This window comes from Pedobacter sp. GW821-FHT01D05 (genome assembly GCF_059422505.1).
In genome coordinates this window covers 47230-104900 of record NZ_JBWKXA010000007.1, presented here as the reverse complement: position 1 = coordinate 104900, position 57671 = coordinate 47230, and the positions used below count along the sequence as shown (strand labels likewise).

The 57671-nt window shown below is 41.5% G+C and carries 39 protein-coding genes and 1 tRNA gene (1 of these 40 running past the window's edge); 21 read left to right on the top strand and 19 right to left on the bottom strand.

Translation table 11 applies throughout. The features are described from left to right. A protein-coding gene (locus tag AC07VK_RS21855; RefSeq protein ID WP_492959810.1) for a lantibiotic dehydratase crosses the window boundary here: on the bottom strand, window positions 1–1073 show its start. Its footprint begins 1942 nt before the window's first position; only the first 1073 of its 3015 coding nucleotides appear in the window; the start codon lies at window positions 1071–1073; its stop codon lies beyond the left edge, outside the window. A gap of 89 nt (window positions 1074–1162) precedes the next feature. Between AC07VK_RS21855 and AC07VK_RS21850 the strand changes: the two genes are divergently transcribed. Next, window positions 1163–1588 carry a MauE/DoxX family redox-associated membrane protein gene (locus AC07VK_RS21850; protein WP_492959812.1) on the top strand — a complete coding sequence of 142 codons (426 nt, stop codon included), beginning with the start codon at window positions 1163–1165 and terminating at the stop codon, window positions 1586–1588. A gap of 119 nt (window positions 1589–1707) precedes the next feature. After that, a complete protein-coding gene (locus AC07VK_RS21845) occupies window positions 1708–2007 on the top strand; it encodes a hypothetical protein (protein ID WP_492959814.1) in 300 nt (99 codons plus the stop codon). A 39-nt stretch (window positions 2008–2046) separates the two neighbouring features. Here the strand turns inward: AC07VK_RS21845 and AC07VK_RS21840 are convergent, their stop codons facing one another. From AC07VK_RS21840 to AC07VK_RS21820, 5 genes are all read right to left on the bottom strand, one after another. Further along, window positions 2047–3387, bottom strand: a complete 1341-nt coding sequence (locus AC07VK_RS21840) for a RagB/SusD family nutrient uptake outer membrane protein (protein ID WP_492959816.1) — start codon at window positions 3385–3387, stop codon at window positions 2047–2049. 12 nt (window positions 3388–3399) lie between these two features. Next, complete coding sequence (locus tag AC07VK_RS21835; protein ID WP_492959818.1) at window positions 3400–6585, bottom strand: SusC/RagA family TonB-linked outer membrane protein; 3186 nt, start codon at window positions 6583–6585, stop codon at window positions 3400–3402. A 2-nt stretch (window positions 6586–6587) separates the two neighbouring features. Beyond that, entirely contained in the window at window positions 6588–7184 is a 597-nt protein-coding gene (locus AC07VK_RS21830; protein WP_492959820.1) for a TlpA family protein disulfide reductase, read from the bottom strand. Window positions 7185–7384: 200 nt separating this feature from the next. Next, a complete protein-coding gene (locus AC07VK_RS21825; protein ID WP_492959822.1) occupies window positions 7385–7618 on the bottom strand; it encodes a hypothetical protein in 234 nt (77 codons plus the stop codon). A 159-nt stretch (window positions 7619–7777) separates the two neighbouring features. Further along, a complete protein-coding gene (locus AC07VK_RS21820; protein ID WP_492959823.1) occupies window positions 7778–8077 on the bottom strand; it encodes a hypothetical protein in 300 nt (99 codons plus the stop codon). Window positions 8078–8893: 816 nt separating this feature from the next. Between AC07VK_RS21820 and AC07VK_RS21815 the strand changes: the two genes are divergently transcribed. Then, a complete protein-coding gene (locus AC07VK_RS21815; protein WP_215126009.1) occupies window positions 8894–9151 on the top strand; it encodes a helix-turn-helix domain-containing protein in 258 nt (85 codons plus the stop codon). A gap of 375 nt (window positions 9152–9526) precedes the next feature. Here AC07VK_RS21815 and AC07VK_RS21810 read toward each other — a convergent pair whose 3' ends face one another. The 3 genes from AC07VK_RS21810 to AC07VK_RS21800 all read right to left on the bottom strand — a co-directional run bounded on the left by AC07VK_RS21810 (window position 9527) and on the right by AC07VK_RS21800 (window position 11148). After that, window positions 9527–10510, bottom strand: a complete 984-nt coding sequence (locus AC07VK_RS21810) for an ISAon1 family transposase (RefSeq protein ID WP_494939826.1) — start codon at window positions 10508–10510, stop codon at window positions 9527–9529. Beyond that, entirely contained in the window at window positions 10503–10856 is a 354-nt protein-coding gene (locus tag AC07VK_RS21805) for an ISAon1 family transposase N-terminal region protein (RefSeq protein WP_492963648.1), read from the bottom strand. Before AC07VK_RS21805 ends, AC07VK_RS21810 begins: the two co-directional genes overlap by 8 nt. A 218-nt stretch (window positions 10857–11074) precedes the next feature. Beyond that, window positions 11075–11148 (bottom strand) — tRNA-His (locus AC07VK_RS21800). Between the two features lie 176 nt (window positions 11149–11324). Between AC07VK_RS21800 and rnhA the strand changes: the two genes are divergently transcribed. Beyond that, window positions 11325–11789, top strand: a complete 465-nt coding sequence (gene rnhA, locus AC07VK_RS21795) for a ribonuclease HI (protein WP_057934856.1) — start codon at window positions 11325–11327, stop codon at window positions 11787–11789. A gap of 6 nt (window positions 11790–11795) precedes the next feature. On the opposite strand, the gene fbp is transcribed toward rnhA, so the two are convergent. The 4 genes from fbp to gloA2 all read right to left on the bottom strand — a co-directional run bounded on the left by fbp (window position 11796) and on the right by gloA2 (window position 14662). After that, a complete protein-coding gene (gene fbp / locus AC07VK_RS21790; RefSeq protein ID WP_492963853.1) occupies window positions 11796–12875 on the bottom strand; it encodes a class 1 fructose-bisphosphatase in 1080 nt (359 codons plus the stop codon). A 19-nt stretch (window positions 12876–12894) separates the two neighbouring features. After that, window positions 12895–13386, bottom strand: a complete 492-nt coding sequence (locus AC07VK_RS21785; RefSeq protein WP_492954952.1) for a metallophosphoesterase family protein — start codon at window positions 13384–13386, stop codon at window positions 12895–12897. A gap of 189 nt (window positions 13387–13575) precedes the next feature. After that, the gene (locus tag AC07VK_RS21780; RefSeq protein ID WP_492963851.1) at window positions 13576–14277 is read right to left on the bottom strand and encodes a tRNA1(Val) (adenine(37)-N6)-methyltransferase; all 702 of its coding nucleotides are present in this window, start codon (window positions 14275–14277) and stop codon (window positions 13576–13578) included. Between the two features lies 1 nt (window position 14278). Beyond that, entirely contained in the window at window positions 14279–14662 is a 384-nt protein-coding gene (gloA2, locus tag AC07VK_RS21775; protein ID WP_492963849.1) for an SMU1112c/YaeR family gloxylase I-like metalloprotein, read from the bottom strand. Between the two features lie 418 nt (window positions 14663–15080). On the opposite strand from gloA2, the gene purL reads away from it, so the two are divergent. Further along, window positions 15081–18800, top strand: a complete 3720-nt coding sequence (gene purL, locus AC07VK_RS21770; protein ID WP_492963855.1) for a phosphoribosylformylglycinamidine synthase — start codon at window positions 15081–15083, stop codon at window positions 18798–18800. Window positions 18801–19632: 832 nt separating this feature from the next. On the opposite strand, the gene AC07VK_RS21765 is transcribed toward purL, so the two are convergent. Then, window positions 19633–20478: an energy transducer TonB gene (locus AC07VK_RS21765; protein WP_492963847.1), complete on the bottom strand. Its 846-nt coding sequence runs from the start codon at window positions 20476–20478 to the stop codon at window positions 19633–19635. 202 nt (window positions 20479–20680) lie between these two features. Between AC07VK_RS21765 and AC07VK_RS21760 the strand changes: the two genes are divergently transcribed. Together AC07VK_RS21760 and AC07VK_RS21755 are read left to right on the top strand one after the other, a co-directional pair. Next, window positions 20681–22855: a glutamine synthetase III family protein gene (locus AC07VK_RS21760; RefSeq protein ID WP_492954948.1), complete on the top strand. Its 2175-nt coding sequence runs from the start codon at window positions 20681–20683 to the stop codon at window positions 22853–22855. Window positions 22856–23897: 1042 nt separating this feature from the next. Next, on the top strand, window positions 23898–25079 hold the full coding sequence (locus AC07VK_RS21755; protein ID WP_492963845.1) for an AIR synthase related protein: 1182 nt from the start codon (window positions 23898–23900) through the stop codon (window positions 25077–25079). A 59-nt stretch (window positions 25080–25138) separates the two neighbouring features. Here the strand turns inward: AC07VK_RS21755 and AC07VK_RS21750 are convergent, their stop codons facing one another. Beyond that, window positions 25139–25420: a hypothetical protein gene (locus tag AC07VK_RS21750; RefSeq protein ID WP_492954946.1), complete on the bottom strand. Its 282-nt coding sequence runs from the start codon at window positions 25418–25420 to the stop codon at window positions 25139–25141. A 231-nt stretch (window positions 25421–25651) separates the two neighbouring features. On the opposite strand from AC07VK_RS21750, the gene AC07VK_RS21745 reads away from it, so the two are divergent. Beyond that, window positions 25652–26287 carry an acetyltransferase gene (locus tag AC07VK_RS21745; protein ID WP_492963843.1) on the top strand — a complete coding sequence of 212 codons (636 nt, stop codon included), beginning with the start codon at window positions 25652–25654 and terminating at the stop codon, window positions 26285–26287. A 104-nt stretch (window positions 26288–26391) separates the two neighbouring features. On the opposite strand, the gene AC07VK_RS21740 is transcribed toward AC07VK_RS21745, so the two are convergent. After that, window positions 26392–29754 (bottom strand): TonB-dependent receptor, encoded by a 3363-nt coding sequence (locus AC07VK_RS21740; protein ID WP_492963841.1) that lies wholly within the window; start codon window positions 29752–29754, stop codon window positions 26392–26394. Between the two features lie 619 nt (window positions 29755–30373). Here AC07VK_RS21740 and lpdA point away from each other — a divergent pair. The 9 genes from lpdA to asnS all read left to right on the top strand — a co-directional run bounded on the left by lpdA (window position 30374) and on the right by asnS (window position 40856). Next, complete coding sequence (lpdA, locus tag AC07VK_RS21735) at window positions 30374–31762, top strand: dihydrolipoyl dehydrogenase (RefSeq protein WP_029275810.1); 1389 nt, start codon at window positions 30374–30376, stop codon at window positions 31760–31762. A gap of 189 nt (window positions 31763–31951) precedes the next feature. Continuing rightward, complete coding sequence (locus tag AC07VK_RS21730) at window positions 31952–32791, top strand: MBL fold metallo-hydrolase (RefSeq protein WP_492963839.1); 840 nt, start codon at window positions 31952–31954, stop codon at window positions 32789–32791. Next, window positions 32792–33352, top strand: coding sequence for a GNAT family N-acetyltransferase (locus AC07VK_RS21725; protein ID WP_492963837.1), 561 nt, complete (start codon window positions 32792–32794; stop codon window positions 33350–33352). Window positions 33353–33463: 111 nt separating this feature from the next. Next, window positions 33464–33823, top strand: a complete 360-nt coding sequence (locus AC07VK_RS21720; protein ID WP_492954941.1) for a hypothetical protein — start codon at window positions 33464–33466, stop codon at window positions 33821–33823. Window positions 33824–34659: 836 nt separating this feature from the next. Beyond that, window positions 34660–35187, top strand: a complete 528-nt coding sequence (locus AC07VK_RS21715) for a ferritin (RefSeq protein WP_057934873.1) — start codon at window positions 34660–34662, stop codon at window positions 35185–35187. A gap of 594 nt (window positions 35188–35781) precedes the next feature. Further along, entirely contained in the window at window positions 35782–37230 is a 1449-nt protein-coding gene (locus AC07VK_RS21710) for a circularly permuted type 2 ATP-grasp protein (protein WP_492963835.1), read from the top strand. A gap of 10 nt (window positions 37231–37240) precedes the next feature. Continuing rightward, the gene (locus AC07VK_RS21705) at window positions 37241–38176 is read left to right on the top strand and encodes an alpha-E domain-containing protein (RefSeq protein WP_492963833.1); all 936 of its coding nucleotides are present in this window, start codon (window positions 37241–37243) and stop codon (window positions 38174–38176) included. A 113-nt stretch (window positions 38177–38289) separates the two neighbouring features. Further along, window positions 38290–39285, top strand: coding sequence for a transglutaminase family protein (locus AC07VK_RS21700; RefSeq protein WP_492963831.1), 996 nt, complete (start codon window positions 38290–38292; stop codon window positions 39283–39285). Window positions 39286–39407: 122 nt separating this feature from the next. Next, a complete protein-coding gene (asnS, locus tag AC07VK_RS21695) occupies window positions 39408–40856 on the top strand; it encodes an asparagine--tRNA ligase (protein WP_029275819.1) in 1449 nt (482 codons plus the stop codon). A 906-nt stretch (window positions 40857–41762) separates the two neighbouring features. Here asnS and AC07VK_RS21690 read toward each other — a convergent pair. Genes AC07VK_RS21690 through AC07VK_RS21680 form a run of 3 tightly spaced genes read right to left on the bottom strand, consistent with a single transcriptional unit; the run spans window position 41763 to window position 43939 of the window. Next, window positions 41763–43424: an FMN-binding glutamate synthase family protein gene (locus AC07VK_RS21690; protein WP_057934879.1), complete on the bottom strand. Its 1662-nt coding sequence runs from the start codon at window positions 43422–43424 to the stop codon at window positions 41763–41765. Window positions 43425–43434: 10 nt separating this feature from the next. Beyond that, on the bottom strand, window positions 43435–43689 hold the full coding sequence (locus AC07VK_RS21685) for a Txe/YoeB family addiction module toxin (protein WP_492954937.1): 255 nt from the start codon (window positions 43687–43689) through the stop codon (window positions 43435–43437). Beyond that, the gene (locus tag AC07VK_RS21680; protein ID WP_412468217.1) at window positions 43682–43939 is read right to left on the bottom strand and encodes a type II toxin-antitoxin system Phd/YefM family antitoxin; all 258 of its coding nucleotides are present in this window, start codon (window positions 43937–43939) and stop codon (window positions 43682–43684) included. The genes AC07VK_RS21685 and AC07VK_RS21680 overlap by 8 nt, the downstream gene beginning before the upstream one ends. 125 nt (window positions 43940–44064) lie before the next feature. Between AC07VK_RS21680 and AC07VK_RS21675 the strand changes: the two genes are divergently transcribed. The 4 genes from AC07VK_RS21675 to nhaA all read left to right on the top strand — a co-directional run bounded on the left by AC07VK_RS21675 (window position 44065) and on the right by nhaA (window position 56807). Next, window positions 44065–44685 (top strand): L-threonylcarbamoyladenylate synthase, encoded by a 621-nt coding sequence (locus tag AC07VK_RS21675; protein WP_167293758.1) that lies wholly within the window; start codon window positions 44065–44067, stop codon window positions 44683–44685. 2587 nt (window positions 44686–47272) lie between these two features. After that, window positions 47273–52489 (top strand): CehA/McbA family metallohydrolase, encoded by a 5217-nt coding sequence (locus AC07VK_RS21670; RefSeq protein ID WP_492963829.1) that lies wholly within the window; start codon window positions 47273–47275, stop codon window positions 52487–52489. 8 nt (window positions 52490–52497) lie between these two features. Further along, window positions 52498–53418: a PorP/SprF family type IX secretion system membrane protein gene (locus tag AC07VK_RS21665; RefSeq protein ID WP_057934882.1), complete on the top strand. Its 921-nt coding sequence runs from the start codon at window positions 52498–52500 to the stop codon at window positions 53416–53418. 2234 nt (window positions 53419–55652) lie between these two features. Continuing rightward, a complete protein-coding gene (nhaA, locus tag AC07VK_RS21660) occupies window positions 55653–56807 on the top strand; it encodes a Na+/H+ antiporter NhaA (RefSeq protein ID WP_492963827.1) in 1155 nt (384 codons plus the stop codon). Window positions 56808–57671 lie beyond the last annotated feature (864 nt).

Sequence of the window (57671 nt, the reverse complement as noted above, 5' to 3'; positions counted from 1 at the left end):
ATCTCGCCATAATGGAGTCCCCCGTCGGGATCTAAGGCCAGCAGCAAAGGCACCCTTTCTTGATCAAAGCGGGCACGGAAATCACGGATAAAACGCGACAGGTCAGCAGGCTGCTCAGCATTTGCCAATAACTGCAGTACATGGACCTCTTTGGAGAGTTCTTCCTGTTCAGCGCTATCTGGCCCCCCACTTTTGTTTGGCCTTTCCAGAGCCGCATACAATGGCTGTCCAACAGGCTTGGTTTCCTTTACAATTTTCCAGATCTCCCCGGCCAAAGCCGACAGGGATGCTTCATCCGATAAAGGATTCATCGTGTAATTTTTCCAGAAACCGTTCCAGCCAGGTAAGCTAAGGAAGTTCTCAATCACCTCATTACCGATCACTTTGCCCTGAGTGCCATTAAAAACCGCACCGGCGTCAAGCAGAAACCGGATGTATTCTTCCGCTTCTGCATCCGAGCAGTCACCGTGCTCCATAATCCACCTCAAGAGGCTATTTTTTGAAGTCTTCTTTGAAGATAAAAATGAAAACAGCTGTACATTAAATTTTACGGCTGCAATCCCTTCCAGAGAAAAGCTAAACCGGCCATTATCATCTAAAGATGATTTGGTGTACCGGAAAACGTCATTAAACCGGTACAGCGCAGGGTTGACCATTAATCCTTCTGACAGATCAGCCTCCGCCTTGTTATGCAATTTTCTCAAAAATTTCTGATCAGGCAATAAATGAAGGATCGACTCATCGCTTCCCGCAAGCCTGATCTGCCCACCGCTTCCCCAGTGGAGTAAAGTGAAGGAGGAGAAGCTTCCAAAAGGGGTTGGTCTGAAGCACATCCGGTTATAATATTTATAAAGGGTATGTTTTTCCTTATCTGCTAATTTATCGAAATCAAATTCCTTTTTTTCAAGTAAGGCATAAAACGCTGCGCTCGCCAAAAAAACTGCATTGCGAAAAGCCTGTTCCTGCAACACTTCCGGCAACCGTGAGAGATCATAGCCGGTAAAGCTATAGTACGGTGCTCGTAAAAATAACTGCGGTAAAAACCGGTACATCACTGACTTACTTTCTTTCATCTCTTCTTCACTTTAAAGGGTATAATACCCATCTCATACTGTTTTGGCTTTTCTATTTGCCCTTAATTTGTTTCTATAATTCTTTTACCATGAAAGCAATTTTTAAATCAACCGTTCCACCGCTGCTTGTACTGCTATTTGCTTATGCCGCCTTCAGTAAACTCTTCACTTTTTCAGACTTTGACCAGCAGCTCCACAACCAGTCTTTTCCCAGCTGGCTCGCAGATTTTCTACTGTATTTTTTGATCCCTGCAGAAATTATTACTGCACTCCTGTTGTGTTTCAAAAAGACCGTAATAGTTGGCCTGCTGTTTTCATCTGTACTTCTGCTCGCCTTCACCGCCTACATCGCAATGGTGCTGGCGGACTATTTCAGCAAGGCACCTTGTAGCTGCGGCGGTGTATTAAAATGGCTCGGCTGGAAATCGCACCTCATTTTTAACCTCGTATTCACCGCATTAACGATAACTAGCTTAACTATTCACCTAAAGCAGGAGGTCCGTGACAAAGAGTAAAAAAGCACAACCGGATACTGGTCCTATCCAATACAGAAAAAATCAACCGATCGTGAGACCACCGAACCAGATCGACTTCATTTATCCTCCCCCAACGGAGATCATTTAAAACTAATACCATGTTAAAAAAATTAAACCTTGGCCTTGTAGCCCTCGTATTGGGGTTCGGTCTTATCGCCTCACAAAGTGCATTCACCAACAAAAAAACTACTTACTACCACTACAAAACCACCAACGGCCCTGTTGACCAGACCAGTTCATGGGAACCTGCAGGAAGCCCTGCTGCGTTCGAATGTAGCGGGGACCCGGAAGTACCTTGCACGATTGGCATCGAAACTTCGCTGTCTACCTACCTTACAGGTAAAGACAACCAAGCCGTACTTGACTCTCAAGAATTGATTTCTGCCAGAGAGCAGTAACAGTAGTCAATGGTGCAGATTAATGCTGCACCATTGCATTTAAGGATTCTGCGGAAGACCTGCTACCTCGATCACCCGTTCCGGGATCGGAAGGGCAAAGCCCGTACTGTTAGCCTTAAGCCGGTACATCACACCTTTATAGCTCCTGCTAAAAGAAATACCGGCATTTTCCATATTCAGCCTTTTCACATCTACCCACCGCAGTCCCCTAAGTAGCAGTTCCTTTCTCCGCTCCAAAAGAATATCAGCCAGCACCGCCTGCTGATCGCTTCCTGACCTGTCCGTGAAAGTATTTTTCTTATACCGGTTGCGCAACAAACGGTTTAGATCAGCCAGCGCTTCTGCAAGCCTGCCGGACCTGGCCAGGCATTCGCTTCTGATCAGCAGTACCTCATTCACAGCCAACCCGCTAAAGAAATTGGAGTTTCCTTCATAGCTTCCCTTAAAGCCATAAGTCCCGTTTTTATTGTCACTAAAAAATACAGTCTTTCGCAAATCGTTCGCCTCATACAGCGCATAAAGCGCAGGATTGATCTTCCCCCTAGCACTATTTAGCATCGGAGAAGTAAAGTAACTGTCCTGCAATACCTCAACATTAAACTGCCCAATGGGATAACTTGCTGCAGCATTCAAACTATTATAATCCAGCAAATCAGCCTTTAACGATAAACAGGAATCAGCATACAGCTTTGCCAGCTCGTATTTGCGCATCGATAAGTATGTCCGCGCTAGCAGGCCAAATGCTGCAGGCTTCGAGGGCCGCATCACATGTACTGCTTTAAGGGGAAGCGCCTGAACTGCCCTTTGCAGATCGGAGACCACTTGCGCATAACCTTGCGCAACGGTTGCCCGTACCGAAGGCACATTAAAGTCAGACCCCAGCCTTATTGGTACCCCCAAATCTGAGGGCGACTGTTCACCATAGGAATTACCCCATATATATAGTCCCCGGAGATGGTTTTTCGCCCGGATGAAATAAGCTTGCCCGCTGACATTGTCCCATTCGGCAGCATTACTGGCACTTTTGCCAATTTTAGCGATAGCCTCCAACACCACATTGGTACGGTTAATCGCCCGGTAATTATAAAACCATTCATTACCATCCTGCAAAAAGATATTGCTGCGCTGCCAGGTATACATATTGCGCTCATTTTCAGGTCTGGCACCTAAGTCTGCATCGGTCAGGTATACATCGTCCGTGCTGATCTCCGCCGCGTTCCCGTCTACATAATTCAGTACCTGGTACTGATCAAGCAAAGCCTGCAGGTCTGTCAGCGTTTCAGGTATGGCCTGGTTCTGGTTAGACTTTTCGTCCAAAAATTTCTTGCATGAGGTGCAAAATAAAAGGGCCACCATGCTTAAATAAATTACTTTTTTCATATTCGCCTGAGATTATAAAGTTGATTTAAAACCAAATGCAATACTTTTTGCATCTGGGATCCCGTTAAAGTCCGGATCAATGTGCTCCCTGTTTGCCCGCCAGATGATCCCCAGGTTACTCGCCACCACAAACACCTGCAGTTTTGAAAAGCCTGCTTGCTTTCCACCGTGCAGCTTAACGTCATAGCCTAAGTTCACATACTGGATGCGGATATGGTCCCCTTTGAGCACGTTGACCTCTGATCCCCAGTAAAACTCATCCCTGAGGTCCGAGTTGGGATAAACCAGGCTTGGCACATTGGTCTTAAGTTCATCGCCCGGTTTTTGCCACCGATTTGCATAATCAGCCGTCCCTTGCCTACCTATCATTAGCGAACCGTAATCGAGCGCATTTTTCCTGAAATGATACCCCAGCTTGAAGCTCATCCTCAAACTGAGCGTAAAACTACCATAAGCAAAACTATTGCCCAGCCCGCCTGTAAATATGGGGAGCGCGGTACCATGGTATACCATGTCCTCGAACTTAAGCGAACTGCCCATCAGCACATCATAGTTTTTGCTTATCGCCCCGTTCAATATCCCCTGAGGGTCGCCTGTCGAAGGGTCCAGCCCCGCCCATTTAAACGAAATCATCCCATAAAGCGGATATCCCACAATACCTGTATAGGAAACATTCCCGCTTAGTTTTCCCCTGCCGTTAAAAGTGCTGTTGTAATTCTTAATCACCCTATCCTTATAATAGTTCAGAAAAAAGTCCGACGACCAGCTGAACCTGCCAGTAATATTGCGGCTGCTGAGTTCCAGATCCACCCCATCCCCCGATATCACGCCTGAATTCTTCACCAGTGTAGCCCCCACCCCTGCGGTTAAGTCTATTGGGGTCAGCGCCAAAAGGTCAACAGATTTTTTACGGTAATATTCCATGCTCCCCTTTATCCTGTTCCCACGTAAGGCAAAGTCCAGCCCCGCATTGAACATAAAAACCCGTTCCCACTTTAACTCCGGATTGGCATAATTACTAAACAGCGCGTAAGGACTTTGGGTAAATGCAGAATTGAATCCCGAATAGGTAATCGTGGTCACCGCAGTAGTCCTTGGGTCAGTGTTTCCGCTTGCCCCAAAAGTTGTCCTGAGTTTCAGGAAAGAAACTAGGCCCCCTCCCCAGAATTTCTCTTTGGAAACTTCCCAGGCAAACCCTGAAGAAAATAAGGGGTTCCATTTGTCATTGGTATTGAGGCCATACAGATTGGATGCATCCCGCCTCCCGCTCAATGAAAGCGTATAACGATCATCAAAGGTATAGGCCAGGTTGGCAAACATCGAAACATAACGGTTCAGCGTTCTTCCCATAGCGTCCCTGTTGGGTACATTTTCGGTATTTCCGGTAACAAAGGTTTTAATGGGGTTCAGATAATCTACAACTGAAGTGGTTAAAATGGATTCATTCAGCCCATATATCCGCCCTGTGCTGGTCTGAACCCCAGTACTCCTGATCTCCCCACCGATAATACCCGAGAGCGAATGCCTGCCCATCACTTTATTGATATCTGCCTGCACCCTTGCATTATGCGCTGCCAGCAAAGCATAATCCTGGTCCCGTATACTGCCCAGTGGGATATTCCGCTTTAACGCCCCGGAGGCATCAATGGAAGAAAACACATTCACCAGGTTACGTACATAATAACTTTGCGGGTTATTAATAGTTGTTATCTGCCCATCCTGCTGCTCAAATTGGTAGGTACCTGCCAGCTTTAACCATCCGGTCAGCTGATAGGCTGCTCTTAAAGATGCTAGAACATCATTCACCTTATTTACCGAGCTGAAATACTTATAATCTTCCAGCGGATAATAGGACCAGTCTAAAAACTTCCCGTTGCCAGCGGTATTAATATAGCCCGTCCTATAATCCCTGATTACTGCAAGTGCCTTACCCTGCCCGTCAGCCAACTGGGTATAGGGCGGAAGGATGCCTGTGGCGGAGCTGATCTGCGAGGGGTCAGTTTTACCATTTTTACTGTTGGAAAGGGTCAGCATCAGGTTTCCGGTCAAGGTTAACTTGGTACCAAGCTTAAAGTTCTGCTCTGCCTTTACATTGTAACGGCTAAAGGGCGCAGCAAGCGAGCTGACATTATGGTCATACCCTACAGAAAGCAGCCAGTTCCTTTTCTCCATGCCCGCCCCCAGCTGCAAATTGTATTGCTGCGCAGTAGCATTTTCAAAAACATAACGATTAAGCTGCTCACGCAAATCATACCCCCTCAGCGCGTCAATCCGTGAACGCGCATCCGCGTCACTGATCAACTTGTCGCGCGCGGCAATCCGCAGTTCAACCACCTCAGACAGCGGCGGGTGCGAATTGTCCGTTTCAAAGCTGCTGTAATAGCCTTTGTCAAAAAGATAATTTTCCAGATCTATAAAATCACCGACACTAATCCTTCTCTGGTAATACTGGTCAGGCTTTCCGGTCACTTTTAGATTGCCCGAAAAAGATACCCTAAGTTTATCATTAAACCTGGCCTTTTTGGTATTGATCACAATCACCCCATTCCCTGCCCTTGCTCCCCATATCGATGCCGCAGCCGCATCACGTAAAACGGTTATGCTTTCAACATCATTGGGATTGATGTTACCCAGATCCCCCTCATAAGGAAAGTTATCCAGCACAATGAGCGGACTGCGCGGTCCCTGCAGCGTACCGATCCCGCGAATAATAATCCCGTAGCCTTCACCGCCGTTACTCTTACGGTCTATGCTCAGGCTACTGGTTACCCCTTCCAGCCTTGAAACAATATCGGTACCCACCTGCTCATTCAGCAGCTTACCCGATAACTTCAGAAACGATCCTGTGGCCCGCTCTTTGGGCAAGGTCTGGTAACCTGTACTCACTTCCACTGTTCCCAGCTCCTGGTCCTTTCCGGTAAGCACTACCGAAAACAAACCTGCAAAAGGTACAACCACCAAGGTATCCAGCCTTCTTAAGTTCATCGCCGAAAACGACAATTTAACCCTACCTGCCTTTAGTCCCAAGGCAAACGAACCATCATCTCCGGTCAACACCTGGCTACCAGCCCCGGCTTTTACCACTACCCCTGCAATCCCTTTCCCTGTTCCATCCACCACCACTCCTTTCAAAGCATCCTGCGCCCTCACCCCTGAAATAGACAGGAGCAAAACAAAAACTAAAATAATCCTGCCCATAACTAATCCTTTGGCTCCCTAAACCGCTTTAGTTTACTCACCTTCTGCACATGCTTACGGTTACGCTCCACCATCATCACCACGTTTTCTTCTGTCAAAAAATCACTTGAAGTAATCCCTTCTATCTCCCCACCGATTATCCAGACATAATGCGGGATAGACCGGTGCGGAAAAGCCTTCAAAAACAGTTCATCCTCCACCACAAAAGGCAGACCCACCCCAGCCAAAGCCCCATCCGGCCCAACCTTTGCAATAAGCGACGCGGCCGTATCACCCGTCCCCAATGAATTCACCAGTAAAATTTTAAGATCATCAGGATACTTTTCCTGCATTTTCTCCAGCAAGGCAAATTTTTTCAGGCAGGAGCCACACCAGCTTGCCCAGAAATCAATAATAATCAGCTTATTAAAATCCCCGGAAAGCGAGGTAGCCGACAGTTGCCTGCCTGTAAGCACCTTACTCTCTAAAGTAAAAAGCGCACGCGGCAGCTTAGCCCCGACATAAAGGGGTGCGATAGAATCCACTTGCTTGCCTTGAGCCCATAGCCCAGTACACATACTGCAAAGCAGCAATAAAACACAATAAATATTTTTTTTCATGGTTAGTTTAGTTAACAGGTACATCAGTGATCACATCAGCTATCCAGGTTTCCCAAAGCCGAAAACCACCACAAAACATTATTATCCTCGGCATCCCCTCACAAAAAAATGGGCATAGCAGTAGCAGAAAGCATAATTTAAGCTTCATTTTGATTGATTTAAAACGTAAAAAAATTAGAAATTGAACTGCAAAGGAGCGCCTATGCCCTTACTCCTTCAATCTTCCCCTGCTCCATCAGCGTCCGCACAGCCGTGACCAAATCGATCAGGCCATCGAAAACATCACCAACTTCCTGCTCACTGATATTAAGATCCAGAAACCCCTTGTTATCGTTCAAGGCATAACCCTGGAACGACTCCAACAGCGTCAGCTTTATTTTATCGACACTATAGTGTTCATAAAATGATTCCAGCACCTGTTGAGCTGTTTTCAAAGAAAGATTTCTAGAATTATAATCAGACAAGGTCATGAATTGATGGCTAGAGAAATTGTTAATTGATTAAAAGCAAGAGCAAAGTTTGACTACTTTACAGTAACATTTGGCAACCGGATTTCAGCAGTGACCGAAAAAACATCAGCTTCCAAGATAGCCCTATTCTGGACCTTTAATAATATTTTTGATTGGATTTTGGAGCGAAGGGGAAATAAAATCAATGTCAGAATTTATAACCAAGATCACATTGCCATCAATACAACAGAAACAGGTAAAATCATGCGGTCCCGACCTATCCACGATTGAATTCCGAGACACCTGCCCGGCCATAGCCATCTTTTCAATAGCAAGCTCCTGCCGGCCAACACCCGCAGACCAAATGTTCCATACCTCCAATTGACAATACAAAAAAGCCCAACAAAGAAAAGAAAGCGGCAGATAAATATTATTGTTCTTCATATGCAGGGTTAAAAATTCTAAACTAAAGATTGATCAAAGGCAGTCGCCCAAAGTACCTAATTGTGGAAGAGCCTAAATGGCAGAAAAACTCCCACCCTGGCCTAAAAATCCAGACGTACAAATCCCATTACGGTAAAACCATTTATTTTTTCAAACACAAAAAAAATCGAGGAAGGATGGGCAAAAAACGCCCCAACAAACCAGGGCCCAAGCTCCAAGCAAACGAAAAATGAGGCAGGCCATCATTATTAAGAACCTATTTTATTTTCGACCATAAAGGCCAACCTGCCTCATCCAAAAAAAACTACTCAGGATTCTTTGGCTTCAAGGCATAAAGCCGATCAAACGGACAAGTTAATAGAGACTGGTATAAAAATACTTGAAAATGACGAACAATTAAAATAACATATTGGAACATACTCACCTCAGTAAGTACCACCCATTTAATCCAACTTATTTTTTGTCTGCTCATAATCGTATGTTATGAGTCTTGGCGGAGAGAGGAAAAAGTGGGCTTCCCAAACCATAACCTCATAATGTTTCTCACGCCTTACGTTGAAATGGAATTACAGCAGAAGCCCACTCTTATTTTGGAAAGCTAAAGATAGCAATTCCACTATAAGAAATGGGATAAAATCTGCTGTCCTGCTCCAACGGCGTGAGATTTGAGGTTGCAAGACTCTTAATTTTACCTTACTGGTTTTATTTTTTTATTACGTAAATGTAAATAAAAAAAAGCTTAATGTCAAGTAATTGCATGACGATTTTAAATAAAATATAAAAGACATTGCCAATTATATTTTTATTAGCAATAAAATGATTAGTGAGAAAGAAAAAATCATTCTGAAAAGATTCGGTCAGCATTTAAAATCTTTAAAAGAGAAACAGGAACTTTCTTATCGCGAATTTTACAAGAGAAGCGGGGTTAATACCGGAGATATTATTAAATATGAAAATGGAGAAACCAGTCCAAGTTTTATTACATTATTGAGATTGGCAATAGGTTTAAAAATCCATCCAACAGAACTTCTGGATTTTAATTTCGGAATCGACTTTAGCGCTGGGCTGGAATAACATAAGCTGTTATGTTTAAGTGGCAAATCTGAAGATCATAAGTAACTAAAGAAAGAAGCGACAAATAATGAAATGCTGATCATTATATCACCTAAAGCACATTTAAAAAACCTTTACCACAAAATAGGATAGTTTGTGTCCCCATCCCCATTCTTTTTTCATCACTATCCATCACATAGACCAAAAATTTTTGTGGTTAATTATGTATTTCAGTCGTAATTTTTAAGGTCATTTTTCTCAAAAAGATCAAGAAGTATTATTTGATTTCATTAATGTCCGATAAAGGTATACGATGGAGACTGATATCGAACAATTTAGTCAACGAAATCGCCGACCATATCTAGGATCAAGCGGAAAAGTTGGGGGAGTTAAACTCTAGGCATATATTTTCGATAATCTAAATAAGAAAAACTTAATATCCCTTACACCTCTCGATGTTGCCCTAAAGGCTTTGATCTTTGCATTGAAAGATTCTGCAGAAGCATTTGTAGCCCTGTTAATAAAGAAGTTAAGGATATATAGGTAATGCGATTGAATTGATCTGGCAACAGTCCTGAAGGAATCAATTCCGCATACTTCGACTTCATTATACCAGATTGCCAATCTTTTAAAGGCCTGTTCCTTACTTTTGCAGGCTCTGAATATATCTCCCAATTTTTGGGCAATATTATATGCATTCTTTAATTTGGGATACCTTTCGAAAAGTAGCTCTGCTCTAAGTTCTTGAGTCCGTGTCCATTTCGAGGGATGTTTAAATAAAAGATACCTGCTCCGCGCCAGCAACTGCTTTAACGTATCTCCATTAGCCAACACTTCTGGATGGTAAGTAGTTTTGTTCTTTTTTGCAATTGCAATACCCTCATTTTCTGCATCGATAGCCTCCCAACGATACTTTATCCTAACTTCCTGAACTGCATCATAAGCCAATTTCTGAACATGGAAACGATCAATTACCCGATGCGCGTTTACAAAACATCGTTTTATGGCCAATTGCATATTAGCAGCCATATCCATGGTTACTTCCTGTACCCGTTTTCTCAGTCTTTCCGGAATCTTTTTCAGTACAGATATAATGTTTTCGGCAACTGTACCCTTGATCATGGCTACAATAGCACCCTTTCTACCTTTGGCTTCTTTATTGGTTACAATAGTATAAAGCTCTCCATTGGATAAAACTGTTTCATCAATACTTAGCCTGGGGCTCACATTCTTTACGAAAAGCATCCAATCATCCGCATGCGCTTTCAGGTTCCAACTACTATAATCACTGATATGCTCTTTATATTGCTCCTGGAGCTGTTTGCCATCTATTTGGAAATAATGCCCTAAATGATAGCAGCTAATGAGATGGTTATCCAAATATTCCTTTTAAAAAAAGACCGAATTCCGTAGTCATTCGAGTCCCTTTTCTTACCAAATCCCAATCCCTGCTGATGATATCCCCAGTCTTCTTTACAGTCCACCTGCGTCTCTTGATGCGTAAGGAAACTTTTTGTCCACGGATAGGAAAATCCTGAATACTGGCTTCCGGAAGAAAGCCCTTTGATTCAAGCTCAGCTATCTGATAACCCGAGGGAGCTATATTCTTTTCTTCAAGATAGATATGAAGCTCTTTTGACTCTTTTTCGACTTTCAGTATTTCGAAATAATCCTGAATACCTTCTGGTAATAAAAAACTGATAAGGGTTTGTTCGGCTTGATTCAAGGGGACACGTAGTTCTTATAAAATACAAAAGAAAGAAATTATTCCATTCCCCCCAACTTTTCCGCTTGATCCGACACGTAGTTCTTATAAAATACAAAAGAAAGAAATTATTCCATTCCCCCCAACTTTTCCGCTTGATCCCATATCTATCTGAAAAACAAAGAATGAAGAGCAAAAAAAGGGACAAAAATCTTTTGAAAAGATTTTGTCCCTTTACGGGTGGCTGATGGGGCTCGAACCCACGACCCTCGGCACCACAAACCAATACTCTAACCAACTGAGCTACAGCCACCGTATTTTTTGATGTCACAAAAGTACGACTTTTAATATTCCGTGCAAATATTTTTTTCAAAGTTTTTACAACTAATTTTTAATTCCTTAACATTCAATTATTTGAAATTGAAAAAAAAATTCAAAAGCAGATAAAACAAGCTATTTTGAACCTAAAAACATAACTTTACGGCGTTTATGATCGAAATTTATACAGACGGAGCAGCTAGCGGAAACCCAGGGCCAGGTGGTTGGGGAACAATTTTAAGGGCAGGACAACACTATAAAGAATTAAGTGGCGGCTTTAGAATGACCACGAATAACCGCATGGAACTATTGGCTGTAATAAAAGGACTAGAAGCGTTAAAAAGCCTAAATCAACAGGTAACCGTTTACTCCGATTCGAAATATGTGGTAGATGCTGTGGAGAAGAAGTGGGTTTTCGGCTGGGTAACCAAAAATTTCAAGGATAAGAAAAACAAAGACCTGTGGTTGAGGTTTTTGGAATTATATAAACTCCACAAAGTGAAATTTATCTGGATTAAAGGCCACAACGATCATCCGGAGAATGAACGTTGCGACCGTTTAGCTGTTTTTGCCTCGCAAGACAAGCAAAACCTCGCTATAGATACTTTTTTTGAAGCAGAGCGAAGTAAGATTTAGCCAATCTTAATCAATTCCGCCAATTACATTTAAATTTTCTAGTTTCGTTTCTACATTGGTGTCAATCGAGATTGATTTTGCGGTATACAACAACATCATTTCTTCAGCCTTTTCTACCATATGTTTTGATCCGATAAAAATCGGAACTCTTTGATGTAATTCTGTAGGTTCAATTTCGAGTATACGTTCAAAACCTGTACTGGCTTTGCCCCCAGCCTGCTCAATAATAAAAGACATCGGGTTACATTCGTACAATAATCTTAATTTCCCATTAGGTGAGCGCGAAGTGGTTGGGTAAATGTAAATCCCACCTTTAATTAAATTCCGGTGGATGTCGCCAACCATCGAACCAATATAACGCGAAGTGTATGGACGTTTGGTCGCCTCATCCTCTACCTGGCAGTATTTGATATATTTCTTAACACCATCAGGAAAGTGAACATAATTACCTTCGTTTACCGAATACATATAACCTGTTTCGGGTATTTTCATCTGAGGGTGTGAAAGACAGAACTCACCAATTGATGGGTCTAATGTAAAACCATTAACGCCCTTCCCTGTGGTATAAACCAACATGGTAGATGAACCATAAATAATGTAACCGGCAGCTACCTGTTCTGTACCTTTTTGCAATACATCCGTTATACTCGCTTTGCCATCAACCGATTTTCTGCGATAAATAGAAAAAATTGTCCCGACAGCAACATTTACATCCGTATTGGATGAACCATCTAAAGGATCGATACAAACAATATATTTGGCATTTTGAGAAACCGGCGATTCGATATGGATAATTTCATCTTCTTCTTCGGTAGCTACAATACAGCATTCGCCACCACTGGTTAGCGCAGCAATAAACTGCTCATCAGCATAAACATCAAGTTTTTTTTGTTCCTCGCCTTGAATATTCATGGTTCCCATATCACCCAAAATATCAACTAAACCCGCTTTATTAATTTCGCGGTTTACAATTTTTGCAGCAATGCCAATATCCCTCAATAACCTCGAAAGTTCGCCTTTAGCATATGGAAAATCTGCTTGTTTTTCTATAATAAATTGTCCTAGTGTTTTAACGCCACAAACCATACTTAGTGTACATTTTACATTATCTACCCGATAACTCTATAACCTCTAAGGTATGAATATTTTCATCAGTTATGCAAAAACGGATGAGGGTTCTCACTTTATGCCAACCGTGTTTTCCCGCTGCACCTGGGTTTATATGCAAACATTTTATTTTTTCATCGAACATTACTTTTAAAATATGCGAGTGCCCTGTAATAAATAATTTCGGAGGCTTAGTGTATATTTCAGGCTTAACATAAGATGAGTATCTTCCTGGATATCCACCAATATGCGTCATCCAAACATCAACTCTTTCGCAGCTAAATCGATTTTGCTCCGGAAACTCTGCTCTAATCGCACTATCGTCTATATTTCCGAACACCCCGCGCAAAGGTTTAAACGCTGCCAGAGGTTCGGCAACATTAGGCCCAAAATCGCCGGCATGCCAAATCTCATCCACTCCATCGAAGTGTTTAAAAACCGCATCATCTAAAAAACCATGGGTATCAGAAATTAATCCTATTTTTTTCATTATGTAAACTTAATTGCGCCTCCTAATTTACAGGATTAGCAAAATCTTTCAACCATTTTTTGCTAAAACAAATCCTCAAAAGATTGACAAATCTTTAAAAAATGGTGGTTAAATATGATAAAAAAGCACCATAATGATTATACAATGTTACCATTGCACCTATCCCTCCGTCCATCCTAAAACCCTAAGCTAGAATGCCAGGAAAAAATCCTTCAGCAATTCCTTATAAGCTGCTGTATGCTGTTTAAAAGATTCATAAATATTAAAGTCTCTTTCTCTTAAAACTGTTTCACCCTTTTTCAAACAGATCATCTGCCTAAAGGTTGGTTTGCTTTCATCAGAATGAATATGGATCCGCTCTGCAAGAGATAAATTATAATATGCAGCAATACCAATAACTTCATCGGCTTGTTTTACCGGAAGGATTAACCAAATCAAACCTTCATCTGTCAATAACCCACTCGATTTTTTAATGAGCATGCTAAAAAAGTCTTCATCTGCATGCCGGGCTATTCCTTTCCTAAATTCTTCACTTTTTAAATCATTTACAAAAAAGGGCGGATTAGAAACAATCAGATCGAATTGCCGAGCATACTCATATTGTTCAATTGAGGTGTGGCTGATGGTTAACCGCTCACTGAAAACTGAAAATTGAAAATTTTTCTCAGCGGTTTCAGCAGCTTGCTGGTCGATTTCTACAGCATGTATGGTCGCTTCAGGAAATCGCTGCGCTAACATCAATGCAATTACACCGGTTCCTGTCCCGATATCCAATATAGCTGTAGGCGAAGGATGCTTAACTGTTGCACCAAGCAATACGCCATCAGTGTTAATCCTCATGGCGCAACCTGTCTGGTCGACTTCAAACTGTTTAAACTTGAAAATGCTCATCCTAAATTTCGTACAACTCTAAAGGCAAACCATCGGGATCGGCAAAAAAAGTAAAGCGCTTATCGGTAAACTCATCAATACGGATAGGCTCGGTAATAATACCATGGTCATTTAAACGCGAAATCTCTTTTTCAATGTCATCAACTTCAAAAGCCAGGTGGCGCAAGCCCTGCGCTTCTGGTCGCGATGGTCTTGCAGGAGGGTTCTCGAAAGAAAACAACTCGATCTGATATACACCGTTTACTGCAAGATCCAATTTATACGACTTTCTTTCCGCCCGGTAAACCTCTGCCAAAACGGTAAAACCTAATTTATCTACATAAAAATCTTTCGATTTTTCGTAATCTGAACAGATAATGGCAATGTGGTGTATTTTATTGAACATAAATTTGAATTTTTAAAGTTTTTGCTTTGCATTTCGCTACAATTAATGCCGTTTGTAAATCACCGATCAGTAAGCACTTTATTTTCGCAAGTATTTCCGCCCAACTAGGCCACTCCACTGTATCTTCGTTCCGGGTAAATCCGGCCTAACAAATTTTTCGGATTCCATTGCCCTAGCCAACCCACCGACTTTGAAAGAAAAATTTTCAGCCGGTGTTTTTTGTTTCTTTTTGACACCAAAAAGAAAGAGCCCATCGGCGGCGGCGAGCCGAGGCAGGTATAAGCGTTGGGCAAAAAGGATCAACTACATATTAACTTATACAGTTAATTAAAACGCATAATGATGGCAAATCGCGCTACATTAACGTCAAAAGTAATAAAAGCGCAATTATATTGTACACTACAATGAGCTTTTTAAAATTTTAACGCTATTTTTGCAACTTCAAAAAAAAAGCATGATTCATTTCTTCCTTAGTCAATCGCAGGCGATTTTTGTTTTACAAACAGACAAAACGCTTTCTACCACTGATATTACTAAACTCGAATGGTTATTTGGCGGCGCCAAAATCTCGCAAGAAACAGCTTTAACAGGCTTTTTCGTTGGACCAAGAGCAGCAATGATTACTCCATGGAGTACCAACGCAGTAGAGATTACCCAGAACATGGACATGCAGGGAATCATCAGGATTGAAGAATTTAAGCAGGTTGATGAAAATTTTGCTGATTACGACCCGATGCTTTCTCAAAAATACGACAAGCTCGATCAGGAGGTATATACCATCAACATTAAACCTGAGCCGATTTTAGAAATCACCGATATTGCTGCTTACAACAAACAAGAAGGACTTTCATTAAGTGATGAAGAAGTTGAGTATTTAAATACATTAGCGCAAAAATTAGAAAGACCGTTAACCGATTCTGAAGTTTTTGGTTTCTCTCAGGTGAATTCGGAACACTGCCGCCATAAAATTTTCAATGGCAAATTTGTAATCGATGGCGTAGAACAACCTACTTCTTTGTTTAAATTGATCCGGAAAACGTCAGAAGAAAACCCTAACGATATTGTTTCAGCCTATAAAGATAACGTAGCTTTTATCAAAGGCCCAAAAGTGCAGCAATTTGCCCCTAAACGTGCCGATGAACCTGATTATTATACCACAAGCGATTTCGAATCGGTAATCTCCTTAAAAGCAGAAACCCATAATTTCCCTACTACTGTTGAACCTTTTAACGGTGCAGCAACAGGTTCGGGAGGTGAAATCAGAGACCGTTTAGCAGGCGGACAAGGTTCGTTGCCTTTAGCAGGAACTGCCGTTTACATGACCGCGCTTTCGCGTTTAGAAGATAACCGCCCATGGGAAAAAGGTGTTAAAGAAAGAGCATGGTTATACCAAACCCCGATGGATATCCTGATCAAAGCATCAAATGGTGCTACAGATTTTGGAAATAAATTCGGTCAACCGCTTATTACGGGTTCAGTTTTAACTTTCGAACACGACGAACACATCGACAAGCTCAGTGTGACACCCAGAAAACTAGGTTTCGACAAAGTAATTATGCTTGCGGGTGGTATCGGTTACGGTAAAGCCAGCCAGGCGCAAAAACTTAAACCACAGGAGGGCGATAACATCGTTATTCTGGGTGGAGAAAATTATAGGATCGGAATGGGCGGTGCAGCTGTTTCATCTGCAGATACCGGTCAGCACGGAAGCGGAATTGAATTAAACGCCATCCAGCGGTCAAATCCCGAAATGCAAAAACGTGCTGCAAATGCGGTGCGTGGCATGGTAGAAAGCGATCACAATTCGATTATCTCTATCCATGATCACGGTGCAGGTGGTCACTTAAACTGTTTATCAGAACTGGTTGAAGAAACAGGTGGTTTAATAGACCTCGATAAATTGCCAGTGGGCGACCCTACCCTTTCCGCCAAAGAAATTATCGGTAACGAATCGCAGGAAAGAATGGGTTTGGTAATCGGCAACGAGCATATCGAAACCTTACAAAAAATAGCCGACCGCGAACGCTCACCTATGTATACCGTAGGTAAAGTAACAGGCGATCACCGTTTTACCTTTAAATCTGCAACAACAGGTTTAAAACCGATGGATTTTGAATTGGCCGCCATGTTTGGCAGTTCACCAAAAATCGTAATGGACGATCAAACCATCGATCGTAAATACGAAGCTGTAACCTATAACAACAACGAATTAAACACCTATTTAGAACAGGTGCTTCAATTAGAAGCGGTGGCTGCTAAAGATTGGTTAACCAATAAAGTAGACCGTTGCGTGGGTGGCCGCGTAGCCAAACAACAATGCGCAGGTCCGTTACAGTTACCATTGAACAACTGTGGTGTAATGGCTTTAGATTTTCAGGGGAAAGAAGGTATTGCCACTTCAGTTGGCCATGCACCACTTTCAGCCTTGATCGATCCTGCAGCAGGTAGCCGCAATGCCATTGCAGAATCACTTTCGAATATTGTTTGGGCACCGCTAAAAGATGGCTTAAAAAGTGTTTCACTTTCTGCCAACTGGATGTGGGCCTGTAAAAACGAGGGAGAAGATGCCCGTTTATATGCAGCAGTAAAAGCTTGTTCTGATTTTGCCATCGATTTAGGAATCAATATCCCAACCGGAAAAGATTCGCTATCGATGAAACAGAAATACAAAGATGGTGATGTAATTGCACCGGGCACGGTAATTATTTCTGCCGGGGCAAATTGCGACGATATTACTAAAGTGGTTGAGCCGGTACTTCAAAAAAACGGCGGATCAATTTATTACATCAACCTTTCTAACGATACCTATAAATTAGGCGGTTCGTCTTTTGCACAGATTTTAAACAAAATCGGTACAGAAACACCTGATGTTAAAGGTGCTGATCAATTTAAAACGGCTTTCAACACATTACAACAATTAATCAAAGCTGACCAAATCCAGGCAGGTCACGATATTGGTAGTGGTGGTTTAATCACAACCCTATTGGAAATGTGCTTTGCCGACCGCAATTTAGGTGCTTCGATCGATTTGTCTTCACTAGCAGAAGCGGATAGCATTAAAGTATTATTTGCAGAAAACATTGGTATCGTGTTCCAGGCTGATGCTGCTGTTGAAGATATCTTTGCAAAAGCTGGCGTTGCTTTCCACAAAATTGGTGAGGTTACCCAATCGGCTAAATTGGAAGTTAAAAATGCTGCTGATCGCTTCAGCTTTGATATCGACCATTTACGTGATGTTTGGTTTAAAACCTCATACTTATTAGATAGTAAACAAACCGGAAACGGATTGGCAAAAGAACGTTACGACAATTATAAAAATCATGTATTAAATTACACTTTCCCATTACAGTTTGACGGAAAGAAACCTGTAATCGATCCAACTAAACCACGACCAAAAGCAGCCATTATCCGCGAAAAAGGCAGTAACTCTGAGCGCGAACTGGCCAATGCCATGTATTTGGCAGGTTTTGATGTAAAAGATGTACACATGACCGATTTAATTACCGGAAGAGAAACTTTAGAAGACATCCAGTTTATCGGTGCAGTTGGTGGTTTCTCTAATTCTGATGTTTTAGGATCGGCCAAAGGTTGGGCAGGTGCATTTTTATACAACGAAAAAGCAAGGGTAGCATTAGAGAAATTCTTTGCCCGCCCTGATACTTTATCCGTTGGGGTTTGTAATGGTTGCCAGTTATTTGTAGAGCTGGGCTTAATTAACAAAGACCACGAAGAAAAACCTAAAATGCTCCACAACAAAAGTGGCAAGCACGAAAGTATTTTCACTTCGTTAACCTTACAAGAAAACAATTCGGTCATGTTATCTACCCTGGCCGGAAGCACTTTAGGCGTTTGGGTATCGCATGGCGAAGGAAGATTCTCATTGCCATACGCAGAAGATCAATATAAAATCGTAGCCAAATATGCTTACGAAACCTATCCGGCGAGCCCGAATGGATCAGATTACAACACCGCAATGTTATGTGATGAAACTGGCCGTCACCTGGTTATGATGCCGCACATTGAGCGTTCATTGTTCCAATGGCACTGGGCAAATTATCCGCAAGGCCGTAAAGACGAGGTTTCGCCTTGGATGGAAGCCTTCGTAAATGCACGCAAGTGGATTGAAAATAAAGGATAAGAAACTAGTACAAGATGTAAAATGGATGATGGAATTAAAACCGTCATCCATTTTTTATTTACAAGCATTCGTCATTTCGAGCGGCCCCGATAGCTATCGGGTGCAACGCAGTCGAGAGATCTGTGGAGATAGATTTCTCCATTTCGCTACCGATGAAACCTGTGAAACAAGCAAGCATACCATGATAAATAATAACAGATGCTTAAACCGGCAAGCTTCAGGCGAAATGACGGTTTAATTTTATTCTTCTAAATAATTTTTATCATGAAACGAGCGTTCCGCCTTTCATAGCTGCTGTACACCCGCCATCGCTTATAGTCCTCGTTCCGCTGCGCTTCACTGTGGGCTAACCGCTCTGTCGGGTTTATTGAACAAAAGCCTGCCCTTCAGCATAAGACTTGTTTCTGTCCCAGGTTAAACCTTTAATAACACCACCTGCCTTGCCCACCTAAACCCGACCGAAGTGGAAAACCCGCAGTCTGAGGACGAGGGCGAGGATTTGAAACAAAGGGCGGGACTATAATGAGAAAAAGGTGCTGTTCTTGCTTTCCAAAAAGTCAACAATAAATATTACCCGTAGAAGCGGTTTTATGGACATATTTCCGCTCCGCTATTAAAAACGGGGACAGGCTAACAGTCCACTAACACAAAAAAACGGCCCGGGCACCGCCCAAACCGTTTCAATTTACCCAACCTCACATTTTTCTATAAGAGCATTAATAAAAAAATTATTCAGGCATTTTCACCGAGGTGTCATCCTGAGCGTTGTCGTCATGCTGAACTTGTTTCAGCATCTATCATGCAGCTTAGAAAGCATCCCTCATTATCAGTTTTACATCATCTGAAAATTAATCGCCATATTATACCTTACACGAACCGGAACCCCTTTATTTTTTCCCGGTTTCCATAACGGCGATTTTTTAATTACTTTAATGGCTTCTTCATCACATCCAAAACCAATCCCTTTAACTACAGTTACATCGGTAATCGAACCATCTTTCTCTACTACAAAGCTTACAAATACTTTTCCTCCGGCACCTTCCTCCTGTGCTCTTGATGGATACCTTAAGTTACGTTCCATATATTTAGACCAGGCTTTGGCACCTCCGGTAAATTCAGGGTATTCATCTACTCCACCAATAGTTAAAACAGCATTCGGATCACCGTTTTCTGCGCCATCTTTAGCGATACCTGTGCCATTACCATTGCCTTTATTATCTGGGATTACCAAATTAGGGGCTTCAACTCCATCCTGTGTCTTATCACTGATCACTGCATTCTGTATTTCTTTAATCGTTGGCGGATCAACAATATCTACCTTATTAACCACTACAATATTATTAGACAAAGCAACCGTTTTAACCTTTATCGGATCAGCTTTTGCAGGCTCAACCTTTTTCTCTGGTTCAGGAGTCTTTGGCTTCATCTGGTGGATAATTTTGTCCAATTTTACTTCCGTTGGTGGTGTTTCTACAACAATTTCTTTCGGGAATAGCTTTGAATAAATTAAGGGAGAGAAACACAAGAGTACAAAAAGGCTTCCGGATACGAAAAGTGCTCTTGTCATAATCGATGAAGATTTAGACCTTAATTCATAAGCACCATAGTTTTTGTTGCGGTTTGCAAATACAAGATCGAGCCACTCGGTTTTGTATACGTTAATTGAAGAGTTGAGCATAGCTTTTATTTTTATAGCATGATGCAGCAAAATCTTCAATTCCATAAAACAATCGAAAAATCTATTTTCTTTACAAAAAATGAAATTTTTCATCTGAAAAACATTTTTTTATTTCATTTTCAATAAAATTGATATAAATAATACGATTCTTTTACGAAAATTAATAAAATATACTATTTTTGACAAAAAACATAACAAATTAATGAAAAGCTTAAGAACCATCGCATTAAAAGAGGCTCAAAACAGAATTTCACCAGAAGTTAAATCTCCTGCGGCGAAAATTTCTGATTTTTACGGCTCGAATGTATTTGATAAGAAAAAAATGAGAGATTTCTTATCTAAGGACGTGTATGAAAAATTAATTTCATCTATCAACCAAGGTGAATTGATCAATTCTGACGATGCTAACCAAATTGCTACAGCTATGAAAGCTTGGGCAATGAGCGCTGGCGCAACGCACTACACGCACTGGTTCCAGCCATTAACTGGTACAACTGCCGAAAAACATGATTCATTTTTTGAGCCAAGTGGCGATGGTGCTATCGAGAAATTTGCAGGTAGTGCTTTAGTTCAACAAGAGCCAGATGCTTCTAGTTTCCCTAACGGTGGTATCCGTAATACTTTCGAAGCTCGTGGTTATACTGCTTGGGATCCTTCTTCTCCAGCTTTCATCATGGAAAGCAAAGCAGGTAAAACACTATGTATCCCTACAGTATTCGTATCATATACCGGTGAAGCCTTGGATTATAAAGCACCTTTATTAAAAGCATTAGCTGCGCTTGATAAAGCTGCTGTTGATGTTTGCCAATATTTCGATAAAAGCATTACTAAAGTAAATGCTTCTTTAGGTATCGAACAAGAATATTTCCTGGTTGATGAGTCATTGTTCAATGCTCGTCCAGATTTATTATTAACAGGCCGTGCTTTATTCGGGCACATGTCTGCTAAAGGCCAGCAATTAGAAGATCATTATTTCGGTTCTATCCCTGAGCGTGTATTCAGCTACATGGTAGATTTCGAAAATGAGGCCTTAAAATTAGGTATTCCTTTAAAAACCCGTCACAATGAGGTTGCACCATCTCAGTTTGAGTGCGCACCGATTTATGAAGAAATCAACCTGGCTATCGATCACAATCAATTATTGATGGATTTGATGGAAAAAGTTGCCCGTCGTCACCATTTCCGTGTATTATTACACGAAAAACCATACGCCGGTATCAACGGATCAGGTAAACACAACAACTGGTCGTTAATTACTGATACCGGTAAAAACTTATTGGCACCAGGTAAAACACCTAAAAACAACTTAATGTTCCTTGCTTTCTTTGTAAACACAATTAAAGCCGTTAGCGAGCATGCCGATTTATTACGTGCAAGTATTGCATCAGTAAGCAACGATCACCGTTTAGGTGCTAACGAAGCGCCACCTGCAATTATCTCTATCTTCTTAGGTTCTCAGTTGAACGATGTATTAGATGAGATTGAGCACTCACGTATCAGCAAAAAAATCAAAGAAGACAATGCACTTTGGTTAGGTATCCCTAAAATCCCTCAGATTTTATTAGATAATACCGACCGTAACCGTACTTCTCCTTTCGCATTTACAGGTAACAAATTTGAGCTTAGAGCTGTTGGATCTTCAGCAAACTCTTCTGCACCAATGACGATCTTAAACGCGATTATGGCTGAGCAATTGGTTAAATTTAAAGTTGAAGTTGATAAATTGATCAAAAAAGGTGATAAAAAAGACATCGCTTTATTAACCGTGATCAAAAAATACATCAAAGAATCTAAAAACATCCGTTTCGAAGGCAATGGTTATAGCCAGGAGTGGGAAGATGAAGCTGCAGCACGCGGTTTATCTAACATCAAAACTACACCAAAAGCTTTAGATGCTTATTTAACTGAAAAATCTGCTGAGTTATTTGCAACAACAGGTATTTATAGCACACGTGAGATCCATGCCCGTCATGAAATCATGTTAGAAAACTTCTATAAAAAACTGCAGATCGAGGCACGTGTAATGGGCGAAGTGGCTAACACGGCCATTATCCCAGCTGCAATTGCTTACCAAAACGCTTTAATCGAAAACGTACAAGGATTAAAAGCAATTGGTGTAGACAGCAAAGTTTCTATCGATATCGTTAAAAAATTATCAGAGCATTTAGAAATTGTTAAAACCAATATCGATGCGATGTTAGAAGAACGTAAATTAACCAACAAAATCGAAGATACCCGCGAAAAAGCGATTGCTTACGATGAGAAAGTTAAATCTTACTTCGATATTATCCGTTACCATGCCGATAAATTAGAGCAGATTGTTGACGATAGCGTTTGGCCTTTACCAAAATTCAGAGAATTATTATTCATGAAATAGATTTTAAGCTGTAAGGTTTAAAGTGTAGGGCGTAAGGTTTAACTTTACGCCCTTTTTTGTTGGTTCATTGGCCATTAGTCATTGGTTCATTAGTCATTGCTTTCCTTTAAAAGTAAACTGTCAATGAAAACTGGTTAATCGATTAATTATCAAAATTGGTTGCTGTTATCCTCACCGCAACGTCTTCCTGAACTTGGTTCAGGATCTAATCGAAAAGTGGATTACGTTGACAAAGACATTTTTTTTTGGAAAGCAATACCAGTGCCTGCCGGTTAATCCGGTCCTGCTTTCCTTCCTGCTGTAAAATTTTCTTCAACTTTTAAATCCCTCGTTTACAGCATCCATGCAATCAGGTTTATTTCTGATAGGCCTGTGCAAAGAAAAAAAAACTACAAAGAACCTTCCTAATCCCAATTCTATGGTCCTGAAATAAAGTCCTACTATGTGTACACCTCTTTTTTAGGAATAGTTTTGGGCATCATGCTAACTGGCTTTGAAAATCCACAAGCTTTACCGAAGGACGCCGTCAATCCCAAGGGCCGGAGAAATCAAAAAAACAGGTGCAAAATAGTATAAATGGCATTACCAAACCTTAAACGCAGTGGTTTTGTGTTTATAGACATAATTCAAAGTTTTTTCATGAATTGAACACAAAACGAAGTGCCGCTGTTTTTTTGATGTGTGCAGGATTGTGTAAAAGGCCCATTGCTGGATTGACAAAGCATTTTTACATACTTTTGATGCCTCAAAAGTTTGATGCCCTGCGGCATAGGAGCAAAAAAAATTAAATATCTGCGTCCACAGGGCAGGAAATAAAGTCGGGAGAGGAAAAGCGGGGCTGCAAGCCGCCATGAAAAACCAACCTTCACTTTCAAAAAACAAAACGCTACCTTTTACAACCTTAAACCTTTGTGCGCTTTGTGCCTTCGTGATAAACAAACTTAGGTGCCCTACCAGGTAAAAAAGCCTTGCCATTTAGCTACAAAAAACCTTAAGTATTTAGCTTTAGTCTTTCCCCTTAAAACCTTATCTTTGCGCCAACATGAGTGATAACAGGTACAATCAACGTGGCGTTTCTGCCTCAAAAGAAGATGTGCACAATGCCATCAAAAACATCGATAAAGGAATTTTCCCTAAAGCATTCTGCAAAATCATCCCCGATATTTTAGGTGGTAATGAGGAATATTGCAATATCATGCATGCAGACGGTGCAGGCACCAAATCTTCTCTAGCTTACGTATACTGGAAAGAAACCGGAGATATCTCCGTTTGGAAAGGTATTGCGCAAGATGCCATCATCATGAATATCGACGATTTAATCTGTGTTGGTGCTACCGATAACATTTTATTATCCTCAACCATTGGAAGGAATAAAAACCTGATCCCGGGAGAAGTGATTGCTGCTGTAATTAACGGTACAGAAGAAATTTTGGCCGATCTGCGCGAACAAGGCATCTCGATTTATTCTACCGGCGGCGAAACTGCCGATGTTGGCGATTTAGTGAGGACCATTATCGTCGATTCTACCGTAACCTGCCGCTTAAAGCGCGAAGATATCATCAGCAACGATAACATTCAACCTGGCGACGTAATTGTGGCACTGGCATCGTCCGGACAAGCCACCTACGAAACAGAATATAATGGTGGTATGGGATCGAACGGGTTAACCTCTGCCCGTCACGATGTTTTCGATAAAACAGTAGCCCATAATTACCCTGAAAGTTTCGATCCGGCTGTTCCATTCGATCTGGTTTTCTCCGGAAAAAAACAATTAACAGAAGAAATAGATATTGAAGGATTCGGCAAAACTACTGTGGGTAAATTGGTATTATCCCCTACGCGTACTTATGCACCTGTAATCAAAAAGATTTTAGAAAGCCATCGTAGCCAGATCAATGGAATTGTACACTGCAGCGGTGGTGCGCAAACCAAAGTATTACATTTCATCAATGATGATATCCACGTCATCAAGAATAACTTATTTCCTATCCCTACCCTATTTAAATTGATCCAGGAACAATCGGGTACCGATTGGAAAGAAATGTATAAAGTATTTAACATGGGCCACAGGATGGAATTATATGTTCCTCAGGAGATTGCCGAAAGCATTATCGAAATAGCAACAAGCTTTAATATCGATGCGCAGATTATCGGTCGCGTAGAAAAAGGCGAGCAGAAACAGGTGACCATCGAAAGCGAAAAAGGAACTTTCGTTTATAATTAAGCATTAAGATACAATTTAAAAAGGCTGCTGAAAATTAAATTTCAGCAGCCTTTTATTTATTACCCGCGTTCTACAAATTTATGGAAGGTACTCTCCTCTCCATCTGCTTTTTTATCCTGATACAAAAAATCGAGTTTGTTTTCATCAAAGGTTTTAAAAAAGGTATCCCAATCTATCTCCTTTAAATCTGATGAACTATCGCTATGCTTTGGAAAATGTATCCTTAAAATACCACCTCCGCTGGTTTTTGCTGTATCAGCAACCATCGCCGGTACGCCATTGTGTTGCGCTGCCCAGGCTTTTATTTTAGCATGATCGTGGGTCTGTTTTGAAGTGCTCATTGTTTTTAATATTAGTTTTAAATAAATAGACTAATATTAAAATCATTTTTTGGTTAAAATGGTTTTAGTTATAATAAAAAACATCGCAAAGACAGTCATTAATCTATACTACAGTTGGCTACCATTATATCCTTGTTGACGTATTATTAAGTTTTATCGATACATCATTTAATTTTGCTGATATAAATGTATATTGGATTTAAATAAACTACTCCAAATAGGAATAACGTTATGATCAATGTATATCTTCTGGGTGCAGGCAAACATGCTACAGAGCTTAGCGAATATTTAAACGGCAATAACGACTATCAGTTAGCAGGGTATGTAATAAACTTAGAAAATGCAATTAATCATCCAAATATAGCCAAGCCTGTTATTTCTTTACCATCCTTTTTAGAAAAACATACTGTTGCTTTAAATATTGCATTAATTGGTGCAATAGGCACTTATGAAAGAAAATCTATCATTGAGCTATTAGAAAACAAGGGCTATCAATTCATCAATATCATCCATCAACACAACTACATCAGCCCTTCAATTAAAATCGGTTACGGCAACTGTATTGCGCCAGGCTGTGTAATCAATGCAAATGTGCATATCGGTAATCACTGTATTGTGAATTCCAACTGCAACATCAGTCACGATTGCGTACTAGAAGACTATGTGACCATTTCTCCCGGTGTAACCATTGCCGGAAATGTGCATGTTAATGAAGGTGTGTTTATCGGGGCTGGGGCAACAATAATCCCTGGTATAACGATTGGAAAGAGAGCCTATATTGCGGCAGGAGCTTGCGTGACAAAAGATGTTCCACCGCATGTGATGGTTGCGGGTGTGCCTGCAAAGGTTAAAAAAGAGGTAGGATAGTATCTGAATAGTTCGAAATCATAAATCGTATTCCCATTCTTTGTAACAAAAAAAGCGCCGATCAGAGACGATCGGCGCTTTAATATTATATAATTTGTTATGTATTAGTTAAAGTTATAACGAACACCAAACTGCATATAATAAGTTGAAGAAATGGTTTGAGAAGTACCAAATGTTTCTCTCGTAATATCACCTTGACTATTGTTAAGTCTGAAAGTAGGTTTAGTTGTATTGCTGATAGAACCAACATTTTGAGGAACCAAAATAGCAGAACTATTAACAAAATTAACATTACCCCATTTACGGTTAAGCAAATTACCAACATTGAAAATATCAACTGTAAACTGGAATGAATTTTTAGTTTTTCCAAAGTTTTTGAAAACTTCTTGCGTTAACCTAAAATCGAACTGATTTCTCCAAGGTGAAGTACCAGCATTGCGTTGGGCGAATTCACCTCTATGTTTGCTCAAATAAGCATCTTGTTGAATATAAGCTTCGAATATATCGGCTTGTTCTTGAGCACTGTAGGCAACTTTATAGTTAGTTGTTCCAGCTGGAATAGCGACAAAAGATGAAGCCGTCATTTCTCCTGCTTTAGGTATATAAATTAAATCATTTCCTGATTGACCATCACGATTAAAATCGGTGCTGTAAGTATATGAGAATCTACCTTGTTGAGTTCCTTCATAGAACAATGAGAACGAAGTCGCTAAATTTCCAAAATATTCTTTTCTATATGAAATATTTGCAATAATACGATCAGGATTTAAATTCTGAGAATAGCTTAAGGTTGGGTTATTTGGATTACCAGCAGTGGCAGGAATTGACCATAAATTTAATAACTGATCACCACCACCATCGCCATAATTGCGTTGATCAGATCGGGTATAAGCGATCATTGCAGCTAAACCACCTTGAAATTGTTTTGTTAATTGTGCAGTAGCCTGCCAGTTATATCCACCTTTAGCATTAGTCATTTGAATAACGTTAAAACCAGAAGAACTGGTCGTAGCAGCAGAAGTTGTAACTGCACCAGCACTTGTTAAAGAAACGTTTTGTCTAGCAAATGCACCTGTTGATGTTGTTGGCAACTGACCACCAGAAGGAAACATTAGCCTAGTATCGCCATAACCACTGATGTTTAATGCTGTTGGATTAACTAAGTTTATGTTTTGAGCTACTGCAACGTTTAGATCACGTCCATAAATACCTTCCAAGGTTCCAACAATACCCCAAGGCAATTTAATATCAAATGCTAAGCTTGATTTCCAGGTCTGTGGAAGTTTCAAGTTAGGAGACATTACGCTAATGCTACTTGGAATTGAAGAACCTGCTGCAGGAGCAGCACTCAATAAATTTGGGGCTATGCTTGGATTAAAAAATGGAGTATTTGCTTGACCTGAATAAGTTTGGGTATATTGTAATAATCCAGCGTCACCCGATTGAGAAACAATCCATACAAATGGAATACGACCGGTAAAGATACCTGTACCACCACGTACCTGGAACGAACGGTCTCCGAAAACATTCCAGTTAAAACCAAAACGAGGCGAATAAGAAATTCTATTTTCAGGTAATAAACCGGTATCAACTTTTTGACCTGCGAAAGAAAGACCAGCAACCAATGGATGCGTTCTTACTTCCGATACATCAGGATAAGTAGCTTGTTCAACACGTAAACCGGCAGTTAATTTTAAACGGTCAGATACCGTAAATTCATCTTGTAAGTATGCTGAATACTGGTTAAACTCAAAGCTAGGATAAGCTTGAGAACCATCAGCTGTTAAAGGATAAGTAACAGCATAGTTCGAAGGCTTGGCATTATTTACAAAATCAGCCCAAGAATTAAAGATATAATAACCTGTTCCGAAACGTTGAAAACCATTTTTAGTGGTACTAAATTCTGCTTGTAATCCTAAACTTAAGTTATGTTTTCCTAAAGCAATACTTAAATCATCAGAATAAGTGTATCCCTTAACATCCCGCAAGTTACCATAAGTAAATGGCTCGTAGCCGAAAGAAGTTGCAACTGCAGGACCATCAAGTATATCCACTAAAGGAAATGGGCTGCTATCTGATTTTCTTGGGTCATTTTGATGAGAATAAGTTGCCCTAGCAACATTTGTTACTTTACTTCCGAAAGATGAGGTTAATTCAGCTACAGCAGAATATAAGTTTGCAGCTTGGTAGTAGTTTGAATTTGCAAAAGATAATGCGGTGTTTGCAGTTCTGTTATTTGCTGTAGAGAAAGTTGCTCCAGATCCGGTTGTAGAGTTACTTAAAGGCGAAGGCGATTGACTCTCTACTTGATTATAACGTACACTGAAACGTTGAGATTTTGAGATATTCCAATCTAAACGTGCAAACATTTTCTCGTTATCACTGATATTCGAGTATCCTTGATAAGGACCTGTCTCGTAACCATATTTAGATTGCAAATAAGATGAAACTGTATTTAAGAAAGTTTCAGTAGGTTTTGCAACATAAGATGGTGTTCCTACTCCGCCAAAAGCAAGTTGTGGAGTTGAAGCAATTTTGTTTGTTCCTGGCTGAATAGTGTGTTTCTTCTCATAATTCACAAAGAAGAACAATTTGTCCTTAACAATTGGGCCACCAAAACTAAAGCCATAATTTTTCTCATCAAGCTTTTGAAGCGTACCTAATCTAAATGTTTCACCAATTCTTTTTCCTTGTTGTTCTTCACCACGCATCGTGTAAAATGCATTTCCGGTAAAAGTGTTTGTACCAGACCGGGTAACCGCAGTTACCGAACCTCCAGTAAAACCAGTTTGACGAACATCAAATGGTGTTACATTGATTGAGATTTGCTCCAAGGCATCAATTGAAATTGGAGAACCACCAGCAGGGATGTTCTGACCAATACCAAATTGGTTATTGAAGTTAGCACCATCTACGGTAAAATTGTTCGAACGATAGTTACCACCACCAATTGAAGTTCCGTTTGCCTGTGGCGTTAAACGGGTTAAATCGTTAACACTTCTGCTAATAGTTGGTTGATTTTGGATCTGTTGTTTGCTAATAACAGTAGAAGTTCCATTCCTACTTGAATTCATTATAGAATTGGTGCTTTGACCAATAACTTTAACTTCAGCCAACGTAGAGCTATTATCAGTTAAAACTAGATTTAATAAGTAAGGTTCTCCTAACTTCAAATAAACTTCAGTTTGTTTCTCCGGTCTGTAACCAACAAAACTAACTTCAATGGTATAAGGACCACCAACCCGCATACCACCGATGGTAAAACGGCCATCGTTGTTTGTAGATACCGAATAAACAGTCCCAGTTGGTGTATGTGTTGCTTTCACACTCGCACCAGGTAAGGCGCCTTTGGCATCCTTAATTGTTCCTGTCATTGATGATGTAGTTACCTGTGCATTGGCACCAATGGCAATACCTACAAATGCAACAATAACCAGTACTAATCTTAAAAGTAAAGATTTCTTCATACTTTGTTTTTTAAATGTTTTTTGTTGTTGAATAATAAATCTAATAGGGATATTATATTATGCCGCAAATGTACCCAATAAAATTTAACACATTTTAACATCTAATGTTAAATAATTATTAAGTCAGGCAAAACTTTTCAACATTTAACACATATTGCAGTGATTATAACTTTCAGTTTATCAATACATTGTTTATAAAACTAAATTTTTAATAATAAAATCAACAGTTGATTATAATTTAAGCAGAAAACCTATGCTAACATTGGTATTTTTCAAATAATACATGTTAACAACATTTTTTAAACCCTAAACATCGCGGTTATTTAACTTTTTACCAGCTTATCAATATATTATTCTGCAAATCCACCTGATTGTAGTTGTGATTTTTAAACAGCATGCTTAAAACAATATTCAATCATTGTAAATTTTCACTGTTATCTCAATATTGAGCTAAGCAATTGACATTTTTTTTTTAGTTTTGAGCGATTGTTGCTGGATGAAGATCTTTTAAATTTTGTAATCCGGATGTGGGGCAGCCCTGATTAAGGAATGAAACCAGACGATTACAGATAATACAAAACAATTAAAACAAATCTCTTTAAAATAGATTAAAAAACAGATGAATTACGACGTTATTGTTTTAGGCAGCGGCCCAGGTGGTTACGTAGCTGCAATCAGAGCTTCTCAGTTGGGACTAAAAGTTGCAATTGTTGAGCGTGAATCATTAGGTGGTATTTGTTTAAACTGGGGCTGTATCCCTACTAAAGCGCTTTTAAAAAGTGCTCAGGTTTTCGAATATATTAATCATGCTGCTGATTACGGAATTACTACTGCTGGTGCAACCGCAGATTTTGCTGCCGTGGTAAAACGCAGCCGCGGTGTAGCCGATGGCATGAGTAAAGGCGTTCAATTTTTAATGAAAAAAAATAAAATTGACGTCATCATGGGTACTGGTAAAGTAAAACCAGGAAACAAATTAGAAGTTAAAGGTGCAGATGGCTCTCAACAAGAGCTAAGTGCTAAAAATATCATCATTGCTACAGGTGCCCGTTCAAGAGAATTGCCTAACCTGAAACAAGACGGTAAAAAAATTATCGGCTACCGCCAGGCCATGGTACTTCCTGAATTACCAAAAAGTATGGTAGTAGTAGGTTCTGGTGCTATTGGTGTAGAGTTTGCTTATTTCTATGCTACTATGGGCACAAAAGTAACCATCGTAGAATTTATGGATAATGTTGTTCCGGTTGAAGATGAAGACGTTTCTAAACAATTGTTACGCAGCCTGAAAAAAGTAGGTATCGATGTCATGACATCAGCAAGTGTTGAATCTGTAGATACCAGCGGTGCGGGCTGTAAAGTTTCGGTTAAAACAGCTTCGGGTATGCAAACTATCGAGGCCGACATCGTGCTTTCAGCTGCTGGCATTGTAGCAAACATCGAAAACATCGGCTTAGAAGAAACCGGTATCAAAACGGAGAAAGGCAAAATTGTTACCGACGAATTCTACAATACTTCAGTTAAAGGTTATTATGCAATTGGCGATGTAGTAGGCGGTCAGGCACTTGCCCATGTGGCTTCTGCAGAAGGTATTATCTGTGTAGAAAAAATTGCTGGTCAGCATGCCGAGCCATTAGATTACAACAACATCCCGGGATGTACGTATTGCACCCCAGAAATTGCTTCAGTAGGTTATACCGAAAAAGCAGCTAAAGCAGCTGGTTACGAGTTAAAGATTGGTAAATTTCCATTCTCTGCATCAGGTAAAGCAAGTGCTGCCGGTGCTAAAGATGGTTTCGTAAAATTAATTTTCGATGCTAAATACGGAGAATTATTAGGCGCACACATGATCGGTGCCAACGTTACCGAAATGATCGCCGAAATCGTAGTTGCCCGTAAATTAGAAACTACTGGTCACGAAATGATTAAATCTGTTCACCCTCACCCTACCATGAGCGAAGCCATTATGGAAGCTGCTGCTGATGCATACGGAGAAGTGATACACTTATAAGGTAGAAGGTTTAAAGGTGGAAGGCCTAAGGTGCCACATCGATAAGTAAAACCAATATCATTTACAAAAACCCTTTAGTTAAAGCTGAAGGGTTTTTGTATTTTTAACCAATTCCGGTCTTGCTACTAGATACTAACTACTTGATACTTGATACTAATTACTTGATACTAATTACTTGATACTACAAAAATGAAACTCCACACCATAAACACAGGCTTATTTAAATTAGATGGTGGCGCTATGTTCGGCGTTGTACCCAAGGCCATCTGGCAAAAAACAAACCCTGCTGATGCGAATAACCTTTGTACCTGGGCCATGCGCTGCCTGTTAATTGAAGAAGGTAATCAATTGATTTTAGTGGATACCGGAATTGGGAACAAACAGGACGAAAAGTTTTTCAGTCATTATTACCTGCATGGGGATGACTCGATGGAAAAATCGTTAGCGCAGTTGGGTTTTAGCACAGCTGATGTTACGGATGTTTTCCTCACACACCTTCATTTTGATCATGTTGGCGGGGCAATAGTAAGAGAAAATGAGAAACTGATACCAGCCTTTAAAAATGCACATTATTGGAGTAATGAAAAACATTGGCAGTGGGCAGTAGCGCCAAATGCGAGGGAAAAAGCTTCTTTCTTAAAAGAAAACATTCTGCCGATCCAGGAAAGCGGACAGCTTAAATTTGTAGCCGAAAAAGAAAATATCGAATGGCAGAAAAATATCAGCATCAGTTTCGCCTATGGCCACACCGATGCCATGATGCTGCCAAAAATCAGTTACAAAAGCAGAACCATTGTATATATGGCCGACCTCTTACCTTCGGTGGGTCACCTTCCCCTGCCCTATGTAATGGCTTATGATATGTTTCCTTTAAAAACCTTGACCGAGAAACAGGCTTTTTTAGAAGAAGCTGTTAACAACAACTATATATTATACCTGGAGCACGATCCCGTTAACGAATGTTGCACCTTACAGCGAACAGAAAAAGGAATCCGTGTGGACGAAACTTTTAACCTAAGCGATATTTAGATGATCAGACCAGCTATGCCCGCAGATACAGAAGAAGTTGTACCACTGATTATTCAGGCGATGGGCAAGCTGGCCAAGAAATTAACCAATGTAAAAGACGATGAAATAATTAATCGGATCTTTAAACATTTTTTCCAACAAAAGAACAACCAATACAGTTACGAAAACACCTTGGTTTTTGAAGATGAGGGCAAAATCCTGGGATCTTTAAATGCTTATGATGGCGGAGAACTCCTAAAGCTTCGCCTGCCATTTTTGGCATACCTGGCTGAGCATCATCAGGCCAATAATGCCGGTCAGGGCACCGAGACTCAAAGCGGTGAATTCTACCTCGATACCATTAGCGTTAATCCGATTGCCCAGGGAAAGGGAATAGGAAAACAGCTCATTAAAGCAGGTATAGATTGGGCCAAACAACTTGGCCACCATACTGTAGGTTTGTTGGTAGAACAAAACAATGATCGTGCGTTAAAACTTTACCAAAACATGGGCTTTGTTATTCAAAATGAAAAACAGTTTATAGGCGGACTCTACCATCATATGGTCTTTAAGCTCAAATAACCCCCTCCCTATATAGCTTTTGAGCCGTTAAATGCCCCACGCCCAGCACGCTTCAAATTTATTTTCGTTTTTATTTGTATTTAATCTAAATAATGCCAATTTTTGTAACCGATGGAAAAAGCGTGTATCGATATTAATGAACTGGTTAACGTATTCTCAAATACCCATGGTTCTATTTATCAATCAGATAAATTAAACTGCTTTTATGTAGATTTTGGCGGCAAATTTGCACGCTTTAATTGCCTGTCGCTTCAAAAATTAAAAAAGGTTGTAGAAGATATTGATATTGAAGCACTCCTTTTAAATACCAACAAAGCCGATTTCGAACTGGTTACCTTTAATGGCTGCGAACACATCTATTTATTAAGTGCGTTAGAAATTATCGCTTTAAAAGATTTGTTGCAGGGTACTTTTACCATGTTCAAACTAAATCACCTCATCAGCGACTGCCTTTATAGACTGGTTTATTAGTCGTTAGTTCAGTAGCTCATTAGTTTATTGGTAGTTCAGATTGGTTAATAGTTTAATTGCTTAAACAGCTTAACAGATAGTGATTCGATAGCCCATGGCTAATAGCCATATTACACACAAACCTCACTTAAACCTTAATTTTCTTAACTTCTTAATGGTAAGCATAATTAGTTAATTGTAGCAATTGCTTAAACTGGTTATTCATTTATATCAAACCATCAACTGAAAACTGCCAACTGAAAACTGTATCGTTTAACTACATCCATTTTTCGTTCAATCCATTCGGTGCGTCATACTGAACTCAATAGCTGTCGGGTTACTTCAGTATCTATTATATCGGAAAAATCCTGAGATAAACTACCATTGACAGATTCTTATAGAAGAATCGTCATTGCGAGGAGGAACGACGAAGCAATCTTTCATGCCGGTGATCCTGTTACAAAGATTGCTTCGTCGGCAAAAAAGCCTTCTCGCAATGACGATAATCTGAGGAGATTTATTTCCTTGAAATTCACTGATAGCTGAAAACTGTCAACTCCTATCGCTATTGATACATTAGTTATCCAATATCGCACATTTGCAATTTTTCTATTTCGCTATTGGTCATTGTTTCATTAGTTATTAATTATTGGCAATGAACCTCCCTTTATCCTTCTGATCCTCAAGCACTATCCGTTTCGCGTTATTCTGCTATCCATTCCCATCCCCGCCCCTTATTTAAACTGATTACAAATAACTAATTATCAGCAATTTAGACTAATTTCATATAGCAAATAAATCACACAATATGCTTAATTTGATGTTACCTTTGTATCATTAGTTAAGCAAAGAAAATTATGAAAGACTTAATGCGCATTAAATGTTTAATATCACAGGATATCGAAACATTATTAAATCAGCAGATCAAAAAAGAAGCCCACTCTTCATCACTATATTTATCAATGTCATCTTGGTGCGACCAAAATGGATTCGACTTTTCAGCAGATTATTTCTTAAAGCAATCTGAAGAAGAAAGAGTACACCAGCTTAAATTGTTCAAATATGTTTTAGATATGGGCGGAAACGCAATATCTCCGGAAGTTTCTGGTATTAAAACCGAATTTGCCGGATTTAGGGAAGTTTTCGAAGATGCTTTAGAAGCAGAGATTGCCATTACCCAAAGTTTTAAAAACCTGGCTTCTAAATGCCACAAAGAACAGGATTTTGTAACCATGGAATTCTTAAACTGGTTCCTGAAAGAGCAACGCGAAGAAGAATACAAAGCACGCAGGGCATTAGAATTGTTCGAAGTGATTGGCGAAGAAGGTACAGGAAGATGGGAAATTGATAAACACGTGAACAAAATCACCTATTCAGAAGAATAACAACAACAAAACATATATTGAAAGCTATCCTAAAAAGGGTAGCTTTTTTTATGCACTTAGAATTCCTATGAGGGGTCGTCATTGAGAGGAGGAACGACGAAGCAATCTTACAACGATCGCTACAATCCATAGTCGTAAGATTGCTTCGTCGGCTGAAAAGGCCTCCTCGCAATGACGACTTTACTTTGAGAACGCTCCTTTCCGACATACTTTATCCTATCGTTACTGAACTGTAATGACATCAAAAAAGAAAAGCTCCAGTTTTTACTGGAGCTTTCTGGTTTAGGATGTTTGGTTTATGTTGATTATGAATAAGTCTTGATGCTTTTGTAAAAAAAGCGCCGTTACCAGCGCTTTTTTTAAACCAAATATATAATAATAATTAACGAGCATTACAAAAGTACAAACTTTATTCATATTAGCAAGTATTTTTATTAAAAAATTTAAATATTTTAATAAAAAACACATAAAACACTAAAATACAGACATGAAAAATAAATTAAATAGATATAAATCATATAAAAATTAATTTTTAACACAAAAACACTAGTTTTTTCCTTTCAAAATCATAATTTAAGGAAATATTTAAGCAAAATGATAGAAGATTTTATAAAAAATTACTTAAATCATCCCAAAACATATGATGAAATGTTCCTAAATGGCGATCATTACCGAGATCATTATTCGAACTTCATCAATAATTTCTCTAAAGAATCGCTCGAGAACCTGAACAAAAAAGAAGAACTGGCTAAAAAGCTGTTCATGAGCCAGGGCATTACCTTTACGGTATATGATAGTGGCGAAGGCATCGAAAAAATCTTTCCTTTTGATATTATTCCAAGAATTATTACCTCAACAGAGTGGAGTTTTATAGAAAAAGGAATAAAACAACGCTTAAAAGCGCTGAATCTTTTCTTAAAAGACATTTATAGCAATCAATTTATCTTAAAAGACCAGATTGTACCGATAAACGTAATTTATTCTTGTCCGCATTTTTTAAGAGAGATGCACAATGTAAACGTATTACACGATATTTATATCCATATTGCCGGAATAGACTTAATAAGAGATCATGACGGAACATTTTATGTACTTGAAGACAACCTGCGCACACCTTCGGGCGTAAGCTATATGCTCGAGAACAGGGAAATCACCAAAAGATTATTCCCCGACCTTATTCCGCAATGCGGCGTAAGAAGTGTAACCGAATACCCTGCCATATTGTATAAAAATTTAATGAGCCTCTCTCCCAGAGCTGTTTCGAACCCAACAATTGTACTGTTAAGCCCGGGTATGTATAATTCTGCCTATTACGAACATACTACCCTGGCCCGCTTAATGGGGGTAGAACTGGTAGAAGGACGCGATCTGGTGGTTAAAAACCAAAAGGTATTTATGAAAACCACCACTGGCCTGCAGCAGGTTGATGTGATTTATCGCCGTGTAGACGACGACTATCTTGATCCGCTGGTTTTTAATCCGAACAGCGTACTGGGCGTTGCAGGCCTAATGGGCGCCTATCGCAAAGGCAATGTAGCCATTATTAACGCAATAGGCAATGGCGTAGCCGACGACAAAGCCGTTTATACTTATGTACCAGATATGATCAGGTACTACCTGAATGAAGAACCCATACTCAAGAATGTACCCACCTACCAGCTCAGCAATAAAGACGAGCTCGATTATGTTTTTGCAAACATTAATACGATGGTCATAAAAAAAACCAATGGAAGTGGTGGATATGGCATGTTAATGGGGCATGCTGCCAGCGAGCAGGAAACTAATGAATACAAAATCGAAGTACTGAAAGATCCTCGCAATTTTATTGCTCAACCTACCATAAGCCTGTCTTCAGCCCCGTGTTTTATCAACGGAAAACTGGCGCCACGCAGAATCGATCTTCGCCCTTTCGCTTTAAACGGACCAGATGGCATTTCAATTGTGCCGGGCGGCTTAACCAGGGTAGCTTTAAAAGAAGGTTCGCTAGTCGTAAACAGCTCGCAGGGCGGTGGCAGTAAAGATACATGGGTTTTAACTTCTTAGAATACAGAATATGTTAAGTAGAGTTGCATCAAGCTTATATTGGCTAAGCAGATATGTTGAGCGCAGCGATGGTATGCTGCGCATGTTAAAAACAAATTATGCTTCCTCACAAGATACCATACAGGAATTTACCTGGAAGCCGGTCATCAGGATTTTTTCGTCAGATGACGAAAATGAATTATTGAATATCCAGCACGATAGCCGGGCGGTAATAGAATACCTCTTGTTAAACCGCGAGAATCAAAATTCTATTTTAAACATCGTTACCCTGGCAAGGGAAAATGCACGGAGTGTTCAGGAACATATCCCTAAAGATTTATGGCAGTGTTTAAACGAATATTACCATGCGGTAAAAGACGAGAAATTATTGTGGCACGTACAGAAGGATGATCCGGTTACCGCCCTGGATGTTTTGATCAAACAGGTAATGTTATATAACGGAACTGCCGACAGTGTGATGGAGCGCGGCGAAAGCAGAAGTTTTATGAATATTGGCAAACACCTGGAGAGAAGCATACAGTCAGTCGATATTCTCGACATTAAATTCAGCTCGATAAGCAGCAATCCGGATCTGCTGACGGATATATCCTACTGGAAACATTTATTGCTATCATTAGGTGGTTATGAGTTATATCTAAAAACTTACAGGCAAGGTTTCGACGCAAAAAACATCATCGAATTAGTGATGCTCAACAATGATTTTCCAAGGTCGGCACTGTATGCGATGCATAATATCGAAAGGTATTTTAACCGGTTAAAGAGCGAAAGCAATATCGAACATTATAACAACTTATCTTTTAAAATAGGGCGTTTAAAAAGCATGATCACCTATAGCTCGGTAAATACCATGAACGAAGAGCAGCTGCATCATTACCTTACAGAGATCAGAGCTGAACTTTTCGGCATCGGAAACCTGCTGAATGAATATTATTTCGCAAATTCATAAATAGTTTTTTAACCACAGATGAGCACAGATCAACACAGATACTATTCTTTTATTGATTTATGATCTGTGTTTATCTTTTTTATCTGTGGTAACCTATAATAATAAAAACCAATATGCCAATTTTCAAAATCAAACATATCACCAATTACAAATACGAATTGCCTGTTCGGGACAGTGCAAATCAGATTATATTATTTCCGATCAAGGATGATTTTCAAAAGGTGGTTAAACACGACCTGAATATCTCCGGAAGCCCGGAAATTGAAATCTTTATCGATTATTATGGCAATGAAGTAGGCACATTTACTCAAAATGAGCCACATACCCAGCTGAAAATTTTTTCTAAAGTGAGTGTAGAAACCTTCCCGAAGCCATTGCCGCAAGACGATATGTTTAGCAGCGAGCAATGGAACAGTTTGAGCGCACTAAAATTCGAAGTGCCATATATCGATTACTTACGACAAGAAAGTTTCGAGGGCATTAGCCAACTGAAAGAAACAGCACTGAAGATTAAAGATACTGAAGATACACCCTATCAAACCGCGATAAAATACTGTGCCGATGTTTTCAATAATTTCGAATACATTAAAGGGGTAACCGCGGTTGACACCACCATAGATGAAATTTTAAAACTTAGGGCAGGTGTTTGTCAGGATTTTGCCCATGTATTAACGGCCATGTTGCGTTTAACCGGGATTCCTGCCAGATATGTGAGCGGTTATATCTGCCCAAATAGAGATGGTATGCGGGGTGAAGGCGCCACGCACGCCTGGGCCGAGGCCTATTTACCAGAATATGGCTGGCTGGGTTTAGACCCCACCAATAACTGCATTGCCAACGAAAACCATGTGCGCCTGGCAGTAGGCCGAAATTTTGCCGATTGCTCACCAGTAAAAGGGGTTTACAAAGGTGGTTTCGAACATATTATGGAAGTTAACGTATCAGTAGGTTATAATGATGAAGACTTTAATGATCACGAAACTTATTTTCAGCCGAAAGAAGTGAATTACACTAAACCATCCGGAACAATAACCACCGCAAGAACACAAAACAGCTATCAGCAATATATGGAAGCGATGCAGCAGCAACAACAGCAGCAACAACAGTAGGTAGTTTTCAGTTTGCAGTTAACGGTTCATTCGCCTCATGCTAAAAAACTAAAAACTGTATACCGAAAACTGCCAACTGATACGTTTTTTTTTCTAAATTTGCGCCTTTTACAAATAACAATATGATTAAGAGACAGCAAATTAAAGATTTATTAAAGTCGACAGCATTTGACACAGAGGTAACGGTTATGGGATGGGTTAGAACTTTCCGTAATAATCAGTTTATTGCATTAAATGACGGGTCTTGCATGAGCAATATCCAGGTGGTGATCGATTTTAATAATTTACCCGATGAGCTGTTAAAAAGAATAACTACCGGTGCGGCCATTTCTGCAACAGGTAAATTGATAGAATCTTTAGGTAAAGGTCAAACTGTTGAGATTAAGGCAACAACTGTAGAAATTTTGGGTGATAGCGATCCTGAAAAATTCCCATTGCAACCCAAAAAACACAGTTTAGAGTTTTTACGCGAAATTGCACACCTGCGTTTCCGTACCAATACTTTTAATGCCGTTTTTAAAGTGCGTCATGCTTTGGCTTTTGCCATTCACCAATTCTACAACGAACGTGGTTTTGTGTACATGCACACGCCTGTAATTACCGCAAGTGATGCAGAAGGTGCCGGTGAGATGTTTAAAGTAACCACTTTAGATTTCGATAATACACCACGTACAGATGATGGCAAGGTAGATTTCTCGCAGGATTTCTTTGCCCGCGCAACCAACTTAACCGTATCTGGTCAGTTGGAAGGTGAGTTAGCGGCAATGGCTTTCGGACAGATTTATACTTTCGGACCTACGTTTAGGGCAGAAAACTCAAATACCACACGCCACCTGGCCGAGTTTTGGATGATTGAGCCAGAAGTTGCCTTTGCCGATTTAGAAGATAACATGCAGCTTGCAGAAGATATGATGAAGTATGTGATTAAATATGCTTTAGACAACTGCAAAGATGAATTAGAATTCTTAAACACCCGTTTGGCCGAAGAGGATAAACAAAAACCACAGAACGAGCGCAGCGAATTTAGCTTGTTAGAAAAACTCGATTTCTGTTTAGCCAACGAGTTTGAACGTTTAACTTATACGGAGGCGATCAGGATTTTAAAATCTTCTAAACCAAACCAGAAGAAACAATTTAAATACCTGATTGATGAATGGGGTGCCGATCTACAAAGTGAGCACGAGCGTTACCTGGTAGAAAAACACTTTAAAAAACCGGTAATCTTAACGGATTATCCTGCCGATATTAAATCGTTCTACATGCGCCAGAATGAGCCGGATGCCGAAGGCAGACAAACTGTTGCAGCGATGGACATTTTATTCCCGGGCATTGGCGAAATGATTGGCGGATCGCAGCGTGAGGAACGTTTAGACCGTTTAACTAAACGCATGGAAGATTTAAACATTCCACAGGAAGAACTTTGGTGGTATTTAGATACCCGCCGCTTTGGATCAGCTCCGCACTCGGGTTTTGGTTTAGGTTTCGAACGTTTAGTATTGTTTGTAACCGGAATGACCAATATCCGCGATGTAATTGCTTTCCCAAGGTTCCCTAAAAACGCAGAATTTTAACGGGATTTAGGGTTTAGGGTTTAGGGTTTAGGGTTTAGGGTTTAGGGAAAACAAATAACCCATTATCAAAGGAGTCAGGTTTTAAAACTTGACTCCTTTTTTTATCTATAAAATTATTTCGATTTGCAATGCGAGGGAACAGGTCCATCATACTGAACTTGTTTCAGGGCATTTCGTCATACAGAACTTGTTTCAGTATCTATCCCGCTATTTTTGTTATTAAGACCCTGAGCTAAACTCAGGGTGACGATCGAGAGAGCGGGTCCGTCATACTGAACTTGTTTCAGTATCTATCCCGCTATTTTTGTTATTAAGACCCTGAGCTGAACTCAGGGTGACAATCGAGAGAGCAGGTCCGTCATACTGAACTTGTTTCAGTATCTATCATGCTACTTTCGTTATTAAGACCCTGAGCTAAACTCAGGGTAACGATCGAGGGAACAAGGTCCGTCATACTGAACTTGTTTCAGTATCTATCCCGCTATTTTTGTTATCAAGACCCTGAGCTAAACTCAGGGTGACGATCGAGGGAACAGGTCCGTCATACTGAACTTGTTTCAGTATCTATCATGCTATGTTGCACATTAATAACCTCCCTATTTCTGGCCTCCTAAACCCCTGAGCTAAACTCAGGGTGACGATCGAGAGAGCGGGTCCGTCATACTGAACTTGTTTCAGTATCTATCATGCTATTTTGCACATTAATAATCTCCCTATTTCTGGCCACCTAAACCTGATTGACGCGGATGCCGATTTTTCATCGGCAGAAGCAAAAAGCAGGACTGAACAAACCCAAGCACCACTGCCCCTGCTTTCCAAAAAACTAATGAGTTTTGCCATATGCTAGACTTATGAAGTTCTGCCCACGCTCGGTCCCTTTTTAAACTTCGGAAGTCATCCGCAAATTTATCGTCCATCATCATGCATACTATCTCCATACGGATTGGCATGTGCATAATCTACCGCCGAAACCTTATAATCAGTTGGGGCAAAGCTCGCCGAAGTACTCAGCGCCATACCCAGCTCGTAACGTGTTGGGTAAGGTGTTTTTAATAAGCTGCCTGCAGGGATATACGGAAAACTCTCTAAATAACTCTGCATTACACTCGGACTCACCCGCCTATTGATATATGCCCTGCTTAACTGATGCGTTTCTCTTAAACCCGCAGCCCCCAATAACTCTACCGCACTGGCCACAGTTAGGTTATGGAAGTTTTTAACACGAACGGTTTTATCTTCTACCACAAGGCCTTTCATTAAACTCTGATCTTGTGTAGCTACACCTGTTGGACAGGTATTGCTGTTACATTCTAAAGCCTGGATACAGCCTAAAGCGAACATCATTCCGCGGGCAGCATTACACATATCGGCACCAAGGGCAATATTTTTAACCAGATCGAAACCTGTTGCCACTTTACCCGAGGCGATAATTTTAATGTGTTTTTTCAGATCAAAACCATTCAAAACATCGTATACAAAAGCTACACCTTCGCGTAAAGGCATGCCTACCGAATTCGAAAACTCCTGTGGGGCAGCACCTGTTCCGCCTTCGCCACCATCAACGGTAATAAAATCAGGATAAATACCGGTTTCTACCATGGCTTTACAAATGGCGTAAAATTCGCTTTTACGACCGATACAAAGTTTAAATCCTACGGGTTTACCTTCCGATAAATCGCGAAGTTTCTTCACAAATTCCAATAAACCGATCGGCGTATTAAATGCCGAGTGTGCAGGTGGCGACAATACATCTTTACCTTCGGGCACTAAACGGATCCTGGCTACCTCTGGCGTTACCTTTTTGGCGGGCAGCATGCCACCGTGACCAGGTTTAGCGCCCTGAGAAAGTTTAATCTCGATCATTTTTACCTGGTCTGTTTTTGCCCTTTCAGCGTAAGCATCGTAATTAAAGGTACCATCGGCATTACGGCAACCGAAATAACCGGTACCAATCTGCCAGATCAAATCGCCACCTGGCTGACGGTGATAATCGCTGATTCCACCTTCGCCGGTATTGTGTGCAAAATTGCCCATTTTAGCGCCACCGTTTAAAGCCAGAATGGCATTCTGACTTAAGGAGCCAAAACTCATGGCCGATATATTATAAATACTCGCAGAGTAAGGTTTTTTGCAATCCGGGCCACCAACGGTAACGCGCGGATCTAAATTTAATTCGTGGTGAGAAATGGCTGCAATACTATGGCTTAACCATTCGTAACCGTTATCGTAAACATTTAACTGCGTTCCGAATGGAATGGTATCGTTATCTTTTTTAGCGCGTTGATAGATTAATGAGCGGTTTAACCTGCTATAAGGCGTACCGTTCGTATCGCTCTCTACAAAATACTGGTAAACTTTCGGCCTCAGTTCTTCCATAAAATACCTTAAACGGCCAAAAACCGGGTAGTTCCTTACAATACTATGCTTGGGCTGATATAAATCGTAAATACCAAGGATTACAAAAGGACCAGTGAAGATGAATGTCCACCATAAAAAAGGATGGTAAAGGCCCAGCATAATGGTTAAGGCAATTAAAAATGCTGCAATTGCGACAAAAGCTTTTCTCATGTTGTTATTGTTAAGTATGATACCTGCACTGTAGGAGGATAATTTTGTTATCTTCTACTTTGTAAACAAGTCTATGTTCTAAATTAATCCTCCTCGACCACCATCCAGAATATTGATGTTTTAGTGGTTCAGGTTTTCCGGTACCTTCAAAAGGTGTGCGTTCGATTTCTTTTATCAAAGCATTTATTTTCTTCAGAACCGATTTATCAACCGATTGCCAATAGAGATAATCCTCCCATGCACCACCGAGAAACAATTTAATCATTATCGATTAAGTCTTGCTCCTTGGCCAAACCATTCTCATAATCTTTTAGTCCCTGCTCAAGTCTGATTGCATTTTTTGGGCTTTTTAACAAATAAAAAGTTTCCTGCATACTGTCATAATCTGCTTTAGATAGCACAACAACATCTTCTCCTTTTGCCCGGGTAACAAATAAGGGGGTATGGTTCGTAAAAACCTTATCTAAATAAGACTTTAAACTTTGCCTGAATGAGGTATAATTTGTGATTTCCATGTTAATGTTAATAATCTTCAAAATTAAAGATAATAAAAAAACTGTACAATTATTTGTACATATTTAGAATGTTTATGATTAATGTTATTTAAACAACAAACGTATTAATTTGTTATTTTTACGCTATGCTTATTAAGATCTATCCAGAAAACCCAAACGAAAGAGCCATTGAACAAGTTGTTGAAGTGTTGAAAAAAGGTGGTTTGATCATCTATCCAACCGATACCATTTATGGTTTGGGCTGCGACATTACCAATCCGAAAGCCATCGAAAAAATTTGCAGAATACGCGGCATCAAACCCGAAAAGGCCAATTTCTCTTTCATCTGTCACGATTTAAAGCATATTTCCGATTACATTAAACCGATTGACAATACCACGTTCAGGGTGTTAAAAAAAGCACTACCGGGTCCTTTTACCTTTATTTTTAATGCCAATAACAATGTACCTAAATTACTCAGTTCCAACAAAAAAACGGTGGGTATCCGTGTGCCTGATAACAACATTGCCCGTTGTATTGTAAAAGAACTGGGTAACCCTATCCTGTCTACTTCGATAAAGGATGACGATGATGTGATCGAATATTCTACCGACCCCGAATTGATTCATGAAAAATATGAAGACCTGGTTGATCTGGTCATTGATGGCGGTTTTGGCGACAATGAAGCATCTACCGTAATCGATTGTACAACAGGCGAGTTCGAAGTGATCCGTGAAGGCAAAGGAAATATTGAGGAGTATTTGTAAGCTTTTTATCGTGTAAGCCAGATCGCCTATTTTATCAGGCCTGTTAGATTGCTTTTTTTTGGAAGTGACGGTTTCAGTTCCCTGTGGCGGCCTCCAGCCCTGCTTTACACTTCAAGTCCTCCCCGATTAAAATCGGTATGCGGGCTTTCCGTTTCAATCAGGCTTAGTAACAAAGTGGGCTCTCCGAAGATGAATAATATTTAGTGCTTAAAGGAGGTTGTATCCTATTTGTAATTTCATTCGAATTGTCAGATAGCATTGCATCGTGCGGGTTTTAGGCACCCTGCTGGCTTGCTTATCCGACATCAGATCCAAGCCTTAATCTTTTCTTTCTTTTATATCAAGAGAAAAGAAAGAGCCCCTTCGGCGGCGGTAGACCTGTACCGATTTTTATCGGTAACCGAGGCAAGTCTGCGCGAAGGGCAAGAATAGCGACCGCTTTAAGGTTCCCGCCTGTGCGGGAATGACGACCGTATTATAGCAGGTGCCTTACCCCCCTATCCGCCTATCGGCACCTTTCCCCTGAAAGGGAAAGGGCTAAAAGACAAATTACTGCCCCTTGCAATATGCTCCATGTGATCTGTACCATGCTATCCGGCCTGGCAGATTTTCGCAGGAAAAAGCACGGAAATCTGTGCACTTCCCCTCATTAACCCACAACCCAAGGCAGAATCAAGCGGGAGCACTGGAATAAGCCAGGGTGAGAGCCTCGATACTGCCGCAATTAAGATTTCCGTAGGTTTTTACAAGAATTGCGCAGCAATCTTTTATACCTATAAAAACAATATAATCACATAAAAAACGGATGCGAGCCTTGATTTTTTGTTACTTTTTCATCAAGGAAAAAGTAAAAGCCCTTCGGTGGCTAACCGAGGCAAGCATAAGCCTGGGGCAAGACCTACAATTGTCATTCTGAACGCAGTGAAGAATCTATCGGCAAAAGATCCTTCGTGCCTCAGGATGACAGAAAATTATTAGAAGCAAAAACGATGGAGTAACCGCCGTATCAATCGCAGATAACCCATGGTAGTAAGATTGCTTCCTCGGCTGAAAAATCCTCATCGCAATGACGGATTTATTGTTGTAGTAGAATGATCACCGTATTATAGCCAGCGCCTTAAACCCCTATACGCCTATCGGCACCTTTCCTCTGAAAGGGAAAGGGCTAAAAAACAAATTACCGCACCCTGCAATACGCTCCATGCGATCTGCATCCTGCTATCCGGCCTAGGAAATGATGGAGGGAGATCCTTCGACTACGCTCAGGACGTTAAAGCTTTTGCACCTCCTTTCAACCTACCACTATCCAGAGGCAGCACGCCCTCCCCGATTCTTCATCGGGGGCTTGTGCTGGCGACCAAAAAAGCTTTGACGAATTTATCCGGCATCAGATCCAAGCCTTGATTTATGCCTTCTTAGCTGTTGTTTTTATAGGTAGTCATGCTTTCGCTGCGATCAGGTTTGGTTACCTTTTTATCAAGAAAAAGGTAAGAGCCCCTTCGGCGGCGGTAGACCTGTACCGATTTGTCATCGGTAGCCGAGGCAAGCCCGAGCCTAAGGCAAAGAATAGCGACCGCTTTAAGATTTCCGCCTGCGCGGGAATGACGACCGTATTATAGCAGGTGCCTTACCCCCCTATCCGCCTATCGGCACCTTTCCCCTGAAAGGGAAAGGGCTAAAAGACAAATTACTGCCCCTTGCAATATGCTCCATGTGATCTGTACCATGCTATCCGGCCTGGCAGATTTTCGCAGGAAAAAGCACGGAAATCTGTGCACTTCCCCTCATTAACCCACAACCCAAGGCAGAATCAAGCGGGAGCACTGGAATAAGCCAGGGTGAGAGCCTCGATACTGCCGCGATAAAGATTTCCGTAGGTTTTTACAAGAAAGGATGCTAGCCTTGGGTTTTTGTTACTTTTGGGCCAAGCCAAAAGTAAGAGCCCTCGGCGGCGGTAGACCTGTACCGATTTTTCATCGGTAGCCGAGGCAAGCCCGAGCCTAAGACAAAGAATAGCGACCGCTTTAAGGTTCCCGCCTGTGCGGGATCCGATAGCTATCGGATGACGAAATGTGTTTATGGAAAGCACAAAGATCTCTAAACTACGGTCAAGATGACGCCCCAGCTCGCCTCCTCGCCTAAAATTTATCAACATCCAACCTAAATACCAAAGAAATATATAAATTTATATTTTAATACCGTACTCCACAAGCTTTTAACAAAACAAACAACTAAAATTAACCTCATTCTAATACTGAATTAATATTCTACGCTTATTTTCGTAACCTAATCATTCTATATGGCGCTACAATTACTCCAATAAAGCTTTCTTGCTAAAAAAATCGTTGTCAGCAAATGATTTTCGCACAATTGCTATGGGTATTTCCCTTTAGTAATGATGGTTTGCGCTGAATGATCAAAAAATCTTCTAATTACAATCCTTATTATTCTGTATGGCAAAACGCTACTCCTAATCATTCCAATCCTCGCGGGACCGTTCCCGAAAAATAAAGCAATTACGCTTAATCCGCTCTGTTAACTTATTCAAAAAGATTAATTCATCATTTCATATCCCTAAAAAACTTATATGAAAAAACTTTTACTACTATGTTCTACAATGCTTTTGGCAACTTCGTTGTTTGCCCAAAGTTTTAACGGAACCTACAATTTCGGTAGCGTTTCTACCACTACCGGTAAAACGGACCCTACCCCGGTTCCAACTGCAACCGGAGTTACTTTTGGTTCTTTTACGGCTAACGGGGCTGTTTCTGCAAACCCTAACGCAGGTGGAAGGTTTTCTTTCACCAGTCAGCCTACAGGGGCAACCAATGCCAGTGATGTTTTTACCAGCACAATAGATTTAACCAAGTATTACGAAGTAACCATTACACCTGTTGCAGGTTACACCTTAAACATTACGGGGATTAAATTCACCCTGCAACGTTCAGGAACAGGAATCAGGCAATACAGTGTACGATCGAGTAAAGACAGCTATGCGGCTAACTTGCCAGCCACTGTATCGCCCGCCAATACAGATCTTCAGGTTGTATCAGGAAACATATTTCAGGTCCTGGATGCGGCAACAACTGCCGAGGTTGGCAGTACCATTACCTTAACAGGCTTTACCAGCATTTCTACAGCAACTACTTTCCGTTTTTATGGTTACAATGCCGAAGCTGCAGGAGGTACGTTTAGTATAGATGATGTCGTTATTTCCGGATCTGCAGTTTCTGGTACCGACAATACCCCTCCTGTAAATACAGCCTCATACCCAAAAACATCAAATATTACCTCAACCTCTTTTAGCCTTACCCATAATATCGATGAGCCGGGTAAAACTTATTACGTTGTTACCGCATCAGGCAGCCCAACACCAACACCGGCACAGGTAAAAGCTGGATTAAACGGAAGTGGTACCGCAGCAATTAAATCTGGCGCTTTGACCAATGCAGCTAATACAGATGTTAGTACATCCATTACCGGATTAACTGCAACTACAAATTATGCTGTGTACGTGGTGGCAGAAGATGGTGCCAGCACGCCTAATTTACAAACTTCAGTTACACTCCTAAATGTAACAACACTGGGTTTGGCAGATGTTACCCCACCGGTAACGGCAGCCACTTTCCCCAAAACCACAACGGTTACCACTACCTCAGTCGATTTTATAAACAACATTAACGAAGCCGGTACCACTTATTATGTTTTGGCCCTTTCGGGAGGTACTTCGCCAACACCTGCACAGGTGAAAGCTGCTCAGGATGGAACCGGAGCTGCAGCTTTAAAATCGGGATCATTTGCCAATACCGCCAACACCGATGCCAGTGCATCCATCACCGGTTTAACAATCGGCACTGGTTATACCTTATATGTAGTGGCACAAGATGCCGCCGGCAATTTACAAACTACAGTTGCCGCGGTAGATGCCACCACTGCTAATCCTCCTCTGGTAAGCGCACCCGTAATCATCAGCCAATATTACGAGGGCACTTCTGTAAACAAATGGATCGAATTAACCAATTTGAGCAATGCTCCGATCAATACTGCATCACCACAGTTAAAATTGGCTTTATACAATATCTCAGGCGATGCAGGCAACATTAATATCACCGGTACACCTTCGCAAACGGTAAACTTAAACTTTACCATCCCGGCCCATGGCTCCGTACTTTTGGGCAATACGGGCAACAGCAATACCGAAGTACCCTACCTAAGTACTTCCAGTGCCATATTAAACAGCAATACCGTAATCAACTTTAACGGTAACGATGGTGTGGCCCTTTTAGATGCCAATAACAACATTATAGATGCTTTCGGTCAGGGAGTTAACGCCAAAGATGTTTCTTATGTAAGAAGTTTGAATGTAACCGCACCTAGTCCTACTTATGTAGACGACGATTGGACCAGAACACCACTGGCTACCGTTCAAAATGCCATTGATGATGACGATGCCAATAGATTGGGTGTACATTTCCCACCTAACTTACCTGCCTGCGCCGCGCCAACCAGTCCGGCAACAGCATTAACCTTCAGTGCCGTAACTACAGGCAGCATCACCGCTGCTTTCACTAAATCGGCCGATGCCAACGAATACCTGATCATCAGAAGTTTAAATGCCACTTTGAGTGCGCTTCCGGTTGATGGTACCGCTTATGCCATTGGTTCTGCTTTTGGTGGGGGTACGGTAATCAACAAAATTGTAAACAATACCTTTACCGATAACAATTTAAACAGTTCTACTACTTACAACTATTTTATTGTTCCGTTAAACAACCTTTCTTGTACCGGCGGACCGAAATATTTAACCACCAATATTTTAACCGCAGCACAAAGCACTAAAACCTTATTGCCCTGTGCCACCCCAACGGCACAGCCTACAGGTTTTACCATTACTTCTGCAAACTATAACTTTATCCAGGCTTCTTTCACAGCCGCCAGCGTAGCTGATGAATACCTGGTGGTGATGAGTACCAGCAGCACCTTAACCGCAGCACCGGTAAACCAAACGGTTTATAATGTAGGCGATCCTTTAGGTGGTGGTATCGTGGTGAAAAGAGGAACGGGCACTTCATTTATCAGAAATGGTTTAACCCAGAACACCAATTATTACTTTTTCACTTATGCGGTAAATAGTGCCTGCAGCGGTGGCCCTTTATATTTAACCGCACAGCCACTTTTAGGAAACTTTAAAACCGGTATCCTTGATGTAAACAAACTCAACTTCTATTATGGTAACTTACACAGTCACAGCAGTTATTCTGATGGAAATAAAGACGATTTAACCAAAAAACCAGAAGATGATTATGCTTTTGCCAAAACGGCGATGAACCTCGATTTCCTTGGAATATCAGAGCATAACCATACACAGGCCGGCATGTCATTGGCCAACTGGCAACCGGGTATCATTGCAGCCAAAAATGCAACCACTTCAACTTTCGTTGCTTTGCACGGTATGGAATGGGGTGTAATCAGTGGCGGCGGACACGTAATTGTGTATGGTATCGATTCACTGATCGGCTGGGAGCCCGGCGAAAACCAGATTTATGTACCTAAAAGTACTTATACCGGGCCAGCGGGTTTATTCAGGATCATTAACCGCCATGGTTTAAATGCCGTAGCTACTTTGGCTCACCCTAATACTACCGATTTTAACAACATCTCGGCTACTTATGATTTAAGCGCCGATAGCGCCATTGTAGGTGCGGCATTAGAAAGTGGTCCTGCGTTTTCAACCAATGTTACCTATTCCGATCCCGCCAGCTCAATGAGTTATTTAAGCTATTATAACCGCATGCTGGCTAAGGGTTATCACCTTGGTGCAAGTATCGATCATGATAACCACAATTTAACCTTTGGTAAGCATACCCGTGCGCGATTGGTGGTATTGGCTCCTGCCCTTACCGAAAACGATTTATTGGATGCCATTAAAAAGATGCGTTTTTATGCTTCACAAGATTCGGCAGCCAAAGTGGTTTTCACCATTAACAAGCAACCTGTAGGCAGTGTATTTAAAACCGCCGGTGCGCCACAGATCTCGGTGAGTTCGATTACCACAAGTCCGGTAACCAGCATCCGGATTTTATACGGAACACCTGGAAGCGGTACCAACCCGGTAGAATTAACCACCAGTCCAACCGCAAGTTTAACCTATACCGATAATGCACTGGCCAACCTGGCCACAGGCTATTATTATGCTGATATTGTAGAAGCAGACGGAAGCCGGATCATTACCTCGCCCATCTGGTACACCAGGGATGATGCTACCGTTAAAAAAGACCAGAATATTACCTTTGCACCTACAAGAACTGCTACTTACGGCGATCCTGATTTAGTTGCAGGAGCCACGAGCGATAATACCACCATCAACATTACTTATACCAGTAGCGATACCAATATTGCCACCATTAGCAATAATGATATCCACATTGTAAAAGCAGGAACGGTAACCATTACGGCCAATCAACCGGGCGATACTTTCTTTAACCCGGCAATTGCCAAACAACAGGTATTAACCATTGCACCTAAAGCCATTACGGTAACCGCAGATGCCAAAACCAAGCTAGAAGGAACAGCTGATCCTGCATTTACCTACGTTTCCAGTCCTGCATTAATTGGTACCGATGCTTTTACAGGCGCATTAAGCCGTGTGGCGGGCGAAACTGCAGGCGATTATGCCATTCAGCAGGGAACGCTGGCTTTAAGTAGCAATTACAGCATCAACTACAATTCTGCCAATCTTCATATTAATGCCAAACCGGTTGCCGCACTAAGTGCCAGTGTTGCTGTTCCACAAAACGCCACTGCTCCGGTAATTACCTTTAGGGCTACTGCAGGTACAGCACCGTTTACATTTACTTATAACATCAATGGAGGCAGCAGCCAAACGTTGAAGGCAACAAGCAATACCGCAACAGTAACGGCACCAACCAATGTGGTGGGCACATTCGTTTACACCATCACCAACATTGCCGATGCTTTTAGTGCACAAGCACAAAATGTTTCAACCACGGTAACGGTTCGTCCTTTACCGGTAGCCACCATCGCAGGTAATACATCCGTATGTAACTTCGGTTCATCACCAAACATTACTTTCACTGGCTCAATTGGCACAGCACCTTATACCTTCACCTACAGCATTAATGGAGGTAGTAACCGCACGGTAAGCACAAGCTCAACTACTGCAACGGTTAGTGTACCAACCAATTTAACAGGTACATTTACCTACAATTTAGTAAGCGTGACCGATGTTTATGCTACCCAAACGCAAAGCGGAACAGCTACGGTAACGGTAAACGCCCTGCCAGTGGTTTCCATCAGCAGCAACAAAGGTTTATCGATTTCCAAAGGCGATGCCATCATTTTAACGGCTACCGGCGGTACACAATATAGCTGGACAGGCTCGGATATCGTTAGCGGACAAAGTACTGCTGCCTTAACCATCCGACCGAAACAGAGCGGTACTTACCGTGTTACTGTAAGCAATGCAAGTGGTTGTGTGAGCGATCAAAGCATTGCCATTACCGTAATAGACGATTATAAACTCGAAGCCAGTACTGTAGTTACGCCTAATGGCGATGGTTATAACGATAAATTTATCGTAAAAAACATCGATTATTATCCAAACAATACCTTAAAAATATTCGATAAGGCCGGGCGGATTTTATACACCAAACATACCTATGCCAACGACTGGGACGGAACCATAAACGGTAGTCCGCTGAATGAAGGAACCTATTATTACATCATCGATTTAGGTAGCGGCATCGGTACATTCAAAGGTTTTATCAACATCATTAGAGACTAATTACAGACATGAGAGCAATTACAAAAAACATAAAGCAAATGCGTCGCGTAACGTTTCTATTTGCTGCAGGCACATTATTTTTAGGTTCGGTTAAAGCACAGATCCTTCCCTTAAATGCACAATATTTCCAGAACCGTTATCTCGTTAACCCCTCAATGGCCGGCATAAACGAAGGTTTTAACATCAACGGAAGTTTCCGCAAGCAATGGTCGAACATTCCTGGTGCCCCCATTACACAAAGCGTAACCTTAGATCAGCAGGTGAACAAAGTAGGCTGGGGTGTGAATGTGTACAACGAGAAATCGGGCGGTATCCAACGCACCAAAGCCGTTGGAACCTTTGCCTACCACCTTCCGCTAAACAGCGACGATCAGAAATTAAACTTCGGGATCTCTTTTGGCGCAAGTCAGGATAAACTGGATTTAAGCAGTGTAAGGAACAGCGACATTAACGACCCATCCATCGCCCGTTTTAACGACAGGGGTTATTATGTAGATGGCGATTTCGGGATCTCTTATACCTCGAAAGGATTAACTGTCGAAGGTGCCGTACCGAACATGCGTTCCGTTTTTAGAAAAGATGATTTAAACTTTGCCGACAAACCCACGTTTTATTCGGCGGTGAGTTATAAGTTCATGCTGGGATCGGGCATTAACGGAATCAGCCTCGAACCCAAAGGCGTTTTCAGGGGCATTAAAAATTACGATAACCTATGGGATGCCGGTTTAAATGCAAATTTCGCCAACGATAAATTATATGTAATGGCCATGTACCACAATACACAGAACGCTACATTTGGTTTCGGCATGAATTACAAATCGACCTTGTATTTTATGGCTTATTACAACACGGCAACTTCCGCAATCAGTGGTTATACCGATGGCGATTTTGAAGTGAATATCAGGGTAAATATTGGTAAGAAGCCTTAATTTTATTTTAAAAGAAGGCTCGTCATCCTCGCGCATGCGGGGATCTTAATGCTAATAAACATCAGCCTTCCTGGTTCATCCGGGAGCCACATCATAAAGCCTCAGATTTAAAAAATCTGTGGCTTTTTTTATTGATCACATTCCCACCGATCTGCCTAAACCCCTATCTGCCTATTGGCACCTTTGCCCTGAAAGGGAAAGGGCTAAAAAACAAATTACCGCACCCTGCATATGCTTCATGCGATCTGCACCATGCTATCGGCCTGGCAGATTTTCGCAGGAAAAAGCACGGAAATCTGTGCACTTCCCCTCGTTACCCCACAGCCCAAGGCAGGATCAAGCGGGTGCGCTGGGGTAAGCCAGGGTAAGAGCCTCGATACTGCCGCGATTAAGATTTCCGTAGGTTTTTACAAGTAAGGATGCAAGCCTTGGGTTTTTGTTACTTTTGGGCCAAGCCAAAAGTAAGAGCCCCCTCGGCGGCGGCGAGCCGAGGCAAGCCCGAGCCTAGGGCAAAACCTCCCCCAACCCCTCCTGAAGGAGGGGAGTTCCCACCCATAGCTTTAAAACCCAGCGATACAAAGTCCTCAAAGACAAGAATACCGCTTCCCGCCTGCGCGGGATCCGATAGCTATCGGATGACGACCGTATTATAGCGAGTGCCTTAAACCCCTATCCCCCTATCGGCACCTTTCCCCTGAAAGGGACAGGACTAAAAAACAAATTACCGCACCCTGCAATATGCTCCATGCGATCTGCACCCTGCTATCCGGCCTGGCAGATTTTCGCAGGAATAAGCATTGAAATTCTTGCACTAACCCCACAGCACCTCACAGCCCAAGGCAATATACAGTCCCGGTTTTTCATCGGGGCCTCCATATTGCCGCAATAAGAATTTCGATAGCTTAGTTCAAGAAAAGGTGCAAGCCTTGATTTATGCCTTGGTGTTTGTTGTTTTTAAAGGTAGTCATGCTTTCGCTACGCTCAGGTTTGGTTACCTTTTTATCAAGAAAAAGGTAAGAGCCCCTCGGCGGCGGCGAGCCGAGGCAAGACTGAGCTAGGGCAAGAAATAGCGAGCGCATTATGATTCCCGCATGCGCGAGAATGACGACCGTATTATAGCGAGCGCCTTAAACCCCTATCCGCCTATCGGCACCTTTCCCCTGAAAGGGAAAGGCTAAAAAACAAAGTACCGCACCCTGCAATATGCTCCATGCGATCTGCACCCTGCTATCGGCCTGGCAGATTTTCGCAGGAAAAAGCACGAAAATCTGTGCACTTCCCCTCATTACCCCACAGCCCAAGGCAGGATCAAGCGGGTGCGCTGGGGTAAGCCAGGGTAAGAGCCTCGATACTGCCGCGATTAAGATTTCCGTAGGTTTTTACAAGAAAAGGTGCAAGCCTTGGGTTTTTGTTACTTTTGGGCCAAGCCAAAAGTAAGAGCCCCTCGGCGGCGGCGAGCCGAGGCAAGCCTGAGCCAAGGCAAAACCTCTCCCAACCCTTCCTTAAGGAGGGGAGTTCCCACCCATAGCTTTAAAACCCAGCGATGCAAAGTCCTCAAAGACAACAATACCGCTTCCCGCCTGCGCGGGATCCAATAGCTATCGGATGACGATCGTATTATAGCGAGCGCCTTAAACCCCTATCCGCCTATCGGCACCTTTCCCCTGAAAGGGAAAGGACTAAAAAACAAAGTACCGCACCTTGCAATACGCTCCATGCGATCTGCACCCTGCTATCGGCCTAGGAAATGATGGAAGGAGATCCTTCGACTACGCTCAGGACGTTAAAGCTTTAGCACTTCCTTTCAACCTACCACTACCCCCGAGGCAGCACGCCCTCCCCGATCCTTCATCGGGGCTTGTGCTGACGACCCAAAAAGCTTTGACGAATTTATCCGACATCAGTTCCAAGCCTTTCAGTTATGCCTTGGTCTTTGTTGTTTTTAACGGCAGGCATGCTTTCGCTGCGCTCAGGTTTGTTACTTTTTCATCAAGGAAAAAGTAAAAGCCCTTCGGCGGCTAACCGAGGCAAGACTGCGTGAAGGGCAAGAATAGCGATCGCTTTAAGGTTCCCGCCTGCGCGGGAATGACGATCGTACTATAACTTATAACCACCCCCAGCCCCTCCTTGAAAATAAGGAGGGGAGCTCCCACCCTTAGTTTTAAAAAATCATCTATTTAGATTTCCTCACAAAAACTTCCCCTTTCCCCCTTCATTTCACTATTTTTACCCTTATGGCTAAACTCATCAACCTAGAAGTATTTCAGCGTTTCTTCCGCTCCGGACAAGTAGGCGGTTTTTTATTGCTGATCTGCGTGGCAATCTCCTTACTCATCGCCAATACCGCTTCAAAAGAAAGTTTCGAAACCTTTTTAGCAATCAAATTAGGCTTTGGTGAAGTGAACTATAGCATCCTAGCCTGGATAAACGATGCCTTAATGGCTATATTTTTCCTGCTCGTCGGACTAGAAATCAAACGCGAACTCGTAGAAGGGGAATTATCTTCTTTGAAAAGTGCAGCCTTACCCGTAATTGCAGCTTTGGGCGGAATGCTGGTTCCTGCTTTGATTTATGCCCTGTTTAATAAAGGCACAGAAACTGCCGGCGGCTGGGGCATCCCCATGGCAACTGATATTGCCTTTGCCCTCGCCATTATTGCTATGCTCGGTAAAAGCGTACCCACCAGTTTAAAAATATTCCTGGCTGCTTTAGCCATAGTAGATGATCTCGGTGCCATTCTCGTGATCGCGATTTTTTATACCCACCAGATTCATTTCGAATACCTGGCCATGGCTGGGGGCATCCTTGTTCTTTTAAGCCTGATGAATTATTTCGGCGTAAAGAAACTCGTGTTTTACCTCATCCCAGGTATATTCCTGTGGTATTTCATCCACCACTCGGGCATCCATGCCACCATTGCAGGGGTACTGCTGGCTTTTACCATCCCGACCAACGAAACGGATGAAGAATCGCCACTAGAAAAACTGGAACATTTTTTAACCACCCCAGTCAACTATATCATTATGCCCATTTTCGCTTTGGCCAATACCAATATCACTTTCCAGAAAGAAATGCTCGCCGGACTGGTTTCACCCCTCGGACTGGGCATTATCGTAGGCTTATTCGTGGGTAAAACCATTGGTGTAACCTTTTTCAGCTGGTTAGCCGTGAAATTAAAATGGGCCGATTTACCCACCGGAGCAGGCTGGAAACACATCTTAGGGTTGGGCATGCTCGCCGGAATCGGTTTTACCATGTCGATCTTTATTGCGCTGCTTTCTTTTAGCGAGGTGCTGCATGTATCAGAAGCGAAGTTTTCGATATTAACGGCTTCGATCCTATCGGGCGTGGTGGGTTTTGTGTTTTTGAAATCGGTGAAGAAAGTTTAGGCGTACATTTAACCGCAAAGGGCGCAGAGGGGGAACCGCAAAGAACACGAAGAACAAGCGTTACTTTTTAGCGCCTTAAACCCCCATCTGCCTATCGGCACCTTTCCCTGAAAGGGAAAGGGCTAAAAAACAAAGTATCGCACCCTGCAAGATGCTCCATGCTATTTGCATCCTGCTATCCGGCCTGGCAGATTTTCGCAGGAAAAAGCACGGAAATCTGTGCACTTCCCCTCATCAGCCCACAACCCAAGGCAGGATCAAAGCGAGAGCGGCGGAATAAAGCAAGGGCTAAGAGCCTCGATGCTGCCGCAATTAAGATTTCCGTAGGTTTTTACAAGGAAGGATGCAAGCCTTGATTGTTTGTTTCTTTATCATCAAGGATAAAGAAAGAGCCCTCCAGCGGCGGCGAGCTGGGGCAAGACCGAGCAAAGGGCAAGAAAATAGCGGGCGCATTATGATTCCCGCATGCGCGAGAATGACGACCGTACTATAGCGAGCGCCTTAAACCCCTATCCGCCTATCGGCACCTTTCCCCTGAAAGGGAAAAGACAGAAAACAAATTATCGCACCCTGCAAGATGCCCCTCGCTATCTGCACCCTGCTATCCGGCCTGGCAGATTTTCGCAGGAAAAAGCACGGAAATCTTTGCAGTCCCCCTCATAACCCCACAGCCCAAGGCAGGATCAAGCGGGTGCGCGGGGATAAGCAAGGGGTAAGAGCCTCGATGCTGCCGCAATTAAGATTTCCATAGGTTTTTACAAGGAAGGATGCAAGCCTTGATTGTTTATTTCTTTATCATCAAGGATAAAGAAAGAGCCCTCCAGCGGCGGCGAGCTGGGGCAAGACCGAGCAAAGGGCAAGAAA

Coding starts and splice junctions, on each gene's coding strand:
- AC07VK_RS21850 (WP_492959812.1), top strand. CDS start 1,163: ATGAAAGCAATTTTTAAATCAACCGTTCCACCGCTGCTTGTACTGCTA.
- AC07VK_RS21845 (WP_492959814.1), top strand. CDS start 1,708: ATGTTAAAAAAATTAAACCTTGGCCTTGTAGCCCTCGTATTGGGGTTC.
- AC07VK_RS21840 (WP_492959816.1), bottom strand. CDS start 3,387: ATGAAAAAAGTAATTTATTTAAGCATGGTGGCCCTTTTATTTTGCACC.
- AC07VK_RS21835 (WP_492959818.1), bottom strand. CDS start 6,585: ATGGGCAGGATTATTTTAGTTTTTGTTTTGCTCCTGTCTATTTCAGGG.
- AC07VK_RS21830 (WP_492959820.1), bottom strand. CDS start 7,184: ATGAAAAAAAATATTTATTGTGTTTTATTGCTGCTTTGCAGTATGTGT.
- AC07VK_RS21820 (WP_492959823.1), bottom strand. CDS start 8,077: ATGAAGAACAATAATATTTATCTGCCGCTTTCTTTTCTTTGTTGGGCT.
- AC07VK_RS21815 (WP_215126009.1), top strand. CDS start 8,894: ATGATTAGTGAGAAAGAAAAAATCATTCTGAAAAGATTCGGTCAGCAT.
- rnhA (WP_057934856.1), top strand. CDS start 11,325: ATGATCGAAATTTATACAGACGGAGCAGCTAGCGGAAACCCAGGGCCA.
- fbp (WP_492963853.1), bottom strand. CDS start 12,875: ATGGTTTGTGGCGTTAAAACACTAGGACAATTTATTATAGAAAAACAA.
- AC07VK_RS21785 (WP_492954952.1), bottom strand. CDS start 13,386: ATGAAAAAAATAGGATTAATTTCTGATACCCATGGTTTTTTAGATGAT.
- AC07VK_RS21780 (WP_492963851.1), bottom strand. CDS start 14,277: ATGAGCATTTTCAAGTTTAAACAGTTTGAAGTCGACCAGACAGGTTGC.
- gloA2 (WP_492963849.1), bottom strand. CDS start 14,662: ATGTTCAATAAAATACACCACATTGCCATTATCTGTTCAGATTACGAA.
- AC07VK_RS21765 (WP_492963847.1), bottom strand. CDS start 20,478: ATGCTCAACTCTTCAATTAACGTATACAAAACCGAGTGGCTCGATCTT.
- AC07VK_RS21760 (WP_492954948.1), top strand. CDS start 20,681: ATGAAAAGCTTAAGAACCATCGCATTAAAAGAGGCTCAAAACAGAATT.
- AC07VK_RS21755 (WP_492963845.1), top strand. CDS start 23,898: ATGAGTGATAACAGGTACAATCAACGTGGCGTTTCTGCCTCAAAAGAA.
- AC07VK_RS21750 (WP_492954946.1), bottom strand. CDS start 25,420: ATGAGCACTTCAAAACAGACCCACGATCATGCTAAAATAAAAGCCTGG.
- AC07VK_RS21745 (WP_492963843.1), top strand. CDS start 25,652: ATGATCAATGTATATCTTCTGGGTGCAGGCAAACATGCTACAGAGCTT.
- AC07VK_RS21740 (WP_492963841.1), bottom strand. CDS start 29,754: ATGAAGAAATCTTTACTTTTAAGATTAGTACTGGTTATTGTTGCATTT.
- lpdA (WP_029275810.1), top strand. CDS start 30,374: ATGAATTACGACGTTATTGTTTTAGGCAGCGGCCCAGGTGGTTACGTA.
- AC07VK_RS21730 (WP_492963839.1), top strand. CDS start 31,952: ATGAAACTCCACACCATAAACACAGGCTTATTTAAATTAGATGGTGGC.
- AC07VK_RS21725 (WP_492963837.1), top strand. CDS start 32,792: ATGATCAGACCAGCTATGCCCGCAGATACAGAAGAAGTTGTACCACTG.
- AC07VK_RS21720 (WP_492954941.1), top strand. CDS start 33,464: ATGGAAAAAGCGTGTATCGATATTAATGAACTGGTTAACGTATTCTCA.
- AC07VK_RS21715 (WP_057934873.1), top strand. CDS start 34,660: ATGAAAGACTTAATGCGCATTAAATGTTTAATATCACAGGATATCGAA.
- AC07VK_RS21710 (WP_492963835.1), top strand. CDS start 35,782: ATGATAGAAGATTTTATAAAAAATTACTTAAATCATCCCAAAACATAT.
- AC07VK_RS21705 (WP_492963833.1), top strand. CDS start 37,241: ATGTTAAGTAGAGTTGCATCAAGCTTATATTGGCTAAGCAGATATGTT.
- AC07VK_RS21700 (WP_492963831.1), top strand. CDS start 38,290: ATGCCAATTTTCAAAATCAAACATATCACCAATTACAAATACGAATTG.
- asnS (WP_029275819.1), top strand. CDS start 39,408: ATGATTAAGAGACAGCAAATTAAAGATTTATTAAAGTCGACAGCATTT.
- AC07VK_RS21690 (WP_057934879.1), bottom strand. CDS start 43,424: ATGAGAAAAGCTTTTGTCGCAATTGCAGCATTTTTAATTGCCTTAACC.
- AC07VK_RS21685 (WP_492954937.1), bottom strand. CDS start 43,689: ATGATTAAATTGTTTCTCGGTGGTGCATGGGAGGATTATCTCTATTGG.
- AC07VK_RS21680 (WP_412468217.1), bottom strand. CDS start 43,939: ATGGAAATCACAAATTATACCTCATTCAGGCAAAGTTTAAAGTCTTAT.
- AC07VK_RS21675 (WP_167293758.1), top strand. CDS start 44,065: ATGCTTATTAAGATCTATCCAGAAAACCCAAACGAAAGAGCCATTGAA.
- AC07VK_RS21670 (WP_492963829.1), top strand. CDS start 47,273: ATGAAAAAACTTTTACTACTATGTTCTACAATGCTTTTGGCAACTTCG.
- AC07VK_RS21665 (WP_057934882.1), top strand. CDS start 52,498: ATGAGAGCAATTACAAAAAACATAAAGCAAATGCGTCGCGTAACGTTT.
- nhaA (WP_492963827.1), top strand. CDS start 55,653: ATGGCTAAACTCATCAACCTAGAAGTATTTCAGCGTTTCTTCCGCTCC.